Origin of the sequence: Massilia sp. TSP1-1-2 (assembly GCF_049896185.1) — a bacterium.
In the GTDB taxonomy this organism is placed as follows: Bacteria; Pseudomonadota; Gammaproteobacteria; order Burkholderiales; family Burkholderiaceae_D; genus Telluria_A.
This window is the reverse complement of sequence record NZ_JAFCTU010000002.1, coordinates 1-56638: the sequence shown is the minus strand read 5'-3', so window position 1 is coordinate 56638 and position 56638 is coordinate 1. Positions and strand designations below refer to the sequence as shown.

At 61.9% G+C, this 56638-nt stretch carries 52 protein-coding genes and 1 pseudogene; 41 read left to right on the top strand and 12 right to left on the bottom strand.

What is annotated here, in order from left to right; genetic code table 11:
- Window positions 1-69: 69 nt before the first annotated feature.
- From ACP7BV_RS02220 to ACP7BV_RS02190, 7 genes are all read left to right on the top strand, one after another.
- Window positions 70-2619: a DUF1631 family protein gene (locus tag ACP7BV_RS02220; RefSeq protein WP_426101076.1), complete on the top strand. Its 2550-nt coding sequence runs from the start codon at window positions 70-72 to the stop codon at window positions 2617-2619.
- A gap of 355 nt (window positions 2620-2974) precedes the next feature.
- A complete protein-coding gene (gene smc / locus ACP7BV_RS02215; RefSeq protein WP_426101074.1) occupies window positions 2975-6502 on the top strand; it encodes a chromosome segregation protein SMC in 3528 nt (1175 codons plus the stop codon).
- Window positions 6499-7566, top strand: a complete 1068-nt coding sequence (locus ACP7BV_RS02210) for a cell division protein ZipA C-terminal FtsZ-binding domain-containing protein (protein ID WP_426101072.1) — start codon at window positions 6499-6501, stop codon at window positions 7564-7566. The genes smc and ACP7BV_RS02210 overlap by 4 nt, the downstream gene beginning before the upstream one ends.
- Window positions 7567-7641: 75 nt before the next feature.
- The gene (ligA, locus tag ACP7BV_RS02205; protein WP_426101070.1) at window positions 7642-9675 is read left to right on the top strand and encodes an NAD-dependent DNA ligase LigA; all 2034 of its coding nucleotides are present in this window, start codon (window positions 7642-7644) and stop codon (window positions 9673-9675) included.
- Window positions 9662-10552 (top strand): UTP--glucose-1-phosphate uridylyltransferase GalU, encoded by an 891-nt coding sequence (gene galU, locus ACP7BV_RS02200; protein ID WP_426101068.1) that lies wholly within the window; start codon window positions 9662-9664, stop codon window positions 10550-10552. Before ligA ends, galU begins: the two co-directional genes overlap by 14 nt.
- Entirely contained in the window at window positions 10552-11088 is a 537-nt protein-coding gene (gene def / locus ACP7BV_RS02195) for a peptide deformylase (protein WP_426101066.1), read from the top strand. The genes galU and def overlap by 1 nt, the downstream gene beginning before the upstream one ends.
- A gap of 17 nt (window positions 11089-11105) precedes the next feature.
- Complete coding sequence (locus tag ACP7BV_RS02190) at window positions 11106-11603, top strand: hypothetical protein (RefSeq protein ID WP_426101064.1); 498 nt, start codon at window positions 11106-11108, stop codon at window positions 11601-11603.
- Window positions 11604-11819: 216 nt separating this feature from the next.
- On the opposite strand, the gene ACP7BV_RS02185 is transcribed toward ACP7BV_RS02190, so the two are convergent.
- The gene (locus ACP7BV_RS02185; protein ID WP_426101062.1) at window positions 11820-13838 is read right to left on the bottom strand and encodes a heparinase II/III domain-containing protein; all 2019 of its coding nucleotides are present in this window, start codon (window positions 13836-13838) and stop codon (window positions 11820-11822) included.
- 284 nt (window positions 13839-14122) lie between these two features.
- Here ACP7BV_RS02185 and ACP7BV_RS02180 point away from each other — a divergent pair, with 284 nt between their 5' ends.
- From ACP7BV_RS02180 to ACP7BV_RS02170, 3 genes are read left to right on the top strand one after another with little or no spacing between them, the layout of a single operon-like run.
- Window positions 14123-14416 carry a hypothetical protein gene (locus ACP7BV_RS02180; protein ID WP_426101060.1) on the top strand — a complete coding sequence of 98 codons (294 nt, stop codon included), beginning with the start codon at window positions 14123-14125 and terminating at the stop codon, window positions 14414-14416.
- Window positions 14406-14618, top strand: coding sequence for a hypothetical protein (locus ACP7BV_RS02175; protein WP_426101058.1), 213 nt, complete (start codon window positions 14406-14408; stop codon window positions 14616-14618). The genes ACP7BV_RS02180 and ACP7BV_RS02175 overlap by 11 nt, the downstream gene beginning before the upstream one ends.
- Before the next feature lie 4 nt (window positions 14619-14622).
- Entirely contained in the window at window positions 14623-14874 is a 252-nt protein-coding gene (locus tag ACP7BV_RS02170) for a hypothetical protein (protein ID WP_426101056.1), read from the top strand.
- Here the strand turns inward: ACP7BV_RS02170 and ACP7BV_RS02165 are convergent.
- A complete protein-coding gene (locus ACP7BV_RS02165) occupies window positions 14871-15035 on the bottom strand; it encodes a hypothetical protein (protein ID WP_426101054.1) in 165 nt (54 codons plus the stop codon). The two genes, ACP7BV_RS02170 and ACP7BV_RS02165, sit on opposite strands and share 4 nt — an antisense overlap.
- A gap of 33 nt (window positions 15036-15068) precedes the next feature.
- Here ACP7BV_RS02165 and ACP7BV_RS02160 point away from each other — a divergent pair.
- Window positions 15069-15260: pseudogene (locus ACP7BV_RS02160) on the top strand (methyltransferase); the annotation flags it as partial.
- A 198-nt stretch (window positions 15261-15458) separates the two neighbouring features.
- Here ACP7BV_RS02160 and ACP7BV_RS02155 read toward each other — a convergent pair.
- The 5 genes from ACP7BV_RS02155 to ACP7BV_RS02135 all read right to left on the bottom strand — a co-directional run bounded on the left by ACP7BV_RS02155 (window position 15459) and on the right by ACP7BV_RS02135 (window position 22368).
- Window positions 15459-16163: a dienelactone hydrolase family protein gene (locus tag ACP7BV_RS02155; RefSeq protein WP_426101052.1), complete on the bottom strand. Its 705-nt coding sequence runs from the start codon at window positions 16161-16163 to the stop codon at window positions 15459-15461.
- A gap of 22 nt (window positions 16164-16185) precedes the next feature.
- Window positions 16186-16932, bottom strand: coding sequence for a pseudouridine synthase (locus ACP7BV_RS02150; RefSeq protein WP_426101050.1), 747 nt, complete (start codon window positions 16930-16932; stop codon window positions 16186-16188).
- A gap of 73 nt (window positions 16933-17005) precedes the next feature.
- The gene (locus ACP7BV_RS02145) at window positions 17006-19588 is read right to left on the bottom strand and encodes a [protein-PII] uridylyltransferase (RefSeq protein ID WP_426101388.1); all 2583 of its coding nucleotides are present in this window, start codon (window positions 19586-19588) and stop codon (window positions 17006-17008) included.
- 39 nt (window positions 19589-19627) lie between these two features.
- A complete protein-coding gene (gene map, locus ACP7BV_RS02140) occupies window positions 19628-20455 on the bottom strand; it encodes a type I methionyl aminopeptidase (protein WP_426101048.1) in 828 nt (275 codons plus the stop codon).
- 248 nt (window positions 20456-20703) lie between these two features.
- Window positions 20704-22368, bottom strand: coding sequence for a methyl-accepting chemotaxis protein (locus ACP7BV_RS02135; RefSeq protein ID WP_426101046.1), 1665 nt, complete (start codon window positions 22366-22368; stop codon window positions 20704-20706).
- Between the two features lie 376 nt (window positions 22369-22744).
- On the opposite strand from ACP7BV_RS02135, the gene rpsB reads away from it, so the two are divergent.
- The 17 genes from rpsB (at window position 22745) to ACP7BV_RS02050 (ending at window position 39486) form a co-directional block, all read left to right on the top strand.
- Window positions 22745-23491 carry a 30S ribosomal protein S2 gene (gene rpsB / locus ACP7BV_RS02130; RefSeq protein WP_426101044.1) on the top strand — a complete coding sequence of 249 codons (747 nt, stop codon included), beginning with the start codon at window positions 22745-22747 and terminating at the stop codon, window positions 23489-23491.
- A 97-nt stretch (window positions 23492-23588) separates the two neighbouring features.
- Window positions 23589-24497 (top strand): translation elongation factor Ts, encoded by a 909-nt coding sequence (gene tsf / locus ACP7BV_RS02125; RefSeq protein ID WP_426101042.1) that lies wholly within the window; start codon window positions 23589-23591, stop codon window positions 24495-24497.
- Window positions 24498-24652: 155 nt separating this feature from the next.
- On the top strand, window positions 24653-25369 hold the full coding sequence (gene pyrH / locus ACP7BV_RS02120; RefSeq protein ID WP_426101040.1) for a UMP kinase: 717 nt from the start codon (window positions 24653-24655) through the stop codon (window positions 25367-25369).
- 69 nt (window positions 25370-25438) lie between these two features.
- Window positions 25439-25999, top strand: coding sequence for a ribosome recycling factor (gene frr / locus ACP7BV_RS02115; RefSeq protein WP_426101038.1), 561 nt, complete (start codon window positions 25439-25441; stop codon window positions 25997-25999).
- A 138-nt stretch (window positions 26000-26137) separates the two neighbouring features.
- The gene (gene uppS, locus ACP7BV_RS02110; protein WP_426101036.1) at window positions 26138-26890 is read left to right on the top strand and encodes a polyprenyl diphosphate synthase; all 753 of its coding nucleotides are present in this window, start codon (window positions 26138-26140) and stop codon (window positions 26888-26890) included.
- Window positions 26890-27720, top strand: a complete 831-nt coding sequence (locus tag ACP7BV_RS02105) for a phosphatidate cytidylyltransferase (protein WP_426101034.1) — start codon at window positions 26890-26892, stop codon at window positions 27718-27720. The genes uppS and ACP7BV_RS02105 overlap by 1 nt, the downstream gene beginning before the upstream one ends.
- 8 nt (window positions 27721-27728) lie before the next feature.
- Complete coding sequence (gene ispC, locus ACP7BV_RS02100; protein WP_426101032.1) at window positions 27729-28910, top strand: 1-deoxy-D-xylulose-5-phosphate reductoisomerase; 1182 nt, start codon at window positions 27729-27731, stop codon at window positions 28908-28910.
- Window positions 28907-30244 carry an RIP metalloprotease RseP gene (gene rseP, locus ACP7BV_RS02095; RefSeq protein WP_426101030.1) on the top strand — a complete coding sequence of 446 codons (1338 nt, stop codon included), beginning with the start codon at window positions 28907-28909 and terminating at the stop codon, window positions 30242-30244. The genes ispC and rseP overlap by 4 nt, the downstream gene beginning before the upstream one ends.
- Window positions 30245-30309: 65 nt before the next feature.
- Window positions 30310-32643, top strand: coding sequence for an outer membrane protein assembly factor BamA (gene bamA / locus ACP7BV_RS02090; protein WP_426101028.1), 2334 nt, complete (start codon window positions 30310-30312; stop codon window positions 32641-32643).
- A gap of 50 nt (window positions 32644-32693) precedes the next feature.
- A complete protein-coding gene (locus tag ACP7BV_RS02085) occupies window positions 32694-33209 on the top strand; it encodes an OmpH family outer membrane protein (protein WP_426101026.1) in 516 nt (171 codons plus the stop codon).
- Between the two features lie 52 nt (window positions 33210-33261).
- Window positions 33262-34320 (top strand): UDP-3-O-(3-hydroxymyristoyl)glucosamine N-acyltransferase, encoded by a 1059-nt coding sequence (gene lpxD / locus ACP7BV_RS02080; protein ID WP_426101024.1) that lies wholly within the window; start codon window positions 33262-33264, stop codon window positions 34318-34320.
- The gene (gene fabZ / locus ACP7BV_RS02075) at window positions 34310-34825 is read left to right on the top strand and encodes a 3-hydroxyacyl-ACP dehydratase FabZ (protein WP_426101022.1); all 516 of its coding nucleotides are present in this window, start codon (window positions 34310-34312) and stop codon (window positions 34823-34825) included. Before lpxD ends, fabZ begins: the two co-directional genes overlap by 11 nt.
- Window positions 34825-35613, top strand: coding sequence for an acyl-ACP--UDP-N-acetylglucosamine O-acyltransferase (lpxA, locus tag ACP7BV_RS02070; RefSeq protein WP_426101020.1), 789 nt, complete (start codon window positions 34825-34827; stop codon window positions 35611-35613). Before fabZ ends, lpxA begins: the two co-directional genes overlap by 1 nt.
- A complete protein-coding gene (gene lpxB / locus ACP7BV_RS02065; RefSeq protein ID WP_426101018.1) occupies window positions 35597-36760 on the top strand; it encodes a lipid-A-disaccharide synthase in 1164 nt (387 codons plus the stop codon). The genes lpxA and lpxB overlap by 17 nt, the downstream gene beginning before the upstream one ends.
- Window positions 36757-37452 (top strand): ribonuclease HII, encoded by a 696-nt coding sequence (gene rnhB, locus ACP7BV_RS02060; RefSeq protein WP_426101017.1) that lies wholly within the window; start codon window positions 36757-36759, stop codon window positions 37450-37452. Before lpxB ends, rnhB begins: the two co-directional genes overlap by 4 nt.
- Entirely contained in the window at window positions 37449-38234 is a 786-nt protein-coding gene (locus ACP7BV_RS02055; RefSeq protein ID WP_426101015.1) for a TrmH family RNA methyltransferase, read from the top strand. Before rnhB ends, ACP7BV_RS02055 begins: the two co-directional genes overlap by 4 nt.
- A gap of 52 nt (window positions 38235-38286) precedes the next feature.
- Window positions 38287-39486, top strand: coding sequence for an EAL domain-containing response regulator (locus tag ACP7BV_RS02050; RefSeq protein WP_426101013.1), 1200 nt, complete (start codon window positions 38287-38289; stop codon window positions 39484-39486).
- Between the two features lie 142 nt (window positions 39487-39628).
- Here the strand turns inward: ACP7BV_RS02050 and ppsR are convergent, their stop codons facing one another.
- Window positions 39629-40477: a posphoenolpyruvate synthetase regulatory kinase/phosphorylase PpsR gene (gene ppsR / locus ACP7BV_RS02045; protein WP_426101011.1), complete on the bottom strand. Its 849-nt coding sequence runs from the start codon at window positions 40475-40477 to the stop codon at window positions 39629-39631.
- Between the two features lie 175 nt (window positions 40478-40652).
- On the opposite strand from ppsR, the gene ppsA reads away from it, so the two are divergent.
- From ppsA to ACP7BV_RS02020, 5 genes are all read left to right on the top strand, one after another.
- Complete coding sequence (gene ppsA, locus ACP7BV_RS02040; protein WP_426101009.1) at window positions 40653-43085, top strand: phosphoenolpyruvate synthase; 2433 nt, start codon at window positions 40653-40655, stop codon at window positions 43083-43085.
- Between the two features lie 160 nt (window positions 43086-43245).
- Entirely contained in the window at window positions 43246-43668 is a 423-nt protein-coding gene (locus ACP7BV_RS02035; RefSeq protein ID WP_426101007.1) for an NfeD family protein, read from the top strand.
- 27 nt (window positions 43669-43695) lie between these two features.
- A complete protein-coding gene (locus ACP7BV_RS02030) occupies window positions 43696-44613 on the top strand; it encodes an SPFH domain-containing protein (protein ID WP_426101005.1) in 918 nt (305 codons plus the stop codon).
- A 7-nt stretch (window positions 44614-44620) separates the two neighbouring features.
- Entirely contained in the window at window positions 44621-44842 is a 222-nt protein-coding gene (locus ACP7BV_RS02025) for a hypothetical protein (RefSeq protein WP_426101003.1), read from the top strand.
- Between the two features lie 158 nt (window positions 44843-45000).
- Entirely contained in the window at window positions 45001-45786 is a 786-nt protein-coding gene (locus ACP7BV_RS02020) for a hypothetical protein (RefSeq protein ID WP_426101001.1), read from the top strand.
- A 342-nt stretch (window positions 45787-46128) separates the two neighbouring features.
- Here ACP7BV_RS02020 and ACP7BV_RS02015 read toward each other — a convergent pair whose 3' ends face one another.
- The gene (locus ACP7BV_RS02015) at window positions 46129-46674 is read right to left on the bottom strand and encodes a hypothetical protein (protein ID WP_426100999.1); all 546 of its coding nucleotides are present in this window, start codon (window positions 46672-46674) and stop codon (window positions 46129-46131) included.
- A 27-nt stretch (window positions 46675-46701) separates the two neighbouring features.
- Window positions 46702-47142, bottom strand: coding sequence for a hypothetical protein (locus tag ACP7BV_RS02010; RefSeq protein WP_426100997.1), 441 nt, complete (start codon window positions 47140-47142; stop codon window positions 46702-46704).
- A 177-nt stretch (window positions 47143-47319) separates the two neighbouring features.
- On the opposite strand from ACP7BV_RS02010, the gene ACP7BV_RS02005 reads away from it, so the two are divergent.
- From ACP7BV_RS02005 to ACP7BV_RS01995, 3 genes are all read left to right on the top strand, one after another.
- Complete coding sequence (locus ACP7BV_RS02005; RefSeq protein ID WP_426100995.1) at window positions 47320-48126, top strand: SDR family oxidoreductase; 807 nt, start codon at window positions 47320-47322, stop codon at window positions 48124-48126.
- Between the two features lie 431 nt (window positions 48127-48557).
- Window positions 48558-49238: a signal peptidase I gene (gene lepB / locus ACP7BV_RS02000; RefSeq protein ID WP_426100993.1), complete on the top strand. Its 681-nt coding sequence runs from the start codon at window positions 48558-48560 to the stop codon at window positions 49236-49238.
- Between the two features lie 116 nt (window positions 49239-49354).
- Window positions 49355-50554, top strand: coding sequence for a multidrug effflux MFS transporter (locus tag ACP7BV_RS01995; protein WP_426100991.1), 1200 nt, complete (start codon window positions 49355-49357; stop codon window positions 50552-50554).
- An 11-nt stretch (window positions 50555-50565) separates the two neighbouring features.
- Here the strand turns inward: ACP7BV_RS01995 and smpB are convergent, their stop codons facing one another.
- Window positions 50566-51015 carry an SsrA-binding protein SmpB gene (gene smpB / locus ACP7BV_RS01990; protein ID WP_426100989.1) on the bottom strand — a complete coding sequence of 150 codons (450 nt, stop codon included), beginning with the start codon at window positions 51013-51015 and terminating at the stop codon, window positions 50566-50568.
- 63 nt (window positions 51016-51078) lie between these two features.
- Between smpB and ACP7BV_RS01985 the strand changes: the two genes are divergently transcribed.
- The gene (locus ACP7BV_RS01985) at window positions 51079-51510 is read left to right on the top strand and encodes a type II toxin-antitoxin system RatA family toxin (RefSeq protein WP_426100987.1); all 432 of its coding nucleotides are present in this window, start codon (window positions 51079-51081) and stop codon (window positions 51508-51510) included.
- Window positions 51503-51790, top strand: a complete 288-nt coding sequence (locus ACP7BV_RS01980; RefSeq protein ID WP_426100985.1) for an RnfH family protein — start codon at window positions 51503-51505, stop codon at window positions 51788-51790. The genes ACP7BV_RS01985 and ACP7BV_RS01980 overlap by 8 nt, the downstream gene beginning before the upstream one ends.
- Window positions 51791-51818: 28 nt before the next feature.
- Here ACP7BV_RS01980 and ACP7BV_RS01975 read toward each other — a convergent pair whose 3' ends face one another.
- Window positions 51819-52349, bottom strand: coding sequence for a DUF4124 domain-containing protein (locus ACP7BV_RS01975; RefSeq protein ID WP_426100983.1), 531 nt, complete (start codon window positions 52347-52349; stop codon window positions 51819-51821).
- A gap of 154 nt (window positions 52350-52503) precedes the next feature.
- Here ACP7BV_RS01975 and guaB point away from each other — a divergent pair, with 154 nt between their 5' ends.
- The 3 genes from guaB to ACP7BV_RS01960 all read left to right on the top strand — a co-directional run bounded on the left by guaB (window position 52504) and on the right by ACP7BV_RS01960 (window position 56550).
- Window positions 52504-53967, top strand: coding sequence for an IMP dehydrogenase (gene guaB, locus ACP7BV_RS01970; protein ID WP_426100981.1), 1464 nt, complete (start codon window positions 52504-52506; stop codon window positions 53965-53967).
- An 83-nt stretch (window positions 53968-54050) separates the two neighbouring features.
- Window positions 54051-55661, top strand: a complete 1611-nt coding sequence (guaA, locus tag ACP7BV_RS01965; RefSeq protein WP_426100979.1) for a glutamine-hydrolyzing GMP synthase — start codon at window positions 54051-54053, stop codon at window positions 55659-55661.
- A gap of 595 nt (window positions 55662-56256) precedes the next feature.
- Window positions 56257-56550: a hypothetical protein gene (locus tag ACP7BV_RS01960; RefSeq protein WP_426100977.1), complete on the top strand. Its 294-nt coding sequence runs from the start codon at window positions 56257-56259 to the stop codon at window positions 56548-56550.
- The last annotated feature ends 88 nt before the right edge of the window (window positions 56551-56638 follow it).

Below are 56638 nucleotides of genomic sequence, written 5' to 3'. Positions count from 1 at the left end.
CCTTGTGGAAAGAACGTGGCAGAATAGAAGTTCAATAGTCAACTTAACATTCCCGGAGACGAACCGATCATGGCAACGCCAGTGTCCAGAACAGCAAGTGCAAAACAGGCGGCAGTGTCGCAGCATGAGCTGTTGGACGCCCTCGTGGCAATTGTCGCCAAGCATGCCAGCGAGCAGTGGGGCGGCGTAAGCACGCGCCTGGTTGCTTCCCTGCTGGACGTGGACAGCCCGACGCTGGACGCGCGCGATGTGTTCCTGCGCGTAAAATCGGGCAACCTGCTCAAGGATCATCACTACGCGTTTGTGCATCTGGCCTCGGACGGGCTGGAAAAAGCCCTGCGCAAGGAAGTGGCGGCGTTGCTGCCGCGTCCGCGCAGCGCCCTGATCGCCGAAGCGGCGCTGTCGCTGGTGCCGTTCGAAGAAATGGACACCCGTGTCGCCTTCGACAGCCTGAGCCGCCCGTTCGAAATGAAATACGCGACCCAAATCGCCACGCTGAACGTTCGGCTCGGCTTTCTGCTGAACCGCGACATTCTCAACATCGCACAAAATCCATTCCGGCCCGAAATGTTCCTATCCGCGCTGAACAGCGCCTGGAAGGAATTCGAGCCCAATGAAGAGAGCCACGCGCTGATCACCTCGCAACTGCGCCCGGCGCTGCTGTGGGATTTTGGCCCCATGTACGACGCGCTGTGCGACGCGCTGATGAGCAAGGGTACCCAGCCCGGCTCGGTCGACGCCTACAACATCCGCAAGACCGAAGGGGCCAGCTCGGCCAAGGCCAAGCGCGCCAAGCAGCAGGCCGCGCTGGCGTCGCAATTGCGCCAGTTCCTCGACGGCGGCGCCGATGGCGGGTTTGACGACATTCCCATGATTCCCGACCTGCCGCAAGGGGCCGGCGGCGCGGGCGGCGGCTGGCGCCCGAGCGGCGTCCTAAGCGTGGCGACGGATGCGCCAGGCGCCTCGCTGCAGGCGGGGCCTGGCTTCGCCGCCGCGTTCGCAGGCGCCGCTCACGCGCATGGCGCAGCTGCCCACTTCATGGGGGGCGCGCCAACAGGACAGGGCGCCACTGCGCATCCGCATTTCATGCAAGGTGGCGCGGCGGCGTCCCAGTATGGCGGCCATGGCGGGCACGGCGTCTCGTCAACGCACCAGGGCGGTCATGTTGCCGGCGCCGGTCAGGCGGGCGCCCAGGCCTTCCAGGGCGAGCATGGCGGCGCCCATTTTATTGGCGGCGCCCAGCCGGCGGCGTATGCCGCGGCGGGCCAGATCCTGGACCAGGCCGGCTTTGGCGCGGCGCCCGCGCCGCTGCTCGACATGCTCAAGACGCTGCAGGCACGCATGCCAGAACAATTCGCCGCGTCGCCATCGCGCCCCGGCCCGGCCCAGGGCGCCGATGTGTTCTATTTGCCGCGCTTAAAAGCCAGTATTCCGAAAGGCAGCCTCACGCGCGGCGATGAAAGCACGATCGACCTGCTGTCGAAAATTTTCGACACCGTCTTCATCGACCCGAATATTCCGAAGGAAATGCGGAACTTGATCCAGTTCCTGCAAATTCCGGTGCTCAAGGCGGCGCTGGCCGACAAGAATTTCTTTTTCGAAGAAGCGCATCCGGCGCGCCGCATGATCAACCTGCTCTCGAGCATGGGGCTCGATCAGCGCAGCGCCGACGACCCGCTGTTCAAGGCCATGCAGCGCAGCGTGGAGCGGGTGGGCGATGAAGCGGACGACACCGCCGGGCTGTTCACGACGGCCGTGGCCGAGCTGGAAGATTCGATCAAGGCTGAAGAAAAGTTTGAAGTGCAGGCCATTGCCGCACCAATCGAGGCCGCGCTCAAGCAAGAAAAAGTCGTGGCGGCGACGCGTTCGGCCAAGTCGGCCGTGGCCGCGCGCGTGAGCAGCGGCGAAGTCGTGGCGGTGCTGGAAACGTTCCTTGAGCAGCGCTGGACGTCGGTGCTAACGGTGGCCTACAGCGTCGAAGAAGAAAAGCCCGGTGCGGTCGGCAGCGCCACGCGCACCATGGATGACCTGATCTGGAGCGTCAAGCCAAAAATCACGCGCGACGAGCGCAAGTCGCTGATTGCCAAGCTGCCGGGCCTGCTTTCCACGCTCAATCAATGGCTGGACATCATCAAGTGGCAGGAAGCCGAGCGGCTGCAGTTTTTTGCCGAGCTGGCCGAATGCCATGCCTCGATCGTGCGCGCCCCGCTCGACATCAGCCCAGAGCGCCAGCTCGAGATTGCCGTCGAAGTGGCGCAGCAGGATGCCATGCGGCGCCTGGAAAAAGACCAGGCGGCGCAAACGGCGCTGCCGGTGGTGCCGGACGAGGCGGAAGTGACGGTGGAAGGGCTAGAGCGGGGGGGCTGGCTAGCGTTTACCCAGTCGGATGGCAGCGTACGCAAGGCCAAGCTGGCGTGGGTCAGTCCGCTCAAGACCTTGTACATCTTTTCGCTCGGCGCGCGCCAAGATTCGTTTTCGCTCACGGTGGAAAAGCTCACCGCCGGCCTGCGCCAGAACAAGGTCAGCATCGTCCAGCTTGACGGCGTCGTTGAACGCGCGCTCTCGCAAGCGATGGGCGCCGGCGCCGTCAACGACACCGACATCACCGCCGCCGCCTGACCCCCCCCCACCGGGGTCAGACCTCGCGCTTGCAACGTGTTGCAACGGTGAGGTCTGACCCCGCATCGTCTTGATTTCAAACCGGATCGCGCAGTAATGGCGTGCTTGCGGAAACTTGACTGCATGTCGAGCGCCATAATCGTCATAGCGGGTATCGACATCTGCGACTGCAACGCTTTCCTTCACCACAAGTTTGAGGTCTGACCCCATTTTCCCGGATGGAGGTCTGACCCCGCTTTTGGTGTTGCCGAATTAGAAGCTATTCACCATCGCCAGCCCCGCACTGCCCCTACCGGAATGAAAGCAACAAATGGTATGATGGGCCTCTTTCTGATTCCCGAGCCTGCCCACCAACGTGCGACTATCCTCAATAAAATTGTCGGGATTTAAGTCTTTTGTTGATCCCACCAATTTCCAGGTGCCGGGTCAGCTCGTGGGCGTTGTCGGTCCCAACGGTTGCGGCAAGTCGAATATCATCGATGCCGTGCGCTGGGTGCTGGGCGAATCGAAAGCGTCGGAATTGCGCGGCGAGTCGATGCAGGACGTGATCTTCAACGGCTCCACTCACCGCAAACCGGCCGGGCGCGCGTCGGTCGAACTGGTGTTCGACAATAACGACGGCAAGGCTGCCGGCCAGTGGGGCCAGTACGCCGAGATCGCCGTCAAGCGCACCCTCACGCGCGACGGCACCTCCACTTATTACATCAACAGCCAGCCGGTGCGCCGGCGCGATATCCAGGATATTTTCCTGGGCACGGGCTTGGGTCCCCGCGCCTACGCCATCATCGGCCAGGGCATGATCTCGCGCATCATCGAATCGCGCCCGGAAGAGCTGCGCGTGTTCCTCGAGGAAGCCGCCGGCGTCTCCAAATACAAGGAGCGCCGCCGCGAAACGGAAAACCGTCTTAACGATACGCGCGAGAACTTGCTGCGGGTTGAGGATATCCTGCGCGAACTGAACGCCAACCTTGAAAAACTTGAGGCGCAGGCGGTCGTGGCCAACAAGTTTCACTCGCTGCAGGCCGACCAGGAAGAAAAGCAAAAACTGCTCTGGCTGCTGCGCAAGAACGAAGCGCAGGCCGAGCAGGGCAAGTTTTTGCGCGAGATGGCGCAAGCCCAGACCGACCTCGAAGAGCAGACCGCCAAGTTGCGCCACGTGGAGCTCGACCTCGAACACATGCGCCAAGCCCATTTCGCCGTGGGCGACCGCCTGCACCAGGCCCAGGGCCACCTGTACCAGACCAATGCCGAAATCGGCAGCCTGGAAGCGCAGATCAAGTTCGTCATCGAGTCGCGCAGCCGCCTGCAAAACCAGCTGGCCGCCTTGACGGCGCAGCGCAACCAGTGGCAGGCCCAGGGCCAGGATTATCAGCAGCAGATCGAAGAAGCTGACTACCTGCTCGAAGAACTCGGCGGACGCGTCGAACAGTCGCAGATGGCGGCCGAGGCGCAGGACGAACGCCTGCCCGCGCTGGACGCCGCGTGGCGCGCCGCGCAGCACACAACCACCGAGTCGCGCGCCAGGATCATGCAAGCGCAGCAGCAAATCGAGCTGGAATCGGCCCACCAGCGCAACGCCTCGAATATTTTGAATGGCTTGCTGACCCGGCGCGAGCGGCTGCAGCAGGAAAAAAACGGCCTGAATCTGCCCGACAGCGCGCACCTGTCCAACCTGCGCATGCAGCTCGAAGAAAAGCAGCAGGCGCTCGAAGAGCAGACCATGCAGCTCGAGGAAGCGACCGACCAGCAGCAGCGCACCGAAGAAGAGCGCGGCGCGGCGCAAGCACAGGTCAACCGCGAGACCAGCGCCAACGCGCAACTCGAAGCGCGCCTGTCGGCGCTCAAGCAGCTGCAAGAGCGGGTGCAAACGCAAGGCAAGGTCCAGCCGTGGCTGCAAAAGCACGAACTCGATACGCTGCCGCGCCTGTGGCAAAAACTGCACACCGAGGAGGGCTGGGAAACGGCGATGGAGTCGGTCCTGCGCGAGCGCACCACGGCGCTTGAAATGTCGAATATCGACTGGGCCAAGGCGTTTTTCAGCGATGCGCCACCGGCCAAGTTGGCGCTGTATTCGCCGTCGCTGGCCAACGCCGGACCGGTCGCCGATACCCCTGGGCTCAAGAGCTTTGCCAGCCTGCTCAAACTTAATGACGCCGGCCTGCGCGGCGTGCTTACCGACTGGCTGCACAATGTGTTCGCCGCCGAAGACGCCGCCACCGCGCTGGCCGAACGCGCCAGGCTGCCGCCGGGAGGCTCCTTCATCACGCGCCAAGGTCACGTGATCACGCAGTCGAGCGTGCGTTTTTTCGCCGCCGACGCCGAACAGGACGGCCTGCTCGCTCGCCAGCAGGAAATCGAGAACATCACCAAGCAGCTGCGCGCGCAGACCATGCTGGCCGATGAAGCACGCGCGCGCGCGGTGCGCGCCGATGCGGCAGTGGCCGAGCTCACGCGCCGCCTGCAGGACGCGCGCCAGCGCGTGGCCCTGCTCACCCAAGCGGTGCACGCGCTGCAGATCGAGGTCGTCAAGCAGTCCGAAGTCGAGGCCCGCTTCAATCAGCGCAGCAACCAGATCCAGGCCGACCTGGCCGAGATCGCGGCCCAGGAAGAAGAGCAGAACCAGATCCGCATGGAATCCGAAGAAAAATTCGAGCAGCTCGACATTGCGCTGGGCGAACTGCAAGGCGCCCACGAAGACGGCCAGACCGACTTTTTAATCAAGGAACAGGCGCTGGCCGACGCGCGCGACAAGCTGCGCGAACTCGAACGCGCGGCGCAGGAAGCGCAGTTCGCCGAAAAGACCCAGCGCAGCAAAATCGAGGAGCTGCGCCGCAATATCGCCACCGCCACCCAGCAGGCCGCGCAAGTGGGCGAATCTCTGGAGGTGGGCCAGCAGGAACTTGAGTCGCTCGAGACTTCCGCCGCCAGCGACGGCCTGCAGGATTTGCTGGACCGGCGCTCCAGCCAGGAGCGCGCCCTGTCCGACGCGCGCCATGAACTCGACCAGATCACGCAGCAGCTGCGCACGGCCGAAGAAACGCGCATGCTGTCCGAACGCAGCCTGCAGCCGCAGCGCGACAAGATCACCGAGATGCAGCTCAAGGAGCAGGCCGCGCGCCTGAACCAGGAACAGTTCACCGAGGCTTTGAAAGCGGTCAATGCCGATGAAGCGGCCCTGTCCGAAAAGCTCCATCCCGACCTCAAGCCGTCCTACCTGCAGGGCGAGGTTACGCGCCTGACCAATGCCATCACGGGCCTGGGCGCGGTCAACCTGGCCGCCCTCGACGAGCTGGCGCAGGCCTCCGAGCGCAAGAATTTTCTTGATGCGCAAAACGCCGACCTGACCGAGGCGATCAACACCTTGGAGGACGCGATCCACCGCATCGACAAGGAAACGCGCGAGCTGCTGCAAGACACCTTCGACAAGGTGAACCACCATTTTTCCGAACTGTTCCCGATCCTGTTCGGCGGCGGCAACGCCAAGCTGGTCATGACGGGCGACGAGATCCTCGACTCCGGCGTGCAGGTCATGGCCCAGCCGCCGGGCAAGAAGAACGCCACCATCCACCTGCTATCGGGCGGCGAAAAAGCGCTGACTGCAACGGCGCTGGTGTTCTCGATGTTCCGCCTGAACCCCGCGCCGTTCTGCCTGCTCGACGAGGTCGACGCGCCGCTCGACGACGCCAACACGGAGCGCTTTTGCCGCATGGTCAAGCGCATGTCCGAACATACCCAATTCCTTTTCATCTCGCACAACAAGATCGCGATGGAGATGGCCAATCAACTAATCGGTGTGACGATGCAGGAGCAGGGCGTATCGCGCATTGTGGCGGTGGACATGGAGTCCGCCGCAAATTTCGCTACTGAGGCACAAGCAGCATGACAGACATCGAAATGAGCATCAGCATCGCCGTCGCCATCGTGGTCGGCGTGTTCGCCTTTAACAAGTGGCAGGAGTACAAGGCCCGCAAGAGCGTGGCGCGGGCTTTCTCGTCCGACCATGACGACGTGCTGATGCGCTCTGACGAAGCGCGCTCCGAGCCTGGCTTCGGCGGCGGCAATGGCGGCAATGGCGACGAGGACGAGAACGCGCGCCTGATCACGCCGCCGCTGCCGGGCACCGACACGCCCGACACCACGCCGGCCGAAAAGGCCACCAGCCTGGTCGACCCGCTGATCGATTGCCTCATTCCGCTCTCGCTTGAAACGCCTGTTCGCGGCGACAAGATCCTGCCTGTGCTGCACAGGCTGCGCCACGTCGGCAACAAGCCGGTGCACTTCATCGGCCTGGCCGTCAGCGGCGAGTACGAGCCCATTACCCATGGCGGCGTCTACACGCAGCTGCAGGCGGGCGTGCAGATGGCCAGCCGCACCACCGCGCTGAACGAACTGGAATACTCGGAACTGGTCACGCGCTTGCGCGCGCTGTGCGACGACATCGGCGCCGAGCCCGAAATCCCGGACATGATCGAAGTCATGGGCGAAGCGCGCACGCTGCACCGTTTCGTGTCGGGCCACGACGCCCAGCTGGGCGTAAATTTGCTCTCGAACGGCGCGCCATGGTCGATCGCGACCTTGATCGGGGCGCTGGAAAAGCAGGGCTTCGACGTGCGTCCCGACGGTCGCTTCATCATGCCAGACGGCGACGGCGGCCAACTGTTTACGCTCTCGACCAACGTCACGCTGGGCGCCGATACCACCTCGCGTCTGACGCTGCTGCTCGACGTGCCGTGCGTGGCGCCGGTGCGCGACGGTTTTGGCGCGATGGTCTTGTGCGCCAAGGCGCTCGTGGGCCGGCTGGACGCGCTGATCGTCGACGACAGCGACCAGCCGCTGCTGGACGAGGCGCTTGGCGAAATCAACAACCAGGTGCTTGATTTTTACCAGGAGATGGAAGCGGCCGACATTGCCGCCGGCTCGACCCGCGCGCTGCGTCTGTTCAGCTAGCAAAGGCCCGGGAGAGCGACAGTGACAACTAGCGTGACAACTACCGTAACAACAGCGCCGGATTATTTGGAGCGGATGGCTTGGCTCACCGAAGAGCTGAACCGCCACATCTACGCCTACCACGTCAAGGATGCGCCCACCATCCCGGACGCCGAGTACGACCGCATGTTCGGCGAACTGCAGCAGCTCGAGGCGGCGCACCCGGAAGCGGTGTCGCAGGATTCGCCGACCTTTCGCGTAGGCGCGGCGCCGCTGCCGGAATTCAAGCAGGTTACGCACACGGTGCCGATGCTGTCGTTGAATAACGCCTTTGCCGATGACGACATCGACAACTTCGACCGCCGCGTGCGCGAAGGCTTGAGCGCGCCGCAGGCCGACTATGCGGCCGAACTGAAATTCGACGGCCTGGCGATCAGCCTGCGTTACGAGAACGGCGTCTTTGTGCAGGCCGCCACGCGCGGCGACGGCGCCACCGGCGAAGACGTCACGGTCAATATCCGCACCATCCGCACCATTCCGCTGCGCCTGCACGGCAGCGTGGTGCCGAGCGTACTTGAAGTGCGCGGCGAAGTATTGATGTTCAAGGCCGACTTTAAAAATCTGAACGCGCGCCAGCGCGACGCCGGCGACAAGGAATACCAAAATCCCCGCAACGCCGCCGCCGGCAGCTTGCGCCAGCTCGATTCGCGCATTACCTCCAGCCGCAACCTGTCGTTTTTCACGTACGGCATCGGCGCCCTGGAAGGCGCGCCGATGCCCGCTTCGCACTCGGCCCTGCTGGACTGGTACGAGCAGCTCGGCCTGCCGGTTTCTAGAGAGCGCAAAGCCGTCACCGGTGCCGAAGGTTTGCTGGCGTATTACAAGGATATCGGCGAGCGGCGCGCCAGCCTGGCCTACGAAATCGACGGTGTCGTCTACAAGGTCAACCGGCTAGAAGACCAGCAGCAGCTGGGCTTTGTGTCGCGCGCGCCGCGCTTTGCGATCGCGCATAAATTTCCCGCCGAAGAAGCGCTCACCGAAGTGCTCGACATCAATGTGCAGGTCGGGCGCACGGGCGCCATCACGCCGGTGGCGCGCCTTGCCAGCGTGTTTGTCGGCGGCGTCAACGTGCTCAACGCCACGCTCCACAACGAAGGCGAAGTGCGGCGCAAGGATATCCGTATCGGCGACACCGTCATCGTGCGCCGCGCCGGCGACGTGATCCCGGAAGTGGTGTCGTATGTCGCGCAGCGGCGCCCGGACGACGCGCGCCAATTCGTCATGCCGACCGAGTGCCCGGTGTGCGGCTCGCCCATCATGCGCATGGAAGACGAAGCGGTGGCGCGCTGCTCCGGCGGCTGGACCCATTGCAGCGCGCAAAAGAAGGGCGGCCTGATGCACTTCGTATCGCGCCGCGCGATCGACGTCGAGGGCCTGGGCGACCAGCTCATCGAACAACTGGTCGACAAGGGCTTGATCAACACCGCCGCCGACCTGTACGCGCTGGACAAACCCAAGCTGCTGGGACTGGAGCGCATGGCGGCCAAGTCCGCGCAAAACGTGCTCGACGCGCTGGAAAAATCGCGCGCCACCACCTTTGCGCGCTTCATCTACGCGCTGGGCATTCGCAACGTGGGCGAATCGACCGCCAAGGCGTTGGCCCAGCATTTCGGCAGCCTGCCGGCGCTGCTGCACGCGGCCGCCTACGAAGGCGGCCTGCAATTGCTGGAAGTGGCCGATGTGGGCCCGATCGTCGCCCGTTCCATCACCGAGTTCCTGACCGACGCCGACAACCTGGCGCTGGTCAATGCGCTCGCCGCGCAGCTGCACTGGAAGGATGGCGCGCATGTGATGACGGCTACCGGCGCGCTGGCCGGAAAGACGTTCGTCATCACCGGCACCTTGCCCACCATGGGCCGCGACCAGGCCGGCGCCCTGATCGAGGCGGCAGGCGGTAAAGTATCAAGCTCGGTATCGAAGAAAACATCATACGTCGTGGCCGGCGCGGAGGCTGGCAGCAAGCTGGCCAAGGCGCAGGAACTCGGCATCACCCTACTTGACGAAGCGGCGCTGGTCGCTTTGCTTGAATCAGCCAGGTCTGTAAAGGATTCCCCCGATGAAGCCAGTTAGAAAAGCAGTGTTCCCCGTTGCCGGCCTGGGCAGCCGTTTCCTGCCCGCGACCAAGGCGCAGCCTAAAGAGATGCTGCCCATCGTCGACAAGCCGCTGATCCAGTACGCCGTCGAAGAAGCCGTCGCCGCCGGCGTGACCGAGCTCATTTTCATCACGGGGCGCAACAAGCGCGCCATCGAAGACCATTTCGACACCGCCTACGAAATTGAATCGATGCTCGAGGCGTCCGGCAAGACCGAGCTGCTGCAGATGGTGCGCAGCGTAATTCCCCCCAACGTCACCTGCATCTACATCCGCCAGTCGGCGCCGCTCGGCCTGGGCCACGCGGTGCTGTGCGCGCGCCCGGTGGTGGGCGACGAGCCGTTCGCCGTCATGCTGGCCGACGACTTCATGGACACCAGCCCCGGCGTGGCGCCGGTGCTGGCCCAGATGACGGCGGTGTTCGGGTATGAAAACTGCAGCGTCCTGGCGGTCCAGGACGTACCGCGCGAACAAACGCGCCAGTACGGCATCGTCAAGGCCGACGCCTATCGCGACAACCTGGCCGTAGTCACGGGCATCGTTGAAAAGCCGATGCCCGACGTGGCGCCGTCCACGCTGGCCGTGGTCGGGCGCTATATCCTCAGTCCGCGCATTTTCGACTGCCTGGAGCACATTGGCGCCGGCGCCGGCGGCGAAATCCAGCTCACCGACGGCATTGCCGCGTTGATGGCTTCGGAACGCGTGCTGGCCTATCGCTATGCAGGCACGCGCTACGATTGCGGCTCCAAGCTTGGCTATCTGAAGGCCACCACGGCGATGGGACTCAAGCACCCCGAAACCGGCGCCGGGTACCGTGAATTTTTGGCACAGATGCAATCGGAACAAGGAACATAATGGCTGTTCGTGAAATTCTCAAGATGGGCGATCCGCGCCTGCTGCGCGTGGCCGAACCGGTGCGCGACTTTAATACGCCCGAACTCGATGCCTTGATCGCCGACATGTTCGACACCATGCACCACGCGAACGGGGCCGGGCTGGCAGCGCCCCAGATCGGCGTCAATCTACAGCTCGTCATCTACGGCTTCAAGCAGAACGAGCGCTACCCCGATGCGCCGCCGGTGCCGGAGACGGTGCTGATCAATCCGGTGCTCACCGCGCTGTCCGAGCGCAAGGAAGACGACTTCGAAGGCTGCCTGTCGGTGCCCGGCCTGCGCGGCAGCGTGCCGCGGTTTACGCACTTGCGCTACGAGGGCGTCGACCAGCACAACAAGCCGATCAGCCGCGACGTGACGGGCTTTCATGCGCGCGTGGTGCAGCACGAGGTCGACCATTTGCTGGGCATCCTGTACCCGATGCGCATCGAGGACTTTTCAAAGTTCGGCTACACCGAAGTCATGTTTCCGGACATGGACCCCAACGACGACGATTGAGATTGATGAGCACATTGATGACAACTTTGAAACGATGTGGCGCGCTTGCGCTTACCCTGTTTGCATATGCGCCTGCGTTCGCGCAGGAAGGCGCCGGCAACGCAGGCCACGCAGTGTGGCTCGATACGGGCTTTGCGACGTACCACTTCCAGAGCGACAAGAACCTGAACGGGCGCAATCCGGGCATCGGGATTGAATACGGCTTGTCGGACACGATGGCGCTGACGGCGGGGCGGTTTTATAACAGCGACCGCGCCCACTCGCGCTACGCCGGGCTGTACTACCAGCCGTGGACGGTGAAGGGGATCAAGCTGGGGGCGGTGGTCGGCGCCTTTGACGGCTACCCCAAGATGCACGATGGCGGCTGGTTCCTGGCCGCCATTCCCGCGGCAACGTTCGAGTACAAGCGGGTGGGCGTGAATGTTGCCGTGGTGCCGAACTATAAAAACCGGCTGCATGGAGGCATCTCGGTACAGCTCAAGTTCAAGCTGTGGGAGAGCGCTGGCACGCCGTAATACTTGCAGATAGCGTCAACGGCGACTGCGCAAACCATCACGACACTTGGCAACTCGAAGACCTCACCCACATCGTCCTCGCGCAGGCGGGGACCCATGGAACAGTTGCTCACTTGAACCGTTCCATGGGTCCCCGCCTGCGCGAGGACGATGTAACTATGCTGCATCGTTGCGGTTTTTGCGACAGCCTGCCCTTATTCAGCCTCCAGTCGTTGGCTACTCCACCGTCACATCCGCCTCCGTCACGCTGATCACCCGCCCAGCCGCCTCGATGGTGGCGCCGGCGCCGGCAAACGTCACCTTCGGGGCAGGCGCGGCGCAATCGCTGCGCAGCACCGAGACGATCAAACCCCTCGCGCGCGCATTCTCGAACACAAATTTGTTCCAGTGATGGGGCCCGGCCGGCGTGGCCGGCGCCACCGGGTAACCCTCGCTCGCGGTCATCGCCAGTGCCTCGGGCGAGGCCACCATCCCGCACAGCTGCGCCGGCGCTATATCGGCCCGAAACCCCGCTGCCGTTCCGGACAGCGCGGCGCCGGTGTGCAGGTTGTACTCGTACTTGCGCGCCGCCACGCTATCGAGCTGGTCCACCGTGACCAGCGTCGACGGGCGGATGAACACCACCGTTCTGGTGGCGCGCGTGAGCGCCCCGCCATAGGCCGCTGCCGCTTCGCCGGTGGCCAGGTCGTAGCTTGCGCCCTGCACGAAGCGCGTCAGCCGGCCTGCCGCCGCGCGCTCGCCCAGCCCCGCGGCGCCGAGCGCCTGGCCGATGCCGCCGTCAAAGGTGATGGCATTGTGCGCGCGCGTCTGCTTGTAGTAGTTGCGCCAGTGCGGCGAGTTGTACGCGTCGTACACGCCACTGTCCATGGCCAGCACCTGGCCTTGCGCGACCATGACAAAGCTGTTCTGGTCCGCGTGCGAATGGTTGATCGAGCCGAATGGACTGCTCTTGAAATGCACTGAGGTGCGCTGGCGGTCGCCCAGCGCGCTGTGCATCGCGGCCCAGCCCACAGACGGGAACCACGCGCCGTTCGGCTGGCCCGCAGGCAGTGCGGCCTCGCCGCCATATTCGCGGGGACTGAGCAAGATGTGCAGGCGCGCGTAGTCTTCGCCGCTTTGCTGCCTGCCGTACCAGTGCGACAGCGCAGTGTCGGAGCGGTTCATGGTGGCCTTGCCCAGGCGCGCCCATTCTTCGGCGCGGTTGACTTCGGCGCCGTCGCCGAACACGCCGGCCGGCGTGCCAGGGGGCAGGGTGTAGGCGATAAAACGGGGGAACTGGGCCAGCCAGCTCTTGCCATAGAAGGGCACGCCAAGCACCCGTTCCACCAGGTCCCACATCAACTGCGATTCGCCGGCATCCCATTCGGCGTAGGTCGAACCGTTCGCAAAGCCGCCGTCGACGCCGCCCCACGGGCTCACGCTCGACACATAAGTCGACAAGATGGCGCGCAGCCACGGATCGAGTTCCGGCGTTTCGCCGCGCACGATCAGCAAGGCACCGATCAATTTGCCCAGCGCGTTAAAGGCGATCGCGTTTTCGGGAAACTGGCGCACCGTCTCGGCAGTCTTGAGCAAGCCGGCGTTGCCGCACACCCGGACGATATCAAGGACGCTCTTGCGCTCGGCGGCGGTCAGCTCGGCGTAGGCAAAATCATAGGCGAGGGCGTAGTACCAAACGTAGTCGCGCGTTTCGGCCACGTCGCCGCTGCAGGAGCGCGCCAGCACGGCCGGCGCAAACAAGTGCATCCGCCCGCGCATCTCCGCCAGGAACCACGGGTCGCGGGTGACGTACCAGGCCACCGCCGCTTCGGCCATGCCTTCCAGCAGCCGGTCCTGCTGCCACCAGCTGGCCATGCGCGTGCTGTCGCTGGCGGCCTCGATCTGCCCCTTGAGCGCGTCGCTCGCCAGGGTGACGCTATTGCGCTTGAGGTAGCCCGTCAACGCGGTAATCGACTTCAGCCGTTCAAGTTTTGTGGCCGCAACGATCTCGCGGTAATCGGCTTGTCCTTTAAACAAGCGCGGGTGGCCCATGACAATCTTGCTGGCATCAAAATTGTCGAGCGCCGCGTTCAGGCCCGATGCACTCAAGGCAAGTGCCGGATCGGCGGTGGTGGTTGCCGCAATCGCGGGCACGCCGCTGATGACCGTTGGCCGGGGCAGCCTGAACTGCGCCTGCGCCGGTCCGATTGCCTGTGCGATACACAAAATGGCAAGCGCCGCGCGTCGTTTGATCATGAAGCTCTTCCTCGGTCAAAATTTTCCAAGAAACATTATGCTCACAAGCGGCCTGTGTTTCGGTAGGCGCGTCGTCAATTCCCCATAACAGGCAACAGTTAAATATCTTTCTGCCATAGCAATACCAGCGCCATGCCGACGCTAAGGTCACAGGCCGCGAACCCAGCGGATTTTGGTGTAGATCAAACAAGTGACACAGCGCGCGGGCACACGCCAATGCGTTAACGTTTTCTTAACGTGTTCGGCGCCACGCTATTGCCACATCCCACCGCGAGGAGCGCGCAATGAACCAGCATGACACGATTTTTCGAGATGCCGATGCGGCGATTGCCGATTTCGATTTCGGCGAACGCACCACTGCGGTCTTTGACGACATGCTCGGGCGCAGCATTCCCATGTATGGCGAGCTGCAGCGCATGATCGGGGAAATCGCCGGCGAATTTGCGCACACCGGCAGCGGCGTGTATGACCTTGGCTGTTCCCGCGGCATCCCATTGGCCTCGCTGCGCGAAGGCGCGCGCGGCCGGCAAGGCGCCGTGGCTGGTCGGCGTGGACAATTCGCGCCCCATGCTCGATAAATGCCGCGATCGCTTCGCCGCCCTTGAGGAAGGCCAGCGCCCCACGCTGGTCGAGGCCGACCTGAATGCTTACCGGGGCATTCGCAACGCGTCCGTCGTTGTACTGGACCTGACGCTGCAATTCATCCGGCCCTTGCACCGCGAGCAGTTGATACGCCATATTGCCGACGCCTTGCATCATGACGGCGGCCTGATCCTGTGAAAAAGTGCTCAGCGCCGACACCCGGATCAACCGTGATTTCATCAAGTTTTACTACAACATGAAGCGCGCTAATGGCTACTCCGAAACCGAAATCGCGCGCAAACGCGAGGCACTTGAAAACGTGCTGATTTTTTACCGGCTGGAAGAAAACGTCGAGCTGCTGACCCGTAACGGCTTTCACGCCGCCGATACCTTTTTCCGGTGGTATAACTTTGCCTGCATCGTCGCCGTGAAAGGGGCGGCGGCGTGCTTTTAAGGCTCGGGAACCTCGTCTTCAGGCACCGCAACTGGCTCTTTCCGCTGGCGTTCGCGCTCGCACTCGGCTTGAGCGTGCCGCTGCGCCAGCCGCACCTGGCGCTGGCCGGCTGGCTGCTTGCGCTGTCTGGCCAGGCGCTGCGCATCGTCACCATCGGGCACGCCTACATTATCCGCGGCGGCAAAAGCCGGCGGGTGTACGCCGAAGGCGTGGTCGATACCGGCATGTTCGGCGCCTGCCGCAATCCGCTGTATGTGGCTAACCTGCTCATTGCGCTGGGGCTGGCGGTGGTGATCAACGCACCGGCTTTCTACGCGCTGTTCCTGCCGTTTATCGGCGTGGCCTACACCAGCATCGTCGCAGCGGAAGAAGACTATCTGCGCCAGCAGTTTGGGGAGCAGTACCTGGCCTACTGCCGGCGCGTGCCGGGCTGTGCTGGACCTGTGGCGACTACATGGCCTATGGGCAGTCAGCGCTGCCCGACCCGGCGCCCGTCTGGCTCGGGCTCGGGCTGTGGCTCATGCTGTATGCGGCCGTGCGCTTTGCCAAAAAAAGCGGTTACCTGCAAGCTTAGCGTCCTGGCTCTAAACGAGCAATGCCGCAAAATGGGCCAGCGTGCGCTGCTCGGCGAGGGCGGCAGCGTCGGCATTGAAGTGCTGGCCATTGACGCGCGCAAAAGCGTGGTCCTGGCCCGGATAGACGAACACCTGCACATTGTCGAGCGCTGCCGCGGCGGCGGCGATGACGTCCTGCGCCGGCTTGGGAATATACTGGTCGGCGCCGGCCAGGTGCATCATCAGCGGCGTGGACATGCCCGCAAGTTCGCCGACGAATTCATTGCTGCGCCCGCCGTAGTACGACACGGCAGCGTCCGGCGCGCAGCGGGTGGCCGTCAAAAACGTCAGCAGGCCGCCCAGGCAAAAGCCGACCACGCCAACCTTGCCGCTCACGCCAGGCAGCGTGCGCGCCACGGCCATGGTGGCGGCGACATCGGCCACGCCCTTGTCGACATCGAACCCCTGGTACAGCGCAAAGGCCTTGGCCCATTCTTCCTGGCTGGCGTCGGTCAGTTCAATGCCGCTTTCCTGGCGCCAGAACAGGTCGGGCGCGACCGCCACATAGCCGTGGGCGGCAAGCGCATCGCAATGGGCGCGGATATCGGCGTTGATGCCGAAGATTTCCTGGATGACGACAATGGCCGGCGCCGCTTTACCGGCAACTTGAGCGGGGTGCGCCACGTAGGCGCCAAAATTGCCGTCCGGTGTTTCGATCGTGATGTGTTCGTTCATGCCATTCCTTGCAGGTTGAGGTTTAAAACTGCTCGTCGGGACGCAGGTAGCGCCACTGGCCGACCGGCAGGTCGCCCAGCTTGACCTTGCCGATTCTAACGCGTTTCAGGCCAACGACTTTCAGGCCCACCATATCGCACATGCGGCGGATCTGGCGCTTCCTGCCTTGCTTGAGCGTGAAGCTGAGCTGGTCGTCGTTCTGCCAGCGCACTTTGGCCGGCAGCAGCGGTTTGCCATCCATCCAGAGGCCAAAACACAGCTTTTTCAGTTCCGACTCGGGCAGTTTGCCTTCCTTGGTATACTCCACGCGCACCAGGTATTCTTTTTCAATCGAGGTCTCTTCACCGATCAGCGTCTTGGCCACGCGCCCGTCCTGCGTGAGGATCAGCAAACCCACCGAATCGATGTCGAGCCGGCCGGCCGGCACCAGGCTGCGCAGCTGGGTGGGGTGAAACTGCTCGGGCGACGGATCTTCGGCCCAGCGGTTTTCCGGTTTGATCAGAGCGACTGCCGGCGTGTAGCCGTCTTCGGCCTGGCCGCTGACGAAACCCATCGGCTTGTTGATCATGACGGTCACGCGCTTGGATTGTTCGGCGGCGGCCTGGCGTTCGACCGTGATTTTCTGATGCGGCAGCACTTTGCTGCCCAGTTCGGAAATGATCTGGCCATCGACCCGCACCCAGCCGCGCGCGATCCATTCGTCCGCTTCGCGGCGCGAAGACAGGCCAAGCTCGGACATGCGCTTGGACAGGCGTACTAATTCAGTCATATTTGTTTCTTCTAAAAATTGCGTCTTCTAAAATTGCGTCTGCTGAATCAACTGCCAAAAACGCCGCCAACCATCAGACTTTGAGCGCTTCGAGCAAATCGGTTTCAAACTGGATCTGGTTGCGCGCATTATTGAGCACCGCGCCGTCCACCAGGAACACGTCTTCGACCCGCTCGCCGAGCGTCATGATCTTGGCCGTGTGCAGATTGATGCGGTAGCGCGTGAGGACGCTGGCGATCGCATACAGTAAACCCGTGCGGTCGTTGGCGGCGATCGAGAGCAGGTAGTACTGGCCGCGCTCATCGGGCCGCAGGTCCACCGTGGGCGTGATCGGAAAGGTGCGCGACAGGCGCGACAAGCGCCCGCGCGTGGGCGCCGGCAAAGGCGCCTGCGATGTGAGCAGCTGGCAGATTTCGTGTTCGATCAGGCTGATGATATCGCGGTAGCTCTTGGCAAAATTTTGCTCGGTCACCAAAAAAGTATCGAGCGCGTAACCGTGTTTGGTGGTGTGGATTTTCGCGTCCAGGATGCTGAAATTCTTGCGGTCGAAATAGCTGCAGATGCGCGCAAACAAATCGGGCTGGTCGCGCGTGTAGACGGCCACCTGCAAGCCTTCGCCAATCGGCGCCAGGCGGCATTTGACGACCGGGCGCTCGCCGTCCAAGCGGTCCCACAGCGAACGCGTTTGCCAGGCGATGTCGGAAGCGTCGTGGCGCAGGAAGTAAGCCATGTCGAGCTGGCTCCACAGCGCCTTGTGGGCGTCGGCCGGCAGTCCGTACAGGCGCAGCGTGGCCATCGCTTCTTGCTGCCGGTTTTTCAGTTCGCGGTCGGTCGAATGGGGTTCGCCGCCCAACACCCGCAAGGTGATGCGGTACAGGTCTTCGAGCAGCTTGGCTTTCCACGCATTCCACACTTTGGGGCTGGTGCCGCGGATGTCGGCCACTGTCAGCAGGTACAGCGCCGTCAGGTGGCGTTCATCCTTGACCACCTTGGCAAACGCCTCGATTACGTCCGGGTCCGACAGGTCGGTCTTTTGCGCCACGTGCGACATGGTCAGGTGGTTCTCGACCAGGAACACCACCAGCTCGGTGTCTTCGGAGCCGATCGCATGGTCTTCGCAAAACTGCGCGGCATCCACCGTGCCAAGCTTGGAATGGTCGCCGCCGCGGCCCTTGGCGATGTCGTGGAACAGCGCGCCCACGTACAGCAGCCAGGACTTGCGGAAGTTAGCGATCAGCTGGCTGCAAAACGGGTACTCGTGCGCGTGCTCGCTCATGGTAAAACGGCGCATGTTACGCACCACCATCATGATGTGCTGGTCGACGGTGTACACGTGGAATAGGTCGTGCTGCATCATGCCCACGATGCGCCGAAAGTTCGGCAGGTAGCGCCCCAGCACGCTGGTGTCGTTCATGCGGCGCAGCGCGTGCACCAGGCCCACGGGCGCCTGCAGGATGCGCAAAAAGAGGGCGCGGTTGACCGGGTCTTCGCGGAACTTGGCATCGATCTCGAAGCGCGCGTGCCACAGCGCGCGGATGGTGCGCGCTGTCATGCCCTTGATATGCGCGCGCTCGGTCATCAGCAAAAACACTTCGAGCACCGACGACGGCCGCGTGATGAACGTGTCGTCGCTGGCGATGTCGATAAAGCCGTTGACGTCATTGAAACGCTCGTTGATCGGCTCGGCCTCGTCGGACTGCGGGAACAGCTGCGCCTCGATATTTTGCAGCATGATGGTATTGAGCTGGGTGACCGTCTTGGCGGCCCAGTAGTAGCGCTGCATCAGGTACTCGCTGGCGCGGCGCATGTTGATGCCTTCGCCGGTCGCCTTCAGGCCGAACGTTTCGGCGATCGGGGTCTGGACGTCGAACACCAGGCGGTCTTCGCGCCGGTTGGCGTGCAGGTGCAGGCGGATGCGGATGTCCTTGAAGGCGCGCTCCTTTTCCATCAGCTGGCGCGCTTCGGTCTGGGTGATCAGGCCGCGCGTGGCCAGCTGGCTCCACGAGCTGGCCAGGCCGGCCGCCTTGGCCACCCACAGGATCACCTGCAAGTCGCGCAGCCCGCCCGGGCTTTCCTTGACGTTTGGTTCGAGCGAGAAGGCCGTGTCTTCATACTTGGCGTGGCGCAGGCGCATTTCGGCCGCCTTGGCGTGAAAAAACGCCTGCGGGTCGAGCGCGCGGTCGTAGCGGTCTTGCAGATTGGCGAACAGGGTAGCGTCGCCGATGACCAGGCGCGCTTCGAGCAGGCAGGTCTGGACCGTGATGTCGGTCTGCGATTCGCTCATGCATTCGTCGATGGTGCGGATGCTGTGGCCAATTTCCAGGCCCAGGTCCCACAGCATCTGGACCAGGTCTTCCAGCCTGGCCCGGGTCACGCTGTCGGCCGGTTGGCCGAGCAGGATCAGGAGGTCGACGTCAGAATACGGAAACAGTTCGCCGCGCCCGTAGCCGCCCACGCCCACCAGCGCCGTGTTGGCCGGCAGGCCGGCCAACTCCCAGGCCTCGGTCAGCACCGCGTCCACGCTCTGGCGCAGGCTGCGCAGCAGCTTTTCGGGCTTGCCTTCTTCCTTGAAGGCGGCAATCAGCGCCGCGCGCTCGGCCTTGAGGCGCTGCTTGAGCAGGTCGCGCGTTTCCTTCTTGAGCGCAGGGTCGGGCATCACGGCGGGCATCGCGGCGGGCATGAGCGTGGACATGCGTCAGGCGGCAACTGCGGCAGCTTCCTTGATAAAGGCGGGCGGCGGCGGCGAGCCGGCCGACAGCGTGAGCACTTCGTAGCCGGTTTCGGTGACGAGGATGGTGTGCTCCCACTGGGCCGAGATGCTGCGGTCCTTGGTTTTCACGGTCCAGCCGTCGTTCATCATTTTAATGTCGCGCCGGCCGGCGTTGATCATCGGTTCGATGGTGAAGATCATGCCCGCTTCCAGGCGCTCGAGCGTGCCGGGGCGGCCGTAGTGCAGCACCTGCGGCTCTTCGTGAAAGACCGTGCCGATGCCATGGCCGCAAAATTCGCGCACCACGCTGTAACCGTTCTTTTCGGCATGCTGCTGGATCACGTGGCCGATGTCGCCCAGGTGCGCGCCCGGCTTGACCTTGGAAATGCCCAGCCACATGCACTCATAGGTGACCTCGGACAGGCGCTTGATGAACGGTTTGGGCTCGCCAACCAGGAACATGCGGCTATTGTCGCCGTGGTAGCCGTTCTTGATGACGGTGATGTCCAGGTTGACCGAATCGCCATCCTTGAGCACCTTGTCGCCGGGAATGCCGTGGCAGATGACGTCGTTGACGGAGGTACAGATGGCCTTGGGGTAGGGCGTGTAGCCCTGCGGGCAATAGTTGAGCGGCGCGGGGATCGATCCTTGCACGTTGACCATGTATTCATGGCACAAGCGGTCCAGTTCGCCAGTGGTAATGCCCACTTTGACGAACGGGGTGATGTAGTCGAGCACTTCGGAACCAAGCCGGCCGGCAACGCGCATGCCTTGGATGTCGGCGGGGGTTTTGATCGAGATGGTGTCTGGCATAGTGAGCAATCGGCAGGAAAGCGGTAGCGGTGAGCGGTAGCGGTGAGCGGTAGGGGTGAGCGCAGACGGGTCGGGCACGACCTGGCGCGTCACGGTATGCTGCCATTATAAGGGAAGTGGAAATCGGGCGCGTGATCGTCGCTTCCGCCGCATCGTTTTAGCGACCTTGTGACTGCGCAGTTATCGCGGGTCGGCAACTGGAAAATCCTCACCACATCGTCCACGCGCACGCTAGGGCGGCTGGCCGCTTAGGCGCGGCGGCGGGACGCGGGCGGCGCCAGCGACAGCCGCGGCGAGCGCGACGGACTCGCAAAGGCCGACGCCCCATGCGACGAGATTGTAAACACCGACACCAGCTCGGTCAGGCTCTGCGCCTGTTCCTGCAGCGCGCCGGCCGCCGCTGCCGCCTCTTCGACCAGCGCCGCGTTCTGCTGGGTGACCTGGTCCATCTGCGCCACCGCTTCGTTGATCTGGTCGATCCCCTGGCTCTGCTCCTGGCTGGCCGCAACGATTTCGGTCATGACGTCCGTCACCCGCGCCACGCTGTTGACAACATCGCTCATGGTGGTGCCGGCCTGGGTGACCAGCCGGCTGCCGGTGGCCACGTGCCCGACCGAGTCGACGATCAAGACCTTGATTTCCTTGGCCGCCGCAGCCGAGCGCTGGGCCAGGTTGCGCACCTCGGCGGCAACGACGGCAAAGCCGCGCCCCTGTTCGCCAGCGCGCGCCGCTTCCACGGCCGCATTCAAGGCCAGGATGTTGGTCTGGAACGCGATGCTGTCGATCACGCCGATAATGTCCGATATCTTCCTTGACGACGCGTCAATCGCGCTCATGGTCGCGATCACTTGCGAGACCACGGCGCCGCCGCGGCCGGCCGTTTCCGACGCCGCCAGTGCCAGCGCATTGGCTTGACGCGCGTTGTCGGCATTTTGCTTGACGGTCGAGGCGAGCTCCTCCATTGACGCGGCCGTTTCCTCAAGCGAGCTGGCTTGTTCTTCGGTGCGGGCCGACAAGTCCAGGTTGCCGGCGGCAATTTGCGCGGAGGCGGTGGCAATCATGTCGGTTCCCTCGCGTACTTTGCCGACGATCTTGGTCAGGCTCGCATTCATGGTGCCCAGCGCGTTGAGCAGCTTGCCCGTTTCCTCGCGCGTGTGCACCTCGACACTGCCGGTCAGGTCGCCGGCGGCTACGGTTTCGGCCAGCGCCACTGCCTGGTTGATCGGGCGCGTGATGCTGCCGTTGACATACAGGGCAACGCCGAGCGCGGCCAGTGCGGCGAGCGTGGCGACCCAGAACATGCGCTGGCGAGCGAGGGTGGTGGCGCTGCGGCCATCCTTGACACTCTGGGCGGCGATTTGCTGGTTGAGCGCGACGATCCGGTTCAGCGTAGCCTCCGCCTTGCTGAACAAGGGCGTGCTGGCGTAATATTGCGACAGGAAATCGGCAAACAGCGTCCCCTGCTGCTCGGCTGTCGTGGCAGCGCCAAGGGCGCCGATTGCCGCGCCCAGCCGGGCGTCGGCGCTTTTCCAGCTGTTCCATTCAGCGACGAACTGCTTCCACAAGATGGCCTCCTCGGCCGTTTGCGGCAGCGGCTCGTAGGTGCTCCATCCTTCTGCAGCATTGGTCCAGGCCGCTTTGCGCTGCTCGGCCACCGCGCCAAATTCCTTGGCCGCGTCAAGTTGGCCTTGCAGGGCCAGCGTGGCCAGCGTGGCCGCCTTGACCGCGGTCTGCGCTTCGCTCAGCGTCAACAGGCCGTCAATCGATGGCAGGCGAACCGTGCCCACTTTCTCCAGCGCGTCGCTCACTTTGCCGATGCCCGCGTTTCCCATCAAGCCTACGATGGTCATGGCGAGCAGCATAATGCCGAGAAGGGTCAGCAGCTTGAATTTGATGGGGAGATTGTTGAACATTGGCGCACTTTCACGGTAAATACCAGGATCAGTCAATCATGTTAGCCGACCTCCATGTTGAATAATCCTTGTCACGCGGAAAATTGCGCAGATTGTTGGAATACGAGAACAAACTTGCTGAGAGGGTATGCCCGGCTGGCGTGGTGGCCGTGCGAGGCGTGCTCAACTAATGCACCAAAGGCAATATTCTGTCAGGCGCGTCGGCAGGCACCGCTTGAAACTTTCTCTGATTACGGTTAGAATATTGGGTTGCTTGAATTCGCTTTCGAGCAATGAAGCAACGTCGTTTCACTATTTTTGTCAAATCGCGAGTCCGGTCGCAAAGGGTGCCCTAGAGGTGACTGACCGGATTCCAGACCCAACCCTGGAGAAATACATGTCCGTAACAATGCGTGAAATGCTGGAAGCCGGTGTCCACTTCGGTCACCAAACCCGTTTTTGGAATCCAAAAATGGCCCCGTTCATCTTCGGTCACCGCAACAAGATCCACATCATCAACTTGGAAAAGACGATGGGTATGTATCAAGAAGCGATGAAGACGATCAAGCAGGTCGCAGCGAGCCGCGGCACCATCCTGATGGTCGGCACCAAGCGCCAGGCGCGCGAGATCATCGCTGCTGAAGCGGCCCGCGCCGGCGTGCCTTTCGTCGACCAGCGCTGGTTGGGCGGCATGCTGACCAACTTCAAGACCATCAAGACCTCGATCAAGCGCCTGAAGGACATGGAAGCCCAGATCGAAGACGGTTCGGTCGAGAAGCTGTCGAAAAAAGAAGGCCTGATGTTCGAACGCGAAATGATCAAGCTGCAAAAAGCCATCGGCGGCATCAAGGACATGGGCGGCGTTCCTGACGCAATCTTCGTCGTTGACGTCGGCTACCACAAAGGTGCGATCACCGAAGCTGGCAAGCTGGGCATTCCGGTCATCGGCATCGTCGACACCAACCACTCGCCAGAAGGCGTGACCCACGTCATTCCAGGCAACGATGACTCGTCCAAAGCCATCATGCTGTACGCCCGCGGCGTCGCGGATGCCATCCTGGAAGGCCGCGCCAGCGCCTCCAACGAAGTAGCCGACATGGTCAAGTCGTCGGATGAGTTCGTCGAAGTTTCCGAGCAAGCTTAAATTCTCCGGCAGCCTCGCAGCTGCCGCGGCAATCAAAAGGGGTAGCGTCTGCTCCCCTTTTTTTTAAACAGAATACGTACTAATTTAGGAGAAACACATGGCAGCGATTACAGCAGCGATGGTAGGCGAACTGCGTGCAAAGACCGACGCACCGATGATGCAGTGCAAAAAAGCGCTGACCGAAGCAGAAGGCAACATGGAGCGCGCCGAAGAAATCCTGCGCGTGAAACTGGGCACCAAGGCTGGCTCGGCCGCCACCCGCATCACCGCCGAAGGCGTGGTCGCGATCTACCTGAAAGACGGTGTTGGCGCGCTGGTGGAAATCAACAGCGAAACCGACTTCGTTGCCAAGAACGATGACTTCCTAGCGCTGGGCAACAATGCCGCCCGCCTGGTTGCGGAGAATAACCCGGCCGACGTTGCCGCCCTGATGGCTTTGCCACTCGACGGCAAGACGCTGGAGGAGGTGCGTACTGCCTTGATCGGCAAAATCGGCGAGAATATGACAATCCGTCGTTTCAAGCGCTTTGAAACCACCGCCAAGCTCGCGTCCTACATGCACAATGCCCGTATCGGCGTGCTGGTCGAATTCGACGGTGCTGACGAGCAAGTCGGCAAGGACCTGGCCATGCACATCGCTGCCATGAAGCCGGTGTCGCTGTCGTCGGACCAGGTGCCTGCCGAGCTGATCGAAAAAGAGCGCTCGGTCGCCGCCCTCAAGGCACAAGAAGATGCAGACAAAGCCATTGCTGAAGGCAAGCCGGTGCAGTCCGCTGAAATCCTGGCCAAGCGCCTGGAAGGCTCGATCCAGAAGTACCTGAAAGAAGTGTCGCTGCTGAATCAGATGTTCGTCAAGAACGACAAGCAGTCGATCGAGCAGATGCTCAAAGCAAACAACACCACCGTGAAAGCATTCACGATGTATGTGGTTGGCGAAGGCATCGAGAAGAAGCAAGATAACTTTGCAGCAGAAGTTGCAGAGCAAATTGCTGCTTCCAAGCAGTAAGCAAGCGGTAAGAAGCAAAGCGGGCCGGAAGGCCCGTTTTTTTAATGCAGGCAAGATGCATGCAAGATGCGCGCGTTATGCACGCTTAATGCACGCTTAATCCTGACCCTGCAGAATCACCCGAATACACACTGTCATTTATTGGAGCCCTGCACATGTCGAAACCAGCCTACAAACGCGTACTTCTGAAACTGTCCGGCGAAGCGCTGATGGGCGACGATGCGTACGGCATCAACCGCGCCACCATCGAGCGCATGGTCGCCGATGTCGCGGAAGTGGCCAAGGCGGGCGTCGAAATCGCAGTCGTCATTGGCGGTGGCAACATCTTCCGCGGCGTGGCGCCGGGCGCCCAGGGCATGGACCGCGCCACCGCCGACTACATGGGCATGCTGGCCACCGTCATGAACGCGCTGGCACTGGCCGACGCCATGCGCCACGTGGGCATTACCGCGCGCGTGATGTCCGCCATTGCCATCGAGCAGGTGGTCGAGCCCTACGTGCGTCCCAAGGCGCTGCAGTACCTGGAAGAGGGCAAGGTCGTCGTGTTTGCCGCCGGCACCGGCAACCCGTTCTTCACCACCGATACGGCCGCCGCCTTGCGCGGCGCCGAGATCAGCGCCGAGATCGTGTTAAAGGCAACCAAGGTTGACGGCGTCTACACCGCCGATCCTAAAAAAGATCCGAACGCGACCCGCTACGAGACCATCACGTTCGACGAAGCCATTTCCAAGCACCTGCAGGTGATGGACGCGACCGCGTTTGCCCTGTGCCGCGACCAGAAGCTGCCGATCAAGGTGTTTTCCATCGTCAAGCCGGGCGCGCTGATGCGGGTCGTCATGGGCGAAGACGAAGGCACGCTGGTTCACGTTTAATCATTTCACGCTGCATTTCAGTTTTATTATTTCAGCATCATTTCAAAGCACGAGCTAGAGGAGAGCAGCATGACTATCGCTGACGTCAAGAAGAACACGCAAGAACGCATGACCAAGTCGATCGAGACCCTCAGGGCCGACCTGGCCAAGGTCCGCACGGGCCGCGCCCACCCCGGCATCCTGGACCACATCATGGTCGAGTACTACGGTTCGCCGACGGCGCTGTCGCAAGTGGCCAACGTCACGCTGATCGATGCGCGCACCATCGGCGTGCAACCGTTTGAAAAGAAGATGGCCGCCGTCATCGAACGCACCATCCGCGACTCCGACCTGGGCTTGAATCCGTCGTCGCAAGGCGACATGATCCGCGTGCCGACCCCGGCCCTGACCGAAGAGCGCCGCAAGGAAATGGTCAAGCTGGTCAAGAGTGAAGCGGAAGACGCTAAAATTGCCATTCGCAATATCCGGCGCGATGCCAACGAATCGTTCAAAAAGCTGGCCAAGGACAAGGCGTGCTCCGAGGACGACGAGCGGCGCGCGGTCGACGACATCCAGAAGGTGACGGACAAGTTCATTATCGATGTCGACAAGATGGTGGCAGAAAAAGAAAAAGAAGTATTGACCGTGTAGCGCGGCAAGGCATGCGTCCCCGTGGCGCATGCCGGGTGTGCACTGGGTAAGTTGTAACAATTCACACAAAACGCATACCCAGCGCATACGTTTTTTTTAAACTGGCGGTTTCATCCCTGGTTTATCGAGTCTGGATTTATGATATTTAAAAGTTCGACCAAAGCAGTACCGGAAGTGGGCGCCGTTCCGCGCCACGTTGCCATCGTCATGGATGGGAACGGCCGCTGGGCGACCAAGCGCTTCCTGCCGCGCGTGGCCGGCCACGTCAAGGGTGTCGACACGGTGCGCGACATGGTTGAAGCGTGCGCGCTGCGCGGCGTCGAATACCTGACCCTGTTCGCTTTTTCGTCCGAAAACTGGCGCCGCCCCGAAGAAGAAGTCTCGCTGCTGATGCGCCTGTTCGTGACGGCGCTGGAGCGCGAAGTGTCCAAGATGCACGCCAATAACATCCGCCTGAAGGTCGTTGGCGATTTGTCGCGCTTTGACGCCAAGCTGCAGGAAATGATCGCCAATGCCGAGCGCCGCACCGCCAACAACACGGCGCTGGTGCTGACGGTGTGCGCCAACTATGGCGGGCGCTGGGACATCATGCAGGCCACCAGCAAGATGATCGCGGCCAACCCGGGCGTGACGCAATTTACCGAAGACCAGCTGGCCGAACACCTGGCCATGGCGTACGCGCCCGAGCCGGACCTGTTCATCCGCACCGGTGGGGAAGAGCGCATCTCCAACTTCCTGCTGTGGCAATTGGCCTATTCCGAGTTTTACTTCACCGATACCTACTGGCCCGATTTTTCCCCGGCCGCGCTCGATGAAGCCATCGCGTCGTACCGCAGCCGCGAGCGCCGCTTCGGCCGCACGGGCGACCAACTAGCCGAAAAGAAGACCTGATGCTCATCACCCGGATTATCACCGCTGTCGTTTTGCTCGTCATCCTGCTGGCGGTACTGTTCGGGGGCTATTATCCGGCGTTCGTGGTCGTCATCCTCGCTTTCCTGATGGCCGCCGTGACCGAGGCGTTCCAGCTGTTCGGGCGGCCCCGCAAGCAGGCCGCCCTGGTGGCCGTATTCTGGGTCGCAGCCTTTGCGTTTGCCTTCCTGTACAAGGACAACGCGCCGCTCAAGTTCTGGTTCGCGCTCTGTTCGGCCATCTGGCTGCTGCGCTTCGTCCCCGGTTTGGCGACCGGCTTGCCGCCGCTTGAAGGCGGGCGCAATACCATGCTTGGCCTGCTTTACGCGATCACCATCCTGGCCAGTTTCGCCGCCATCGTCATGTTCTTCAAGGTCTCGGCCGTGTACCTGCTGTCGGTCCTGGCGCTGGTCTGGATCGCCGACATCTTTGCCTACTTTTCCGGCAAAGCCTTCGGCAAGCGCAAGCTGGCGCCGTCCATTTCCCCCGGCAAGTCGTGGGAAGGCGCGATCGGCGGCGGCATTGCGGTGCTGCTGATCTCGACCCTGGTGATCCTGTTCGGCGGCCCGTACCTGGCCGACACCTTCGTCGTCAAGCTGCACGCGTCGATGGGCTGGCTGGCCACGCTCGCGATCCTGACCGTGATCACCGCGGCCAGCATTGTCGGCGACCTGGTCGAGTCCCAGCTCAAGCGCCGCGCCGGCGTCAAGGACAGCAGCAAGCTGCTGCCGGGCCATGGCGGCGTGCTTGACCGGATCGACGCCCTGATTCCCGTCCTGCCGCTGGCCGCACTGATTCACACGGTGCTGTAAGGAGCGATATGCAACGCATTACGATACTTGGCGCGACCGGCTCGATCGGCGTGTCCACGCTGGACGTGCTGGCGCGCCATCCCGATAAATACCAGGTGTATGCGCTCTCGGCCCATAGCCGGGTCGAGCAACTGGCCGCCCAGTGCGTGCAGTTTCGTCCCGCGCGCGCGGTCGTTGGCAGCGCCCAAGCGGCGCAGCGCCTCACGCAGTTGCTGGCCGCTGCCGGCGTGCGCACCGAAGTGGACTATGGCGAACGAGCGCTGTGCGCGATTGCGTCCAGCACCCAGGTTGACACCGTGATGGCCGCCATCGTTGGCGCCGCAGGTCTTGCGCCCGCGCTGGCCGCCGCGCTGGCCGGCAAAAAAATTCTGCTGGCGAACAAGGAAGCGCTGGTCATGTCCGGCCAGCTGTTCATGGACGCGGTGCACGACAACGGCGCCACGCTGCTGCCGATCGACAGCGAGCACAATGCGATTTTTCAGTCGCTGCCCCAGTCCTACCAGCGCTCGCCGGCGGCGGCCGGCGTTGCCAAAATCGTGCTGACCGCTTCCGGCGGCCCGTTCCTCAAGCGCGCCGTGGAAACGCTGGAACACGTCACGCCCGACGAAGCCTGCAAACACCCGAACTGGGAAATGGGCCGCAAGATCTCGGTCGACTCGGCTACGATGATGAACAAGGGCCTGGAAGTGATCGAGGCGCATTGGCTGTTCGGCGCGCCCGCCGCGCTGATCGAAGTCGTGATCCATCCGCAAAGCGTGATCCATTCGATGGTGTCGTATGTCGACGGCTCCGTGATTGCCGAACTGGGCAACCCGGACATGCGCACCCCGATCGCCCACGCGCTCGCGTTCCCGGACCGGATTGCATCGGGAGTGGCGCAGCTCGACCTGACCGTCATTGGCACGCTGCAGTTTGAAAAACCTGATTTTGCCCGCTTTCCCTGCCTGGCGCTCGCCTTCGAGGCTTTGGCCGCCGGCGGCACCGCCCCGGCGCTGCTGAACGCCGCCAACGAGGTGGCGGTGCAAGCCTTCCTGGATACGCGCATCGGTTTTCGCGACATCGACCGGGTGATTGCACGCGTGATGCACGAAAACGACCATGGCCCGGCCGGCAGCATCGATGCCGTCATGGCGCAAGACGCGCGCGCGCGCGCGGCCGCGCATGCCATCGTAAAGGCGATTGCAAGATGACCCAGCTTTTCTACCTGTTCGCGTTTTTGCTCTCCATCGGGCCTTTGATCATTTTCCACGAACTTGGCCACTATCTGGTGGCGCGCCTGTGCGGGGTGAAGGTGCTGCGCTTTTCAGTCGGCATGGGCAAAATCGTCTGGTCGCGCCGTTTTGGTCGCGACGGAACCGAGTGGGCCATTTCCCTCTTGCCCATCGGCGGCTACGTCAAGATGCTCGACAACCGCGACCCGGAAACGGCCGCCAAAACGCCTGAAGACGCGCAGCGCGAATTTACCGGCAAGAGCGTCTGGCGCCGCATCGCCATTGTCGCTGCGGGGCCGGTGTTCAACTTTATTTTGGCCATCGCCATCTTTGCCGGTCTGTTCATGCACGGCATGCCTGACATGTCGACCCGCCTGCGCTTCATGCCCGAAACGGCGGCCGTGTTCCAGGCCGGCGTGCGCGGCGGCGACCAGGTATTGGCGGTCAACGGCGCGCCGGTCGCCGGCTGGACCGATCTGCGCTGGGAAATCATGCGCGTGGTGATGGACAAGAGCGCCTTGCGCCTGGATCTGGCCCAGTCGGGTGGGGCGCGCTACACGGCCAGCGTGCCGGTCGCCACCGTCGCCGGCCTGAATGTGGAAGGCGACTTTTTGGGCGCGCTGGGCCTGGTCCCGCACCACTCGCAAGCGGTGCTGGGCAAGCTGGCCGACGGCCCGGCCAGCAGCGCCGGCCTGCGCGAAGGCGACGTCATCGCCGCCATCGGCGGCAAGAGCGCGCGCGACTCGCAGGACGTGGTCGAGATGGTGCGCGCCTCGCAAGGTGCGCCGATCATCATGGATGTGGTGCGCGGCGGCGCGCCGGTATCGGTCACGGTCACGCCGGTACAAGATCCGGCCAGCAAGCAGTTCCAGATCAAGGCGGCCCTGTCGTCGCAGCCGGAAACGGTGACGGTCGCGGTCGGCCCGATAACAGCCGTTGGCAAGGCTGCGCGCAAGACCTGGGAGACGAGCGCGCTGACGCTCAAAATGCTCGGCAAGATCATCACCGGCAAGGCATCGCTGAAAAATATCACCGGTCCCGTGACGATCGCCGAGTATGCCGGCAAGACGCTGAGCCTCGGACCAATCGAATTTATCGGCTTCATTGCCTTCATCAGCATCAGCCTTGGGGTGATGAATCTGTTACCAATTCCAGTTCTGGATGGTGGCCATTTGCTGTATTATTCGCTGGAAGTTTTGACCGGCCGCCCCTTGCCGGAGCGCTTTATCGATTTTGCGCAGCGTGCGGGCGTGGTCATGCTGGTGATGTTAATGTCGCTGGCCCTCTTCAACGACGCGATGCGGCACCTGTAGCACGCACTTCGCCTATGTCGAACCCATATGTATGTAGTCCACATGATTGACCATTGATTTAGCCAATGAAATTACAAACTGAACGTCATGCCGCCCCTTTCTTTCGCCGCAGCCTAGTCTGCGCCGCCGTCCTGGCCCTGTGCGCAGGCCAAGCGCTTGCAGTCAATCCCTTCGTCGTCAAGGACATCCGCGTCGAAGGCATCCAGCGCATCGAAGCAGGCACCGTCTTTAGCTACCTGCCGGTGCGCGTGGGCGAGACCTTCGACGACGCCAAGGGCATTGCCGCCATCAAGGCGCTGTACGCACTGGGTTTTTTCAAGGATGTGCGCCTGGAAGAAGAAAACGGCGTGCTGATTGTCTTCGTTGAAGAGCGTCCCGCCATTTCGACGGTCGACTTCACCGGCACCAAGGAATTTGAAAAAGACGTGTTGATCAAGGCGCTCAAGGAAATTGGCGTTGGCGACACCAAGACGTTCGACAAGTCCTCGGTCGACCGCGCCGAGCAAGAGCTCAAGCGCCAGTACCTGTCGCACGGCCTGTACGGCGTGAAGATCACGACCACCGTCACGCCGATCGAGCGCAACCGCGTCACCGTCATGTTCAATGTGGACGAGGGCGAGATGGCCCGCATCCGCCAGATCAGCATCGTGGGCAACAAAAAGTTTTCTGACAAAGAATTGCGTCAGTTGCTTCAATTAAATACCAAGGGCTGGTTCAGCTGGTACACCAAGGCCGACCAGTACTCCAAGACCAAGCTGACCGGCGACATTGAAGCGATCAAGTCGTTTTACCTGAACCGCGGCTACCTTGAAGCGAACGTGGAGTCGACCCAGGTCGCCATCACGCCGGACAAAAAAGACATTTACCTGACGATCAACATCAGCGAAGGCGAGCAGTACAAGGTTGCCGGCATCAAGCTCGAAGGCGAAATGTTCGGGCGCGAGGACGAGCTCAAGTCGCTGATCCTGCTGCGCAAGGGCAGCATTTATTCAGGCGAACTGCTTACCGAAAGCAACAAGCGCATTTCGGACCGGATGGGCACCTTCGGCTACGCCTTTGCGAACGTCAACGCCAACCCGGAGATCGACCGCGACAAGCGCGAAGTGACGTTCACCTTCATGATCGACCCGGGCAAGCGCGCCTACGTGCGCCACATGAACATCGCCGGCAACAACGTCACGCGCGATGAAGTCATCCGCCGCGAATTCCGCCAGTTCGAGGGTTCCTGGTACGACGGCAACAAGATCAAGCTCTCGCGCGACCGCGTCGACCGCCTTGGCTACTTCAAGGACGTCACGATCGACACGCCTGAAGCGGCCGGCACGTCCGACCAGGTCGACGTCAACCTGACGGTCGTTGAAAAGCCAACCGGTAACGTCACGCTGGGCGGCACCTTTTCGCAGGCGGAAAAGTTCGCCTTCAACGCGGGCATCCAGCAGGCCAACTTCGCCGGCAGCGGCAACACGGTCGGCTTTGAAATCAATACCAGCAAGTACAGCCGCACCATCGCGCTGTCGCAGACCAATCCGTATTTTACCGACGACGGCATTCAGCAATCGTTCGAGCTGTTCAGCCGCAGCAGCAAACCGCCTGCGCTCAATATCGGCAGCTACAGGGTCAAGCAAAATGGCGGCCGCCTGAACTATGGCGTACCGTTCTCCGAAAACGATATCGTCTTTTTCGGCGCGGGTTTGGAACGCACCACCATCATCACCGACAGCGACAGCCCGGTGCGCTTCCTGCAATATGTGACGCAGGTGACGGGCGACCCGAGCGGCGTCGGCCGGGCCAACACCAATGCCATTCCGCTGACGGCGGCCTGGTCGCGCGACAGCCGCGACAGTGCCGTGACGCCATCGTTCGGCCGCTACCAACGCGCCAATCTTGAAGTGGACATACTGGGCGACATCAAATACTATCGCGCCGTCTACGAGCAGCAGTGGTATCGTCCGCTGTCGCGCCTGGTGACACTGGCGCTCAAGGGCGAAATCGATTATGGCCATGGCTTGCGCGGCAATCCGTATCCGATTTTCAAGAACTTTTACGGCGGCGGCATCGGTTCGGTGCGCGGCTACCTCAGCTCCTCGCTCGGCGTGCTCGACAACCGGGGCGACGCCCTGGGCGGCGCCACCCGCGTGATTGGTAATGCTGAATTGCAACTGCCATTCCCGGGCGGCGGACCCGACAAGAGCTTGCGCTGGTTCGGGTTTCTCGACGGCGGCCAGGTCTACCAGGAAGGCCAGCGCATCCGCGCCAACGAGCTGCGTTTTTCGACCGGCCTGGGCGTGTCCTGGATTTCCCCGGTCGGACCACTCAAGTTGAGTTATGCTAAGCCCTTGAATGCAAAACCGGGCGACCGCGTCGAGCGCTTCCAGTTCCAGATGGGCACCGGCTTCTAATTTGGACCTTTGATCGGTACGATCGTTTGACGAGAGAAAAGCGGAGAACTATGTTAAAAACCTTGACTGCCTCGTGGCCCAAGCAGCTTGCGCTGCTGGCCCTGTGCGCATGCTCGCTGGCGCATGCGCAAAACGCGCCGAGCAGGATCGGTTTCGTTTATACCGAGCGCCTGATGACCGAATCGAAGCTGGCCAAGGCGGCAGACGCCAAGATCGAAGCGGAGTTCTCCAAGCGCCAGAAAGCGATCCAGGATACGATCGCCCGCTTCAAGACCATGTCCGACAAGTTCGACGGCGAGGCGGCCAGCCTGGCCGAGCCCGAGCGCACGCGCCGCGCGCGCGAGCTGATCGACATGGACAAGGACGTGCAGCGCACCCAGCGCGAGTTCCGCGAAGACCTCATCCAGCGCAAGAGCGAAGAGCGGGCCAGCATTGCGGCCAAGGCGTACAAGCTGCTCGAACAGATCGCCGAACAGGAAAAGCTCGACATCATTTTGCAGGAATCGATCTGGGTCAGTTCCCGCATCGACCTGACCGACAAGGTGATCAAGCTGCTGGACAAGTAAAGCTGCACCGGCAGGTGCCGTCATCATTTTTACCACCACACGAAAGACCAGCATGGGCACTCGACTAGGTGAATTGGTCGACCGCTTGGGCGGTCAGCTGGCGGGCGATCCGAATACGCAAGTGAGCGCAATTGCGCCGCTGTCGGAAGCCGGCGCCTCGCACCTCAGCTTTCTGAGCAATAGCAAAATGCGCGCCCAGGCCGCGCTAAGCGGCGCCGCAGCGCTCATTTTGTCGAGCGCGGACGACGAAGTCGTGGGCGCGACGTTTCAAGGCGCGCGCATCGTCACCAACAATCCCTATGCGTATTTTGCCCGCGCGGCGCAGTATTTCGCCGCGCTGGACGCGTTTGTTCCGCTGGCCGGCGTCGCCCCTTCGGCCAGCGTGGCGCCGCTTGCCGTGGTTGCTGCCAGCGCCCACGTCGGGCCGCACGTGACGATCGAAGACGGCGCGCAGATAGGCGAGGGCGCCGTGATCGACGCCGGCTGCTTTATCGGGCGCGGCGCCGTCATTGGCGAAGGCACGCACCTGTTTGCCAACGTAACGTTCCACGCGCGCTGCCAGATCGGCGCGCGCGGCATCATCCACTCGGGCGCGGTGATCGGTACCGACGGCTTCGGCTTTGCCAACGAGGGCGGCGTCTACATCAAGATCCCGCAGACCGGGCGCGTGATGATCGGCGACGACGTCGATATCGGCGCCAACACCACGGTCGACCGGGGCGCGCTGGCCGACACCATCCTCGAAGACGGCGTCAAGCTCGACAACCAGATCCAGATCGGCCACAACTGCGTGATCGGCGCGCATACGGCAATGGCCGGCTGCGTGGGCGTGGCCGGCAGCGCCAAGATCGGCAAGTACTGCACCTTTGGCGGCGCGGCGATGGTGCTCGGGCACCTGACGATCGCCGACCATGTGCATATTTCGTCGGGCAGCATGGTCTCGCGCTCGATCCTCGAAGCGGGGCAGTACACAGGATTTTATCCACTGGCGAAAAACGCCGAGTGGGAAAAAAGTGCGGCTATCGTTCGCAATCTGGCGGCCATGCGGGACAAGATCCGCACGCTGGAAAAAACTCTCAAGACACTGACAGAACAAAAAAATGACAACTAACGACACCAGCAACGCCACCAACAACGGCAACAACAGCAAAACCCTCGACATCTGCCAGATCAAGGCGCTGCTGCCGCATCGCTACCCGATGCTGCTGGTGGACCGCGTGCTGACCTGGGAAGCGAACCAGTCGATCACGGCGATCAAGAACGTGACGGCCAACGAAGAGTTTTTCAACGGCCACTTCCCGCACAAGCCGGTCATGCCGGGCGTGTTGATGATTGAAGCGCTGGCCCAAACGGCCGCGCTGCTGTCGTTTTTGACCATGGGCGTCTCGCCCGACGAGAATTCGGTCGTGTATTTTGTCGGCATCGACAATGCGCGCTTCAAGCGCCCGGTGGGCCCCGGCGACCAGCTCAAGATGGATGTCAAGATCGTGCGCACCTCGCGCGGCATCTGGAAGTATTCGGCCGTCGGTTCGGTCGACGGCGCCATCGCGCTCGAAGCTGACTTGATGTGCACCATCCGCAGCACGGTCGACGCGAGCCAGCCAGCGGGGGCGTGATGGCAAAGATCCACCCCACCGCGATCGTCGATCCGCAGGCGCAGCTCGACTCGAGCGTTGAAATCGGCGCTTTCACCATCGTCGGCGCGCATGTCTCGATCGGCGCCGGGACCGTGGTCGGGCCGCACGTGGTCATCGAAGGCCATACGACGATCGGCAGGGACAACAAGTTCTTCCAGTTCTCGTCGATTGGCGCGGCGCCCCAGGATAAAAAATGGAACGGCGAGCCGACCCGGCTGGAAGTGGGCGACCGCAATACGGTGCGCGAATTTTGCACCTTCAATACCGGCACCGCGCAAGACCAGGGTGTCACGCGCCTGGGTAACGACAACTGGATTTCGGCCTACGTCCACCTGGCGCATGACTGCCAGGTTGGCAGCAACACGATTTTCTCGAACAATGCGCAGCTGGCCGGGCACGTGGAAGTGGGCGACTGGGCCATTTTGTCGGGCTACGCCGGCGTGCACCAGTTCTGCAAGATCGGCGCGCATGCCTTTATCGGCATGTACACCAGCCTGACACAGGATGTGCCGCCGTTCGTGCTCGTCTCGGGCAACCCGGCCGGCGCGCGCGGCGTGAATATTGAAGGCATCAAGCGGCGCGGCTTCACCCGCGCGCAAATCGACGCCATCCGCGCCGCCTACAAGAGCATCTACCGCAACGGCCTCACGCTCGAAGAAGCCCGCGCCGCGCTGGCGGTGCAGCAGCAAGAGGGCGGCGAAGGCGCCGCCGATGTGGGCGCCATGCTGGACTTTTTAGGTGTCGCCACCCGTGGCATCGTCCGCTGACATTTCGGTGGCCGTGGTCGCCGGTGAAGTGTCGGGCGACTTGCTCGCCGCGCGCCTGCTGGTCGGCCTGCGAGCGCACTTGCCGGAAGCGCGCTTTCATGGCATCGGCGGGCCGCGCATGGCCGAACAAGGCTTTGTGTCGGACGTCCCGATGGACAAGCTGTCGATCCGCGGCCTGCTGGCCGTCATTCCCAAGTACCGCGAGCTCAAACGCATTCAGAACACGCTGCGTGACCGCCTGCTGGCCGATCGGCCTGCCGTGTTCATTGGCGCCGACTATCCCGGGTTCAACCTCGGGTTAGAGGAGCAACTGCGCGCCGCCGGCATCCCGACCGTGCATTTTGTGAGCCCGCAAATCTGGGCCTGGCGCGGCGGGCGCATCAAGAAAATCATCAAGTCGGTCTCGCACATGCTGGTGATTTTTCCGTTCGAGGAAGAGATCTACCGCAAGGCCGGGGTGCCGGTCACGTACATCGGCCATCCGCTCGCTGAAGTCATTCCCCTGCAGCCAGACCAGGCCGGCGCGCGCGCCAGGCTTGGCCTGCCGGCCGACGTACGGGTTGTCACCGTAATGCCGGGCAGCCGCATGGGCGAACTCAAATACCTGGCCGCGCCCTACGTGCAAACGGTCAAGCTGCTCGTGCAGCGCGACCCTGATTTGCGCTTCGTGGTGCCGATGGCGGGCGATCGCCAGCGCGCCTATTTCACGGACCTGGTCAAGCAGGCCGGCCTGCAAGACGTCAAGATTGACCTGATCGACGGCCAGTCGCACGATGCCATTGCAGCGGCGGACGCGGTGCTGGTGGCGTCCGGCACGGCCACGCTGGAAGTGGCGCTGTTCAAAAAGCCGATGGTGATCGCCTACAAGGTCATGGCGCTGGAATGGCAGATCATCAAGCACATGGGCTACCAGCCGTGGATTGGCCTGCCCAACATCCTGGCGCGCGAATTCGTGGTGCCTGAATTCCTGCAAGGCGCCGCCACCCCGCAGGCGCTGGCCGACGCGCTGTGGCACCAGCTGAACGACGCGCCGAATCGCGCCAGCCTGGTGCAGCGCTTCACGGCCATGCACCATAGCCTGCTGCGCAACAGCGCCCACGAGAGCGCGGCGGCGGTCCTGCGCGTCATCACCGAGTCGAGACCATGACCAAGAAGAAGATCAATTTTTATCCCGGGCTAAAGAAAAACGCGTATCCGTTCACGCCGGACGATGTGGTCTGCGGTGTTGACGAAGCGGGGCGCGGCCCCCTGGCCGGGCCGGTTTTTGCGGCCGCCGTGATCCTGCATCCCGGGCGCCCCATCGACGGGCTGCGCGACTCCAAAAAACTGAGCGCCGAGCGGCGCGGCGAACTGGCGCCGCTGATCAAGCAGCATGCGCTGGCGTGGGCGATTGCCGAATGCTCGCATGAGGAAATCGACAGCATCAACATCTTGCAGGCGACCATGCTGGCGATGCGGCGCGCGGTCGAGGCGCTGGCGACGGTGCCCACCATCGCCCTGATCGACGGCAACCGCAGCCCGGCGATGCTGATCCGCTGTTTTCCCATCGTCGAAGGGGACGACAAGGTGCACGCCATTTCGGCCGCCTCGATCCTGGCCAAGACGGCGCGCGACGCTGCCCTGGTGGCCCTGCACGCGCTATACCCCGAATACGGCTTCGACCAGCACAAGGGCTACGGCACGGCGCTGCACCTGCAACGCCTGCGCGAACACGGCGCCTGCCCCGTGCACCGGCGCTCGTTCGCGCCGGTGCGCGCGGTGCTGCCGGTGGCGCCGGGCGACGCCTACCTGGGCGCGTCGATGGCGTTCGACTTCGGCGACCTGGAGGAAGCGGCATGAAACCGGTCTCCTCGCGCGACAATCCGTTTTATAAAGAGCTCAAGCACCTGGCGGGCAGCTCGCAGGCGCGCCGCAAGGCCGGCCAGACGCTGCTTGACGGCGTGCACCTGTGCCAGTCCTACCTGGCCATGCGCGGCGCGCCGCGCCACTGCCTGATTGCCGACAGCGCACTGGCCAATCCGGAAGTCGAGGCCATCGTGCGCCAGTGCGAAGCGGCGCACGCGCATTGCACCGTCATGCCCGACGCGCTGTACAACACCCTTAGCCAAGTCGAGCACGGCGTCGGGCTGATGTTCCTGATCGACACGCCCGTCCTGGCGCTGCCGGCCGCGCTGGAAGGCTCGGCCGTCTTGCTCGACAACCTGCAAGACCCCGGCAACGTCGGGTCCATCTTGCGCAGCGCGGCGGCGGCCGGCATTACCCAGGTGTTTTGCAGCACGGGCACGGCCTTTTGCTGGTCGCCCAAGGTGCTGCGTGCTGCCATGGGCGCCCATTTCGTGGTCGAGATCCATGAAAATGTCGACCTGGCGGCGCTGATCGGCGCGGCGGGGGTACCGGTGCTGGCCACCAGCGGTTACGCCAAGACACGTTTGTACGAAGTTGATCTTCGTCAACCTGTTGCGTGGTTATTTGGTCACGAGGGGCAAGGAGTTGCCGACGATCTGCTAGCATTGGCGAGCAACCAGCTTGTCATTCCTCATCTTGGCCAGATCGAATCGCTCAATGTGGCCGCGTGCGCGGCGGTCTGCTTTTTCGAACAGTTGCGCCAAAAACAGATGTAGACGTTCTGATCATATCTGGTACGCTCGAAGGTGTGTCTTTCCTGGAGTGAAGATGGATATCGCGCATTTGCATTTTTTGGTGGCGGAAGGCGAAACCCGGGCGCGCAAGTCGCTATGCGACATGCTGGCCACGCTGGGGGCGACGCAGATCACGGAAGTGTCAGACGGCAACTCCGCCCTTAAGTGTTTCCATGATACTTATGCGCCGCCGGTCAGCATCGCCATTGTCGACTTGGGACTGGCCGGCATGGACGGCCTGGAGCTGATTCGCCATCTGGCGGCCATGAATTGCCGCGCGCGCGTGATCATCATCGGCCAGCTCGAGAGCATGCTGCTGTTTTCCATTGAAACCATGGCCCAAGCCTACGGGCTTGAGCTGCTCGGCACGCTTGCCAAGCCGGTCAACGGCGCCGCGCTGCAAGAGTTGATCGGGCATTACGCGCCGCCGCCGGCGCCGTCACGGCGCGCGCCGGTGCCCATTTTCACGTTCGCCCAGGTCGGCCTGGGCTTGCAGGAGCGCCAGTTCGAGCCGTATTTCCAACCCAAGATCGCGCTTGAAACGGGGCACGTCAAGGGGCTGGAAGTGTTTGCGCGCTGGGTGCATCCCGACCATGGAGTGCTGGGGCCGAGTTCCTTCATCGACGCGCTGGAAGAAAATAACCGGATCGACTTTCTCGACTGGTGGATGATCGAAAAATCGGTCGAACGCTGTCGCGAGCTGCATGACCAGGGCTTGACCGTGGAAGTGTCGATCAACGTTGCGCCCGAAACGCTGGCCCATCCCGCCTTCATGCAGCAGATCAGCGCCTGCGTGGAGCGGCACCAGGTCGCGCCCAGGTACCTGACGTTCGAGATGCCTGAATCGTCGGTGCTGACCAATGACCCCAGCTTTTTGGAGCGACTGGTCAGGCTGCGCATGATCGGCTACGGGCTGGCGATTGACGATTACGGCACCGGGCGCTCCAATTTGCAGTTGCTGGCGCGCGTGCCGTTCACCGAGCTCAAGATCGACCGCAGTTTTGTCGACGGCGCCTCGCGCAAGCGGGGGCTGGGCACGGTGCTCAGTTCCTGCCTGGCGCTGGCCAAAAGCCTGGACCGTGAATCGTGCGCGGTGGGGGTGGAGACGCGCCAGGACTGGGACTTTTTGCAGGGGCTGGGGTGCACGTATGCGCAGGGCTACCATATCGCGCGGCCGATGAAGGCCGAGGCGTTTCCCGCGTGGCTGGAGGAGTGGACACAGTTTTTTGATTAGCCTTGCCTACGGAGTAGGTCGGAAAAGCGCAGGCGCATTCCGACAAGCGCCGTCGAAACGCATGGCGGAATGCGGGCACGCCCTTTTCCGCCCTACGGCCCGTGGCAGTGCGATGTACTCTCCCCACAACGGGTGTTGGCCGCTAGTATTCGCGCCGGTCCGGCTTGATCTCTTGCAGGATCGTGGTGGCGATTTCCTCGATCGATTTGGTGGTCGACGACAGCCACCGGATGCCTTCGCGCTTCATCATCAGCTCCGCTTCGTTGACCTCGTAGCGGCAGTTCTCCAGCGACGCATACTTGCTGCCCGCGCGCCGCTCATGGCGAATTTCCGACAGCCGCTCCGGCGTGATGCTCAGCCCGAAAATCTTGGCCCTGAACGGCGGCAGCGACGACGGCAGCTTGCCGCGCTCGAAATCGTCGGGAATGAGCGGATAGTTGGCCGCCTTGATCCCGTACTGCATCGCCAGGTACAGGCTGGTCGGCGTCTTGCCCGAGCGCGACACGCCCACCAAAATCACATCAGCCGCCGACAAATTCTTGTGCGACTGCCCATCATCGTGCGCGAGCGAGAAGTTGATCGCCTCGATCCGGTTCTTGTACTCCTCGCTGTCGACAATGTTGTGCGAACGGCCAATCGTGTGCGTCGACTTGACGCCCAGTTCCTGCTCCAGAGGGGCAACAAACGTCTGGATCAAGTCCATGTGCATGCCCTTGCATTTGCGGATTACGTCCGACAGCTCGGGTTTCACCAGCGTCGAAAAGACGATCGGCGCCTGGTTGTCGATGGCGAAGGTGTCGTTGATCCGGCGCGCCGCGTCATACGCCTTGTCGAGCGTGTCGATGAACGGCAGGCGCACCTGGCGAAAGCGCAGGTCGAACTGGGTCAGCACGGCGTGCCCGAAGGTCTCGGCGGTGATGCCGGTGCCGTCCGAGACAAAAAACACCGTGCGGGCCGACGTGGGAAGGGGAGCGCGTACTTCTGAAGTCATATGTGTCCGGTGTGTTTCAATGCTGCCAATGATTCAAGGTTGTGCCGTGTAAATTCCCGGCACAGGCTGTAAAATGCTCTTTAACGTACGTAATTGTGCTGCACCATACAAAGAATAACAAGAAGAGTCAGCCAGCCTCGCGCAAAGATTTCTATCAATAGTAAGGGTGTTTATCATGACAAGTTTGTCTACTGCAGCATACAAGGAGCCGGATCGCACGGGCGTCTACGTCGCGCCTTTCGAGTCGCTCCGGATGACCGATGTGGAGTCTGTGGGCGGCAAGAATGCGTCGCTCGGCGAAATGATCAGCCAGCTGGCCGCCGCCGGCGTGCGCGTGCCGGGCGGCTTTGCCACCACGGCCGAAGCCTTCCGCGATTTTCTGACCCACGCGGTGGACGGCGGCGCGTCGCTGGCCGATCGCATCGCCAAGCGCCTTGAAGGCCTGGACATTGACGACGTGCGTTCGCTGGCCGCCGCCGGCGCCGACATCCGCCGCTGGATCGTCGAGACGCCGTTCCAGGACAAGCTGGAACAGGAAATTCGCACCTTTTACGCGCGCCTGGTCGCCGATTCCGAGACCGAAATGTCGTTCGCGGTGCGCTCGTCGGCCACCGCCGAAGACTTGCCGGACGCCTCGTTTGCGGGCCAGCAGGAGTCGTTCCTGAACGTGGTCGGCATCGACAACGTGCTCGAAGCCATGAAGCACGTATTTGCCTCGCTGTACAACGACCGCGCCATTTCGTACCGCGTGCACAAGGGCTTTACCCACGCCGAAGTGGCCTTGTCGGCCGGCGTGCAGCGCATGGTCCGTTCCGACCTTGGCGCGGCCGGCGTGATGTTCACCATCGACACCGAGTCCGGCTTCAAGGACGTGGTCTTTGTCACCTCCAGCTACGGCCTGGGCGAGACGGTAGTGCAGGGCGCAGTCAACCCCGACGAGTTTTACGTGCACAAGCCGATGCTCGAACAGGGCAAGTCGCCTGTCATTCGCCGCAATATCGGCTCCAAGCTGCTGAAGATGGAATTTACGAATGAGGCGAAAGCCGGCCGTTCGGTGAAAACCGTCGACGTGCCGATCGAGATGCGCAACCGCTATTCGCTCACCGACGCCGAAGTGGTCGAACTGGCCAAGTACGCCGTCATCATTGAAAACCACTATGGCCGTCCGATGGACATCGAGTGGGGCAAGGATGGCCGCGACGGCAAGCTGTACATCCTGCAGGCGCGTCCAGAGACGGTCAAGTCGCAGCAAAAGGCGAGCGACGCGCAGATCCGCTTCAAGCTCAAGGGCACCGGCACGGTGCTGGCCCACGGCCGCGCGATCGGCCAGAAGATCGGCGCCGGGCGCGTGCGCGTGATTCACGACCCGTCCGAAATGGAACGCGTGCAGCCGGGCGACGTGCTGGTAGCCGACATGACCGACCCTAACTGGGAACCGGTCATGAAGCGCGCTTCGGCGATCGTCACCAACCGCGGCGGGCGTACCTGCCACGCGGCGATCATCGCGCGCGAACTGGGCGTGCCGGCGGTGGTCGGTTGCGGCGACGCCACCGAAACGCTGAAAGACGGCATGCTGGTGACGGTGTCCTGCGCCGAAGGCGACGAGGGCATGATCTACGACGGTCTGCTGGAAACGGAAATTTCGGAAACGGCGCGCGGCGAACTGCCGCCGATCGCCACCAAGATCATGATGAATGTCGGGAACCCGCAATTGGCGTTCGACTTCCAGTCGATCCCGAACGGCGGCGTGGGCCTGGCCCGCCTTGAGTTCATCATCAACAACAACATCGGGGTGCATCCAAAGGCGATTCTCGAGTATCCGAACATCGACGCGGACTTGAAGAAAGCGGTCGAATCGGTCGCGCGCGGGCATGCGTCGCCGAAGGCGTTTTATATCGACAAGCTGGCCGAAGGCATTGCCACCATCGCAGCGGCCTTCTGGCCCAAGCCTGTCATCGTGCGCCTGTCGGACTTCAAGTCCAACGAATACAAAAAGCTGATTGGCGGTTCGCGCTACGAGCCGGACGAAGAAAATCCGATGCTCGGTTTCCGTGGTGCGGCGCGCTACCTGTCGGCCGACTTTGCCGAGTCGTTCGAAATGGAGTGCACGGCCATGAAGCGCGTGCGCAACGACATGGGTCTGACCAACGTCGAGATCATGGTGCCGTTCGTGCGCACGCTGGGCCAGGCCGAGAAGGTGGTCAACCTGCTGGCCAAAAATGGCTTGAAGCGCGGCGAAAACGGCCTGCGTCTGATCATGATGTGCGAAGTGCCGTCGAACGCGATTCTGGCCAATGAGTTCTTGCAGTTCTTTGATGGTTTTTCCATCGGCTCGAACGACCTCACGCAGCTGACGCTGGGCCTGGACCGCGATTCGGGCATGGCGCTGCTGGCCGCTGACTTTGACGAGCGCGATCCGGCCGTCAAGGCGCTGCTGTCGATGGCGATCAAGGCTTGCCGCGAGCAGGGCAAGTACATCGGCATTTGCGGTCAGGGGCCGTCGGACCATCCTGACTTTGCAGCGTGGCTAATGGCCGAAGGGATCGAATCGATGTCGTTGAATCCCGATTCGGTGATCGATACCTGGCAAAAACTGGCCGCGATCTAAAAGAGAGACTGCTCCCGTAGGGGCTCGGCGCCCCCGCAGAAAAGCGCAAAGCGCGCATTCCGCCCTACTTGCGTTTGTCTGGCGGGAATGACAACAAAAACATTGACACCAGCCGCCAACCCGCTAGGATCACGTCAAGATTCAATTTGAGGAGACTGGCATGCAACAATGGATGATCTGGCTGGCTTTTTCCGGCGTGCTGGTGATCTTTGAAATGTTCACTGGCACCTTTTACCTCTTGATGATCGCCGCCGGCATGGGCGCAGGCGCGCTAGCCGCCATGTTCGGCATGAATCCGCCCGCGCAGATCGCCATCGCCGCCGTGGTGGGCGTGGCCGCCACGGGCCTGCTGCACCGTAGCCGCTTTGGCCGGCCGCTCAAACAGAACGCCGCGCGCGACCCCAACGTGATGCTCGACATCGGCCAGACCCTGCACGTGGACACTTGGCACGAAGGCACGGCGCGCGCCATGTACCGCGGCGCGCAATGGGACCTGGACCTGGCACCGGGCGCCATCGCTGGCGCCGGCACTTTTCGCATCGTCGAAGTGCAGGGCAGCCGCTTGATCGTCGCCAACACCTGACATACAACACACTGAAAGAGGCAAAAAATGGAAGCATTGGGCATATCGACGATCGTCCTGTTCATCGTTGCGCTGGTATTCGTATTCAAGACCATCAACGTGGTGCCGCAGCAGCATGCCTGGGTCGTTGAACGGCTGGGGAAATACCACGCCACGCTGGCCCCTGGCCTGAACATCGTAATCCCGTTCATCGACCGCATCGCCTACAAGCACATCCTCAAAGAGATTCCGCTCGACGTACCGCCGCAGGTGTGCATCACGCGCGACAACACGCAGCTGCAGGTCGACGGCATCCTGTACTTCCAGATCACCGACGCCATGCGCGCCTCGTACGGCTCGTCGAATTATCTGGCCGCCATCACGCAGCTGGCCCAAACCACGCTGCGCTCGGTGATCGGCAAGATGGAGCTCGACAAAACGTTCGAAGAGCGCGACCACATCAACACTACCATCGTCAACGCGATCGACGAGTCGGCCGCGAACTGGGGCGTGAAGGTGCTGCGCTACGAGATCAAGGACTTGACGCCACCGGAGTCGATCCTGCATTCGATGCAGGCGCAGATCACGGCGGAACGCGAAAAGCGCGCCTTGATCGCGGCGTCCGAAGGGCGCAAGCAGGAGCAGATCAACATCGCCACGGGCGAACGCGAGGCGGCCATTGCCCGCTCCGAAGGCGAGAAGCAAGCTTCGATCAACCGCGCCGAAGGCCAGGCCGCAGCGATCATCGCGCTGGCCCAGGCAAACGCCAACGCATTGCGCCAGATCGCCGGCGCGATTGCCGAACCGGGCGGGCATGACGCGGTCAACCTGAAGGTGGCCGAGCAGTACGTGCACGCCTTCGGCGAGCTGGCCAAGACCAACAACTCGATCATCGTGCCGGCCAATTTGTCGGACATCAGCGGCTTGATCGCCAGCGCGATGCAGATCGTTAAAGTGCAGAAGTAGGAACCGCTTGGACTTGTCGCTGCCATCGGGCGCTTACCTGTTCGGCGCCTTGCTGTTTGGGCTGATTGGTTTTGCGGCCTTCCGCTACGGGAAAAGAACCGGGAACATGGCCGTGATGCTGATCGGCGTGGTGCTGATGGTGTATCCGTATGCGGTGTCCGAGACCTGGGTGCTGTATGCGGCGGGCGCTGCGCTGTGCGGGGCGCTGTACTGGTTTCGGCACGACTGAGTGGATCGCCCAATACGGGGAACACACAGCATTGTGAAAGAATCGGGCGCTAAGCCATTTCAGTTATTTTTAGGATCACGTAGCGGCCGCATCTTCGCAGCTTGATAAGGTGAGTCAATATACAAAAATTCTTGCGTGCAATTTGTCCAGGTGGTAAGTTGCTTTATAACATTCATACAAAAGGCGCAACCACCATGATGACATGCGTGAAGAACCACTCGACGCTGTCCGGCCTGTCAACCGTCGTCGCCGCGATGCTCATGCTCGGTGGATGCGCCGGAGAACGTATCAAGCCGGCTGAAATGGGCGCGCCGGTCAAGCTGAGCTGCATCAACTTGTCGGACGAGCTGGTGGCGACGGAGGCGAAAGGCTTATTCAAAATAGTCTGGGTCACGCGCCTGGCACGCGGTCCTTACATTTCGGAGCGTGAAAGCGCCGAAGGCACCTTTTACCGTGCTTCTCCCGGCGGAGTGTTCCTCGGCCAGCCGGCGCTGATGAGCAAGCCATCCGGTCCAGGGACCCACATGACCTTTGACGGTGGCATTTTCGTGCCGCGCGATTCGGCAACTGCGCCGCAGGTTTATGCGTACGTCGCCAACGTGGCAACGCCCGCCGTCCCATATCCGGCGAGCGCAAACTGCGAAAACACGAACGTTGTGCTTGACCCTGTAACCCGCCTCGTCAGCGTCTCCGGGTTTGCCGCCACGATGGCCAAGGGGACACTCGATGGCGTGGCCAGTGGGCCTGCAGCCTATAACCGCCAGGCTATTGCCGGTGGGGCCGCGGCCGGCGCCGTGACTGGTGCCATCATCGCAACGATGATGAACTATGATGTGGGAAAAATCACCCGTCTTCCGGCAACGATCGACGCCCAGTTCAACGGCAAGCTCGCCGTTGCGGCACGCACGGCAGTACCAATTGCAGCAGCGCCAAAGCAGCCTTAACACCGCGTTCTGTTTTGCGAACCCGTCAGTCTGCAATCGGTACGACTGCCACCATGGGGGCAGTGCCGGGCGTGTCACGAAGCAGGCGTGAGCCGGCATGCTGTATCCGCGATGGGAGCCGGCCTCCCGGAACCGGCTTGCAGCGGCGGCCCGAGCTGCCCGCCTGGCTTAACGCAAGCGCCTAGCCACCGATGTGGCGCTTCGGCCCGGAATGTCGCTACAGCGCTTAGCGCCCAATTTTTTCCGTTTTTTCTGCTCGACCCAATAAGTATCGCCCAAATAAAAACGCCAGCGCGGCAATGCCGCGCTGGCGTTTTTTATTTGCGGCCACGGCCGCGCGCTTTACAGCGACAAAGCGGACAGCTTGGCCAGGCCCAGTGCCACATTGTTGCGCGCTGCGCCTTCGGTAGCCATGCGCAAGCGCGTGGTGCCGGCGAAAGCATCGGTGGCGCCGGCGGTGTGCTCGGACTTGATCGACTCGCGCCATACGACCGCGCCGGTGGCGGCGTTGGTCAGGGTCCAGCCCATTTCAACGCCCACGGTGAACGACAGGCCAAAGCTTGGCTGGGTGAGGTTGAAGATGGCGACGTTCAGGTTGTATTTGCCGCCTTTGCCTTCGACCACGCTGGAAAACGTCTTGTTCTGGTTGATGCTGGATACCAGTGCCTGCTTCAGGTCGGCGTCGCTGATTTGCGACTTCCACATCGGGTTGGTTTCAGCGCCGCCGCCGGTGCTCACCGAGACCGATGCTGCATGGTGGTTGGTCGTCGTGACGGCCGTTGGCACCATCGCGGTGCTGGTGACGGGGCTGGCGCAGCCGCCCAGGACCAGGGTGGCAGCCAGGGCTGCGGCAGGGAACAGGGCGCCGACGATTTTCTTGATGTGCATTTTTTGTCTCTTTTAGTGGTGGTGTAATTATTGTTTTGGAGCGGTCAACATATTGGTCACTACTTCGTCGACCATGAGCTCGGGCGACTTGCGGTTCAGCGAGGTGTGCATCGCGTTGCCCATCGCCAGTGGAAAACCGCTTTGCGGGTCCCGCAGGTTGATGGTCAATTCGATCAGGTACATCGTCAGGTCCCAGTACCAACGGTCGACATAGGTCACGGCAGCATCGGCGGGGTAGGGGCTGGACAATTGCGGCCCTTTGATCACCTTGAAGCCGCGCTTTTCAAGATTGGTCTTGATCAAGTCATCGATGTCCTTGTTATCCTTGGGCTGCTTGACGACATACACGGTTTTGATCGTGCTAAGGTCGGTGCCCGGCGACAGCATGGATTTCGACTGGCTGGCGCAGCCTGTGAGCGAGAGCACTCCCAGGAACAGGCACAGCGTGAGCAGGCGGCGTTGGAACATTGATTGGTCCTTTATTGATCAAAAATGGTATCAAACCATCGCAAATGATTGTAGAGCAAATGTTTCGTAATAGAAAGTAATTTATTGATTTTCGGCAAAATTGACCCGTTGGCATTTGCTGGAAAATCAGGCAGGCTTCAGTGCTAATATTGCCTCTTGAAAACCAGGAGGGCAGCCATGAAAGTCGTGATCATTACCGGTGCTTCCGACGGCATCGGCGCCGAAATGGCGCGCCAGCTGGCCGCCGCAGACGGCGCGCGTGTCGCGCTGGTGCTGGCGGCGCGCAACCGGGATTTGCTCGACGCAGTTGCCGCCGACTGCACCGCGCTGGGTGCACAGGCGCTCGCGGTGCAAACGGACGTGTCGGTGCAGCACGACTGCAAGCGCCTGGTGGCGGCCGCAGTGGAACGTTTCGGGCGCATTGACGTTCTGATCAACAACGCCGGGCGCTCGGCGCACGCGCTGTTCGAGGAGGTTACCGACCTGGGTTGGTACGAGGACTTGATGCGCGTGAACCTGTGGGGCAGCGTCTGGTGCACCCACGCCGCGCTGGCGCACCTGAAAGCGGCCAAGGGCAGCATCGTGGCCGTGTCGTCGCTGGCGGGGTTGGTAGGCGTACCAGGCCGCTCGGCCTATGGGGCAAGCAAATTTGCGATGACCGGCTTTTTCGAATGCCTGCGGGTTGAACTGAAAGGGGCGGGCGTAAGCGTGACGACGGCCTTTCCCGGTGTGGTGGCGACCCGCATTCGGCATCGCGGCTACAACGCCGCCGGCGGGGAGCTTGGTTCGAGCAGCCTGAAGGAAGATGACGCAATGCCGGTGGAGGAGTGCGCGCGCTTGATCCTGGAAGGCATGCATGGGCGCAAACGCGAGGTCGTGATGACTGCCAAAGGCAAGCTCGGTCGCTTCCTGAAACTGTTGGCGCCGGGGATGATTGAGGACATGGCGCTTGCTGCCGTCAAGGACGAAGCCAAGCCGCATTAAAATGCAACCCTGCACCGGCTTTGCGGTCGTGGGCGTAGTAAAGCGCGTTGAGATCAGCCGGCCCGACAAAAATCGAAAAGCTTGCGAACCGAAAAGAGAACAACATCGCACCGACGCGTGCAAGGGTGTAGTAAAACGGGCTGAGATCAGCCGGCCCAAAAGAAGTCGCGAAGTTTGCGAACCCGAAAACGAAAACGACATCGTCCTCGCGCAGGCGGGGACCGATAGAGCGGATGCCAATAGTTGCATTCGAATCAATGCGTTACAGTGACTGGCTCCTATAAATTTATCCGTGACTCGTCGGTTCTATGGGTCCCCGCGCGCGAGGGCGATGTAGGGGCTGCTCGGCGGGTAAGGATGTAGCGCCAGCTTAAGCATCTCCAAAGTCTGCCTGCGTATAAAAGGGTCACCACTAACGACTTGGAGACGTCATGAAAAACTGGGTGCGGGCCAACAAAGGCTTTGTCGCTTTCCTTCTGCTGTTCGGCCTGTTTCGCACGGCGGTTGCGGACTGGAACCCCATCCCGACGGCCTCCATGCGGCCCAACTTGCTTGAAGGCGATGTCGTCTTCGTCAATCGCCTCGCCTTCAACGTCAAGGTGCCCCTCACCGACGTGGTGCTGGCGCGCACTGGCGAGCCGCAGCGCGGCGACGTGGTCACGTTTTCGTCGCCCACCGACGGCACGCGCCTGATCAAGCGCGTGCTTGCCTTGCCCGGCGACGTAGTCGAGATGCGCAATGAACATCTCATCATCAACGGCCAGCGCGCCAACTATGTCCAGACCGGCGAAGTCATGGAATCCATGGGCGATGGCAAGTCCGTGCCCGCCCAGCGCGTGACCGAAACCATCGGCGAGCGCCATCAGCAAATTCAGTTGCTGCCATCGATCATGGCGCGTCGCGATTTTTCCCCCATCACTATTCCTCCAGATAAGTTCATGATGCTGGGCGACAATCGCGACAACAGTGCCGACTCGCGCTACATTGGCCTGGTGCCGCGCAAACTGTTGATCGGGCGCGCGGTGCGGGTGCTGGTGTCGGCTGATATTGAAGGCAACTGGATGCCGCGCGGCGATCGTTTCGGCAAGAAGCTCGGCGCGCAGGCGCAGTAGCAAACCTCAGTAGCAAACCTAGGTAGCAAACCCAAGTAGCAAAAGAGAATTAGCGTTAAAATCCTGCTCTTCGGTTTGCCGCGCTGTGCGCAACCGTTTATTTTGGGGCTGCGCGGATGCAAAGATTGTTAACGGTAATTCTCGCCTGTCTGGGCATGGTGGGCGCGCTGGCAATCGACACCTATCTCCCTTCTTTCCTCGCCATCGGGCGTGACTTTCAGGTCGGCCCGCTGGCGGTGCAGCAAACGCTGAGCGTTTTTCTGTTCTCGTTTGCATTCATGATGCTGTTTTACGGCACCTTGTCCGACTCGTTCGGCCGGCGCCCCGTGATCCTGGTCGCCTTGTCGCTGTACACCGCAGCGTCGCTGGGCGCCGTGTTCGCACCCACCTTTGGCGCACTGCTGGCATGCCGCGCCTTGCAGGGCCTGGCTGCCGGCGCCGGTTCCGTCATCGGCCAGGCCATCGTGCAAGACCGTTACGCGCACGACCAGGCGCATGCGCAGAAGATCATGTCGCACATCATGATGGTGTTCGGCCTGGCGCCCGCCATTGCGCCGGTGCTGGGCGGCTGGCTGCACGTCACGTTCGGCTGGCGCTCGACCTTTCTGTTCCTGGCCAGCTTTGGCGCCTTGATGATCGTGCTCGTCTACCGTTGGCTGCCGGAGAGCTTGCCGCGCGAACAGCGCCACGCCTTTCACGGCGTGGCCATTGCCCGCAACTACCTGAAGGTGCTGCGCAACCCGGAATTTTTGCTGTTGGCAACTGCGGTCGGGCTGGCTTTCGGGGGGTTATCGCTGTATATCGGCTCGGCCGCCAATTTTGTGATGGTGATCCTGAAGCTGCCGGAAACGGCGTTCGCCTGGCTGTTCATTCCAATGATCGGCGGCATGACGATCGGTTCGGCCTGGAGCGCCAAGGCGGCTTCCAGGATTGCACCGTCGACCATGATGTGGCTCGGCTTTGGCATCATGGGCGCCGCCGGTGCGCTCAGCGTGGCCTACAACGCGGCCTTCGTGGCCGCCGTGCCGTGGGCGGTGCTGCCCTTGGGCTTGTACACCTTTGGACTGGCGGTGGCGATGCCCGCGATCCAGGTTAGCGCGCTGGGGCTGTTTCCGGAAAATCGCGGCCTGGCGGCGTCGATGCTCTCGTTTATCCAGATGACGCTGTTCGCGCTGGTGTCAGGCCTGGTCGCGCCGATGCTGTTCGACAGCGCGCTCAAGCTGGCGTGCGGCGTGCTGGCCGGCCTGGTGGCCAGCTTCATTTGCTGGCGCCTGAGCCTGCTGCTGGCGCGCCCGCTCGCACGCGTGGCGGCATAAGCCGCGACCGCTTAGCGCGCGTGCGTCTTCATGGCGGCGGCAACTTCGCGTTTGCCGTCGCGCTCTTTCTCGGTGGCGCGCTTGTCGTGCTGCTTCTTGCCCTTGGCCAGGCCGATCTCGCACTTGATGCGCCCGCCCTTGAAGTGCAGGTTGAGCGGCACCAGCGTGTAGCCGGAACGCTCGACCTTGCCGATCAGCTTTTCCAGTTCGGCACGGTGCAGCAGCAGCTTGCGCGTGCGTACCGCGTCCGGATGGGTAAATGAGGAGGCGGTCGCCAGTGCGCTCACGTGCGCACCGAACAGGAACAACTCGTCCCCGCGCACGACGACGTAAGCTTCCTTGATTTGCACCCGCGAGTCGCGGATGGCCTTGACTTCCCAACCTTCGAGGACGATGCCCGCTTCCCAGCGGTCCTCGATGAAGTAGTCGTGAAAAGCTTTTTTATTGTCAGCAATGCTCATGAAATGGCTAGAATGTGGGGTTCAGGTAAACTAATAACCAACATCATAGCAAACGGTTGAACAATGGCAGTAGTGCACAAAACAGTATTTCTCGGCTATAGCGCTGAACAGATGTTCGACCTGGTCGCCAAAGTGGAAGATTATCCCAAGTTTCTGCCGTGGTGCGGTGGGGTCAAGGTACTCGAAAGGGATGCCGATACGCTGGTCGCGTGCCTGGCCATCCACTTTCATGGCGTGAACCAGAGCTTTACCACGCGCAACCATAACAGCCGGCCCACCCAAATGAAGATGAAGCTTGTGGATGGCCCTTTCAAAACCATGGACGGGACTTGGACCTTCAAGGCGCTGCGCGCCGACGCCTGCAAGGTGGAATTCGATTTGTATTACGAGTTTTCGAACATGCTTCTCGAACAATTGATCGGGCCAGTCTTTGGCGTGATCGCCAACAGCATGGTCGATTCCTTTTGCAAACGGGCCGAGACGGTGTATGGCTGAGTTGATCAAGGTGCAGGTCTGCTACGCGACCGCGTTGCGCGAATTTTTCTGTGACCTGACAGTGGCGCAGGGGACGACGATCGAGCAGGCAATTGCACAGAGCGGCGTGCTGCAGGACATTCCTGGCATCGACCTAGCGACGCAGGCAGTCGGCTTGTATGGCAAGAAACGGCCGCTGGAGACGGTGCTGCGCGAGCGCGACCGGATTGAAATTTACCGCCCGCTGGTGGCGGACCCGAAGGATTCGCGGCGCAGGCGGGTCGGCAACAAGCCGGCCTGACTGTGCGCTTGACGGCGCCTGTGACTGCCTAGCCGCAAAATTCGCCGATGCTCTTTTCGGCGGCCGCCTTGCGCTCCGCGCGCTGCTTGTCGTCGAGCCAGCTGCGCTCTGCGTTGGCCTCGCGGATCGGTGCGCCCGTGTCGATCTGCGTCTTGGCCTGGCGGGCGGAAGTGCAGGCCGCAGCCTTGGCCTTGGCGTTTTCCGCCTCGAGGCCCGCTTTCTTTTCCGATTCCACCTGTTCGGTCTTGCGCTTGCGATATTCGGCTTCGCGCTCGGCGAGCGACGGCGGCGCGACTTTAGTGGCAGCGGCAGGCGCCGCCGCCGCTGGTGCTGTTGCTGTTGCTGTTGCTGGTGCGGGTGCTGCACCGGATGCGGTGGCCATATTGCGCCCCCGCAGGATGTTTTTCTGCGGCGTGCCCGGCGGCGGTGGACGGTCTGAAAACTGCTTCATGCCCTTGGCATCGATCCAGGCATATTGCGCATGGCTCAGATTGGCAACGATGAGCAGGGCGCCGCCAGCAATAAGTTGCAAGCCGCGCAAGATGTTCGAGTTGTTCATGTGAATCTTTCCGTGCGTTATCTAATGCCCGATTTAACCGTGAATACGGCGCGCGGTCAACGGTGCAGATCGAATAAAGGCGGTTTTGAGGCCCTGGGGAGACGGCAGGGTGGAACTTCTGTATAATTCGCTTTTGCGCCAATAGGAAAATGCTATGCGTCTACTTCAGAAAGCACTCACGTTCGATGATGTGCTGCTCGTCCCGGCTTACTCCAACGTCTTGCCAGCCGACACCTCCCTCAAAACTCGCCTGACCCGCAATATCGCCTTGAACATTCCGTTGGCTTCCGCCGCGATGGACACGGTGACCGAGGCGCGCCTTGCTATTGCCATGGCGCAGGAAGGTGGCATTGGCATCATCCACAAGAACCTGTCCCCCAAGGACCAGGCGCGGGAAGTGGCGCGAGTCAAGCGTTTTGAGGCTGGCATTTTGCGCGATCCGATCACGATCCCGCCGACGATGAAGATTCGCGACGTCATTGCCTTAACGGAGCAGTACGGCATTAGCGGCTTTCCTGTGGTGGAAGGCAAGACGGTAGTCGGCATCATCACCAACCGCGATTTGCGTTTTGAAGAAGAGCTCGACGCGGAAGCGCGCGCCAAGATGACGCCGCGCGACAAGCTGGTGTATGTCAAGGAAGACGCCGACACGGCTGAAGCGAAGCGCTTGATGAACAAGCACCGCCTTGAGCGCGTGCTGGTCGTCAATGACGAATTCGAACTGCGCGGCCTCATCACCGTCAAGGATATTCAAAAGTCGCACGAGCACCCGTTTGCCTCGAAAGATGCGCACGGCAAGCTGCTGGTGGGCGCGGCCGTGGGCGTGAGCGCGCGCGACGAAGAACGCATTGACCTGCTGGTGGCCGCCGGCGTGGACGTGCTGGTGGTCGACACCGCGCATGGCCACTCGCAAGGCATCCTGGACCGCGTACGCTGGATCAAGACCAAGTATCCGCAGATTGACGTCATCGGCGGCAATATTGCCACTGCGGCGGCAGCACTGGCGCTGGTCGAATACGGCGCCGATGCGGTCAAGGTTGGCATCGGCCCTGGCTCGATCTGCACCACCCGCATTGTTGCCGGCGTGGGCGTGCCGCAGATTACCGCGATCTCAAACGTGGCCGAAGCGCTGGCCGGCACCGGCGTGCCGTGCATTGCCGACGGCGGCATTCGCTTCTCGGGCGACATTTCCAAGGCGCTGGCGGCGGGCGCATCGTCGGTCATGATGGGCAGTATGTTTGCCGGCACCGAAGAAGCGCCGGGCGAAGTGATCCTGTACCAGGGCCGCTCGTACAAATCGTACCGGGGCATGGGTTCGCTGGGCGCGATGGCCGACGGCTCGGCCGACCGCTATTTCCAGGACGCCTCGGCCAAGGCCGACAAGTTTGTGCCTGAAGGTATTGAAGGGCGCGTTGCCTACAAGGGCAGCGTGCTGGCGATCATTTACCAGATGGTTGGCGGCGTGCGCCAGTCGATGGGCTACTGCGGTTGCGCATCGATCGACGAACTGCGTGAAAAAGCGGAGTTTGTCGAGATCACCTCAGCCGGCATGCGCGAATCGCACGTGCACGACGTGCAGATCACCAAAGAAGCGCCGAACTACCGTTCGGGCGAATAAATAGTGCAGTTGCAGCGCGGCGACCAGATCGCCGCGTTGCGTATATGCCTTCAGTTTTCAGTTACCACTTCCATAGCGCCCTCATGCACTCAAAAATCCTCATTCTCGATTTTGGTTCCCAGGTTACCCAGCTGATCGCGCGCCGTGTGCGCGACGCCGGCGTGTTTTCCGAAGTCTTTCCGCATGATGTCAGCGACGAGTTCGTACGCAACTATGGCGCGGCCGGCGTGATCCTGTCGGGCAGCCATAATTCCACGCTGGACGGCGAATCGCCGCGCGCGCCGCAAGCCGTGTTCGAACTGGGCGTACCGGTGCTGGGCATTTGCTACGGCATGCAAACCATGGCGGCCCAGTTGGGCGGCAAGGTCGAGATGGGCGCCGTGCGCGAATTCGGTTACGCCGAAGTGCGCGCGCGCGGCCATACGGCGCTGCTCAAGGGCATCAACGACTTCGTCACCGACGAAGGCCACGGCATGCTGAAGGTATGGATGAGCCATGGCGACAAGGTGATTGACATGCCGCCAGGCTTCAAATTGATGGGCGACACACCCAGCTGCCCGGTGGCTGCAATGGCCGACGAAGAGCGCCGCTTTTATGCAGTGCAGTTCCATCCGGAAGTGACGCACACCAGCCAGGGCAAGGCAATTTTGGGCCGCTTCGTGCATGAGATTTGCGGCTGCAAGTCGGAGTGGAACATGCCCGACTACATCTCGGAAGCGGTCGAGAAGATCCGCCAGCAAGTTGGCACCGATGACGTGATCCTGGGCTTGTCGGGCGGCGTTGATTCCAGCGTGGCTGCGGCGCTGATCCACCGGGCGATTGGCGACCAGCTGACGTGCGTGTTTGTCGACCATGGCCTGCTGCGCCTCGACGAAGGCAAGATGGTCATGGACATGTTCGCCAAGAACCTGGGCGTGAAAGTCATCCGCGTCGACGCTGAAGAACAGTTCCTTGGTCACTTGACGGGCGTTGCCGATCCGGAAGCCAAGCGCAAGATTATCGGTCGCGAGTTCGTCGAAGTGTTCCAGGTGGAAGCGGCCAAGCTGAGCAATGCGAAATGGCTGGCACAGGGCACGATTTATCCGGACGTGATCGAAAGCGCGGGCAAGGGCAAGAAGGGGCAGACCATCAAGAGCCACCACAATGTGGGCGGGCTGCCGGAAACATTGAACTTGCAATTGCTCGAGCCGCTGCGCGAACTGTTCAAGGATGAAGTGCGCAAGCTGGGCGTGGCGCTCGGGCTGCCGCATGACATGGTGTATCGCCATCCGTTCCCGGGCCCGGGTCTGGGAGTGCGCATTCTGGGGGAGGTGAAGAAGGATTTTGCCGACCTGCTGCGCCGCGCGGATGCCATCTTTATTGAAGAGCTGCGCAATACGCCGTGCGAATTGCCTGCGCTGGAAAGCATTGACGTCGGCGAGGCGCCGAAGAACTGGTATGAAGCGACCAGCCAGGCGTTTGCCGTGTTTTTGCCAGTAAAATCGGTGGGCGTGATGGGCGACGGGCGCACGTACGAGTATGTGGTGGCGCTGCGCGCGGTGCAGACGCTCGACTTCATGACGGCGCAGTGGGCGCACTTGCCGCATAGTTTGCTGGGCAAGGTGTCGAATCGGATCATTAACGAAGTGCGGGGCATTAACCGGGTGGTTTATGATATTTCGGGCAAGCCACCGGCGACCATCGAGTGGGAATGATCCTTAGTCCGGCAACCTAGCGCGGCTCCGCGCAAGATCCGACTCCAAGGCCCCTGACTTTCCAGGGGCTTTTTGCTTTTTGGGAATCGAGGTCTGGCAATTGCAGGCATTGGCGAGCAGGCGCGCCCGATAGTACCTAAGCGTGTACGACCTACCCGACGTACGATCGAAATTAATTGATGCGTCACAGTGATTCGGGCGCAATGATGGAATCGAAATGCACTAAGTCTCTGTTTTTTTGAGGAATAATGGCGTAAAAATGCCAAATTTCATTGATGGTATCAAGAGGTAAACCTTATGCTTACCGACGTCAAATTGAAAATCTCAAGCCAAGCGATAAGGCGTTCAAGGTAGCCGACCGCGATAGGCTTTATGTCTTCGTGCTGCAGTCCGGTACGGACGGCGCAAACGTTCTAAGGTAACCTACATTACAGAACGTCCGTGGCAACAGCGATATCTTTCGACGTTGCGATATATAGCCTTCTGCCCTTAATCGCTTTCCCCTTACGGACAAACGGGAAGCGTGGCCCCGGTTGAAGCGCGCTCGTTTGCGCGACCAATTCTGCGCAGTGGATTAACTCGCCCCGCGCACTGAATGCACAAGCGCGATGGGCCCTGCTGTTTAGCAAGCTACCAAGTAATGGATGCTGTTCCGGGAGTTCCGGGTTATGCTTCTGCTTATCGTATGAATATCAGAAAAATACTCCGTGCCCTGGCCGGTGGCCTCTATCTGCTACTCGGATTGCTGTTTGTTTTTTCCGGCTTGCAGAATGCACACAAACTCTGGAGCGTTGCGACGCCTAATTTGCATTTTTTAAAAACAACCGGTTCGGTGGAAGAAGTCGTCAAGCACGGCAATCCCGACAGCGAAGCAATCCACCCAAGTTAAGACATTTCAACAGTTTTTCTGAGTCATCTTCTTGTGTGGTTTTACGCCGGGCTTCCTGGGCTTCGAACGATTCTCTCGATGGCGATAG

Excerpts from the sequence above, each read along its gene's own strand:
- ACP7BV_RS02220 (WP_426101076.1), top strand. The coding sequence starts at position 70 with ATGGCAACGCCAGTGTCCAGAACAGCAAGTGCAAAACAGGCGGCAGTG.
- ACP7BV_RS02210 (WP_426101072.1), top strand. The coding sequence starts at position 6,499 with ATGACAGACATCGAAATGAGCATCAGCATCGCCGTCGCCATCGTGGTC.
- ligA (WP_426101070.1), top strand. The coding sequence starts at position 7,642 with ATGGCTTGGCTCACCGAAGAGCTGAACCGCCACATCTACGCCTACCAC.
- galU (WP_426101068.1), top strand. The coding sequence starts at position 9,662 with ATGAAGCCAGTTAGAAAAGCAGTGTTCCCCGTTGCCGGCCTGGGCAGC.
- def (WP_426101066.1), top strand. The coding sequence starts at position 10,552 with ATGGCTGTTCGTGAAATTCTCAAGATGGGCGATCCGCGCCTGCTGCGC.
- ACP7BV_RS02190 (WP_426101064.1), top strand. The coding sequence starts at position 11,106 with ATGACAACTTTGAAACGATGTGGCGCGCTTGCGCTTACCCTGTTTGCA.
- ACP7BV_RS02185 (WP_426101062.1), bottom strand. The coding sequence starts at position 13,838 with ATGATCAAACGACGCGCGGCGCTTGCCATTTTGTGTATCGCACAGGCA.
- ACP7BV_RS02180 (WP_426101060.1), top strand. The coding sequence starts at position 14,123 with ATGAACCAGCATGACACGATTTTTCGAGATGCCGATGCGGCGATTGCC.
- ACP7BV_RS02175 (WP_426101058.1), top strand. The coding sequence starts at position 14,406 with ATGCTCGATAAATGCCGCGATCGCTTCGCCGCCCTTGAGGAAGGCCAG.
- ACP7BV_RS02155 (WP_426101052.1), bottom strand. The coding sequence starts at position 16,163 with ATGAACGAACACATCACGATCGAAACACCGGACGGCAATTTTGGCGCC.
- ACP7BV_RS02150 (WP_426101050.1), bottom strand. The coding sequence starts at position 16,932 with ATGACTGAATTAGTACGCCTGTCCAAGCGCATGTCCGAGCTTGGCCTG.
- ACP7BV_RS02145 (WP_426101388.1), bottom strand. The coding sequence starts at position 19,588 with ATGCCCGACCCTGCGCTCAAGAAGGAAACGCGCGACCTGCTCAAGCAG.
- map (WP_426101048.1), bottom strand. The coding sequence starts at position 20,455 with ATGCCAGACACCATCTCGATCAAAACCCCCGCCGACATCCAAGGCATG.
- ACP7BV_RS02135 (WP_426101046.1), bottom strand. The coding sequence starts at position 22,368 with ATGTTCAACAATCTCCCCATCAAATTCAAGCTGCTGACCCTTCTCGGC.
- rpsB (WP_426101044.1), top strand. The coding sequence starts at position 22,745 with ATGTCCGTAACAATGCGTGAAATGCTGGAAGCCGGTGTCCACTTCGGT.
- tsf (WP_426101042.1), top strand. The coding sequence starts at position 23,589 with ATGGCAGCGATTACAGCAGCGATGGTAGGCGAACTGCGTGCAAAGACC.
- pyrH (WP_426101040.1), top strand. The coding sequence starts at position 24,653 with ATGTCGAAACCAGCCTACAAACGCGTACTTCTGAAACTGTCCGGCGAA.
- frr (WP_426101038.1), top strand. The coding sequence starts at position 25,439 with ATGACTATCGCTGACGTCAAGAAGAACACGCAAGAACGCATGACCAAG.
- uppS (WP_426101036.1), top strand. The coding sequence starts at position 26,138 with ATGATATTTAAAAGTTCGACCAAAGCAGTACCGGAAGTGGGCGCCGTT.
- ACP7BV_RS02105 (WP_426101034.1), top strand. The coding sequence starts at position 26,890 with ATGCTCATCACCCGGATTATCACCGCTGTCGTTTTGCTCGTCATCCTG.
- ispC (WP_426101032.1), top strand. The coding sequence starts at position 27,729 with ATGCAACGCATTACGATACTTGGCGCGACCGGCTCGATCGGCGTGTCC.
- rseP (WP_426101030.1), top strand. The coding sequence starts at position 28,907 with ATGACCCAGCTTTTCTACCTGTTCGCGTTTTTGCTCTCCATCGGGCCT.
- bamA (WP_426101028.1), top strand. The coding sequence starts at position 30,310 with ATGAAATTACAAACTGAACGTCATGCCGCCCCTTTCTTTCGCCGCAGC.
- ACP7BV_RS02085 (WP_426101026.1), top strand. The coding sequence starts at position 32,694 with ATGTTAAAAACCTTGACTGCCTCGTGGCCCAAGCAGCTTGCGCTGCTG.
- lpxD (WP_426101024.1), top strand. The coding sequence starts at position 33,262 with ATGGGCACTCGACTAGGTGAATTGGTCGACCGCTTGGGCGGTCAGCTG.
- fabZ (WP_426101022.1), top strand. The coding sequence starts at position 34,310 with ATGACAACTAACGACACCAGCAACGCCACCAACAACGGCAACAACAGC.
- lpxA (WP_426101020.1), top strand. The coding sequence starts at position 34,825 with ATGGCAAAGATCCACCCCACCGCGATCGTCGATCCGCAGGCGCAGCTC.
- rnhB (WP_426101017.1), top strand. The coding sequence starts at position 36,757 with ATGACCAAGAAGAAGATCAATTTTTATCCCGGGCTAAAGAAAAACGCG.
- ACP7BV_RS02055 (WP_426101015.1), top strand. The coding sequence starts at position 37,449 with ATGAAACCGGTCTCCTCGCGCGACAATCCGTTTTATAAAGAGCTCAAG.
- ACP7BV_RS02050 (WP_426101013.1), top strand. The coding sequence starts at position 38,287 with ATGGATATCGCGCATTTGCATTTTTTGGTGGCGGAAGGCGAAACCCGG.
- ppsR (WP_426101011.1), bottom strand. The coding sequence starts at position 40,477 with ATGACTTCAGAAGTACGCGCTCCCCTTCCCACGTCGGCCCGCACGGTG.
- ppsA (WP_426101009.1), top strand. The coding sequence starts at position 40,653 with ATGACAAGTTTGTCTACTGCAGCATACAAGGAGCCGGATCGCACGGGC.
- ACP7BV_RS02035 (WP_426101007.1), top strand. The coding sequence starts at position 43,246 with ATGCAACAATGGATGATCTGGCTGGCTTTTTCCGGCGTGCTGGTGATC.
- ACP7BV_RS02030 (WP_426101005.1), top strand. The coding sequence starts at position 43,696 with ATGGAAGCATTGGGCATATCGACGATCGTCCTGTTCATCGTTGCGCTG.
- ACP7BV_RS02015 (WP_426100999.1), bottom strand. The coding sequence starts at position 46,674 with ATGCACATCAAGAAAATCGTCGGCGCCCTGTTCCCTGCCGCAGCCCTG.
- ACP7BV_RS02010 (WP_426100997.1), bottom strand. The coding sequence starts at position 47,142 with ATGTTCCAACGCCGCCTGCTCACGCTGTGCCTGTTCCTGGGAGTGCTC.
- ACP7BV_RS02005 (WP_426100995.1), top strand. The coding sequence starts at position 47,320 with ATGAAAGTCGTGATCATTACCGGTGCTTCCGACGGCATCGGCGCCGAA.
- lepB (WP_426100993.1), top strand. The coding sequence starts at position 48,558 with ATGAAAAACTGGGTGCGGGCCAACAAAGGCTTTGTCGCTTTCCTTCTG.
- ACP7BV_RS01995 (WP_426100991.1), top strand. The coding sequence starts at position 49,355 with ATGCAAAGATTGTTAACGGTAATTCTCGCCTGTCTGGGCATGGTGGGC.
- smpB (WP_426100989.1), bottom strand. The coding sequence starts at position 51,015 with ATGAGCATTGCTGACAATAAAAAAGCTTTTCACGACTACTTCATCGAG.
- ACP7BV_RS01985 (WP_426100987.1), top strand. The coding sequence starts at position 51,079 with ATGGCAGTAGTGCACAAAACAGTATTTCTCGGCTATAGCGCTGAACAG.
- ACP7BV_RS01980 (WP_426100985.1), top strand. The coding sequence starts at position 51,503 with ATGGCTGAGTTGATCAAGGTGCAGGTCTGCTACGCGACCGCGTTGCGC.
- ACP7BV_RS01975 (WP_426100983.1), bottom strand. The coding sequence starts at position 52,349 with ATGAACAACTCGAACATCTTGCGCGGCTTGCAACTTATTGCTGGCGGC.
- guaB (WP_426100981.1), top strand. The coding sequence starts at position 52,504 with ATGCGTCTACTTCAGAAAGCACTCACGTTCGATGATGTGCTGCTCGTC.
- guaA (WP_426100979.1), top strand. The coding sequence starts at position 54,051 with ATGCACTCAAAAATCCTCATTCTCGATTTTGGTTCCCAGGTTACCCAG.
- ACP7BV_RS01960 (WP_426100977.1), top strand. The coding sequence starts at position 56,257 with ATGCACAAGCGCGATGGGCCCTGCTGTTTAGCAAGCTACCAAGTAATG.